Consider the following 45,439-nt stretch of genomic DNA (forward strand, 5'->3'; position numbering starts at 1 on the left):
CGATCCGCTGATCGGGTCGATCAGCGACCGAAGCTCTCATCGAACTGGTACGCGAGTGCCACTCATGCTCGCAGGCGCTCTGGGACTGCCGTTGCTCTTCATTCTCACGTTCTCGGCCCCGGTGTCGGCCGGCCCAGGAGTCGGGGCGATGTGGGTGCTCGTCTTCTTCCTGCTCGCGGCGAGTGCCTACAGCCTCTTTCAGGTGCCGTACATCGCGTTGCCGACCGAGTTGACCGGCGATTACCACGAGCGCACCCGGTTGGTATCGGTTCGAATTGCGGTGTTGGCCCTGACAATTCTGGTCATCGGCGCCGGCGGACCCGAGCTACGCGACGCTGCCGGGGGCGGAGCACGCGGTTATCTGGTCATGGCGATCGGGGTGTCGGCGCTGATGTGCGGGGCAATGATCTGGGCAGTTCGCGGAGCCGCGCGCCACACGGTGACTCACGCGGACGCGCCGGTCGGCTCGTTGCTCTCGCAGTACCGGGACGGGTTCGACGCGATACGACGTACCCGCGCGTTCCGATTGCTGGTCAGCGTCTTCGTGCTCCAAGCTCTTGCCACCGCCGTGATGTTGGCGGGTGCGCAATATCTGGCGACCTATGTGATGGGCAACGAAGGTGCGCTCACCGGTCTGTTCGTTGCACTCGTCGGACCAGCTCTCGTCGTCATGCCGCTGTGGTACCGGTTCTCGCATCGGTACGGAAAGCTTCGCGGTTACGTGGTGTCTTCGGTTCTGTTCGTCGTCGCCACGGCGTTGTTGACGCTTGCGGCTGTCCACGCGGGTTCGTGGATCTACGGTGCCGTCGCGCTTGCCGGCGTCGGCTACGCCGGCATGCAGGTGTTCCCGCTGGCGATGCTTCCGGACGTCATCGAGGACGACGCGCGAATCGGTGGGCGCCAACGCGGTGGTTCGCTCAGTGGTATCTGGACCGCCGCGGAAACCGCAGGCCTTGCCCTGGGACCCGCGGTGTTCTTGGGTGTACTCGCGGTGACCGGCTTCGTCTCGAAAACTGCGGGCGAGACTGTCGTGCAACCGGAATCGGCGCTGACCGGAATAGCCCTTGGCTTCTCGGTCGTGCCGGCGATCCTGGTTGCGATCAGCCTGGTCGTATTGCGGAATTACCGCACTGAACAAGAATCCACTCACGAGAACGAAAGGTGAACGATGAGTTCCACTCGGGCCGAGGAACTTCAGGGCAAGATCGTCGAGAGCGCAAACCTCGAGAAGAGGGCGGCCGACATCTTGAGTCGGTTGCGTTCGCTTCGCGAGCAGGACGCTCCGACGCACGGAGGCCGGGTTCTGTCGTACGTGTACGACAGCGGCCTCGCAGCGCTCGACGAGTTGGCAGCGGACGCAGCTCGATTGGTTCAGCCGGTCAACGGTCTCGACCCGACGGTGTTCCCGTCCACCGCGGTGATGGAGCGTGAGTTGGTTGCGTTCGCACGCGAGTTCCTCCATGGAGCTTCAGACCCAGCCGCAGATACAGACGCCGGAGGCGCAGTCGTCGGCAATGTCACCAGCGGCGGAACGGAGAGTTGTGTGTTGGCCGTCAAGGCAGCTCGCGACTTCCGTGGGCTCCCGCCGGGTGAGGGTTCGCTGGTTCTTCCGACCACCGCGCATGCCGCTTTCCACAAGGCAGCTCACCTGCTCGGACTGGAACTGATCCTGGTACCCGTAGATCCCACGTCGGGGCGCGTCGGCGCACAAGATATTGCGACGGCAGTTCGGAAAGACACGGTCTTGATCGTCGTCTCCGCGCCCAGCTACCCGTTCGCGGCGCTCGACCCGATCGCCGATGTCGCGGAAGTTGCTCGTGCACATTCGATTCCACTGCATGTCGACGCCTGCATCGGTGGGCTTGCGTTGCCGTGGTGGGGTGATCTGCCACCCTGGGATTTCCGGGTGCCCGGGGTCACCAGCATGTCGGTCGACTTCCACAAGTACGGATACTCGCCCAAAGGCGTTTCGGTTCTGCTGCACCGAGGGCGAGATCTGCATCGCAAGCAGTATTTCGGACTCACGGACTGGCCGGGGTACCCGGTGGTCAATCCCACGCTTCTCGGTTCCAAATCCGTTGCTGCTCTTGCCGGTGCTTGGGCTATTTCGCAAGTCCTCGGGCAATCCGGGTACGCCGAATTGGTGTCCCGGGCGCAGCGGGCCACTCGTGCACTGATCGGCACGGTCGAGGCAATCGAGGGTCTTCGCGTCGTGGGCTCGCCGGTGGGACCACTGTTCGCGGTCGCTACCGACGATTCCGTGCCGCTCGAACGGCGAGTGGATCCGCATCGCTGGGTGAGCGCTGTCGGTGCTCGCGGCTTCGTCCTTCAAGGGCAGCCGGCGTCGACGCAACCTGACGGGACGACGTTGCCTCGAACAACCCACCTCACCGTCACCCCGGTGACGGAATCTGTGCTCGGCGAGTTGACCAGCGCACTCGTCCTCGGTGCCGACGACGTTCGCGGCTCGGCGGCAGCCGAGGCGCCGCCGGCCCTGGCAGAGTTGGCCGGAGCATTCGAACGTGGCGATGTCACCGTCGCCGATGTTCTTGCGTTGCCCAGTGACGCCGTCGCGGCAGCGTTGACGTCGGCGGGGCTGGATCCTCGGGGCTCTTCCGATTCTCCCTTGGACATGGCGGCCGTCCTCGCGGCAGTGGAATCGCTGCCACGTGAGGTCACGAAGAGACTGCTGGTGGAATTCCTCGCCGGAATGGTGGAGCCCTGAACTCGGCGATGAATACCGAAACCGCGATGAACACTGTCCAAAACTCGGACAAATGGCGCGAAAGATTCGCGAATCGGGCGTAAGTTTTCTGTCATCGGCTAACCATCTTTTGTCGGAGGGTTGATCAGTGACTGGTGCCGCGGCCAAGATTTTGACGGTGTTCGAGGAAGTGATCGGGGTTCCGCTTCCGGTTCGCGTGCGATGTTGGGACGGTTCGGAGGCAGGGCCACCGGACGCCGCTGCGCAGGTTCACTTCCGGAATCGGCGTGCCCTACGGCGGGTCCTCTACTCTCCCAACGAATTAGGGCTGGCGAGGGCGTACGTTTCCGGCGATCTGGACGTAGACGGCGACATCTTCGCGCTCCTCGACGTCCCGGAACTGGTCACGCGGCTCGGTGAGAATCGTTTGTCGACGTTGCCGCTGCGCTCGATTGTTCGCGCCGCCGGTACTTTCGCCGGCTTGGGGGCGGTGGGTCCACCACCGTCACCCCCGGCGATCGAGATGCGTAGTAAGCGAGGCAAGCGGCACAGTAGATCACGCGATTCGGCGACTGTCTCCCATCACTACGACGTCGGGAATCGCTTCTACGAACTGTTCCTCGGGCCGAGCATGGTTTATTCGTGCGGATACTGGCCGGAAGGTGTCGAATCCCTCGAAGCTGCTCAGTACGCGAAGCTGGACTTGATTTGCCGCAAGCTCGATCTGAAGCCGGGAATGCGACTGCTCGACGTCGGCTGCGGTTGGGGATCGATGGCATTGCACGCCGCCCAGAACTACGGCGTCGACGTCGTCGGAGTCTCGCTGAGCAACGAGCAGGTCGAATACGCCAAGGGGCGAGTTGCCGACGCGGGTTTGACCGATCGCATCGAGATTCGGGTGCAGGACTACCGCGACGTCGACGACGGCCCTTACGACGCGATTTCGAGCATCGGCATGTCCGAGCACGTGGGCCTGGTCAATTTGCCGGTGTACACGGCAAAACTCTACGACCTGCTCGTGCCGCGGGGTCGTCTGCTCAATCATGCCATCGCCGCGGTGAAGTCGTTGTCGGACAACGTCGATGACGGTCCCAGCTTCATCGACAGGTACATCTTCCCGGACGGTGAGATCCTTCCGTTGAGTAAAACCATTGATGCGCTGGAACTTTCGGGTTTCGAGACGCGTGACAGCGAAGCGTTGCGCGAGCATTACGCACTGACACTGCGCGCATGGGTGCAGAACCTCCGCGAGAACTGGGACGCATCGGTCTTACAGGTCGGTGCTCCCCGGGTGCGTACCTGGTTGCTGTATCTCGCTGCCAGTGCCCTGGGTTTCGAGGAGCCGCACAGGCTTACGATTCATCAGGTTCTGGCCGTGAAACCAGGGGATCGGGGGGCCAGCGGCATGGCCCGCTCGCGTGACAGTTGGTATCGATCGATTGAAGTCCCGCAGATCGAAACCGGTCCGCGCGTCGACTGAGGCCTATACGTTGGATTTCCATGAGCACCCGGAAGGTTGTCCTCGCGGCACTGAAGGTTTCGGCCGTTGCGGTATCGGCGCTGTTGCCGACCTCGCTGCTGTTCACACCGATGTCGAACGCCGAACCTGTGAACGATTTCTACGATGCGATTCCGGGCGACGTCGGTGATCCGGGTTCGGTGATTCGGACGGAACCGCTGGCTCTGGCCGGTGCCGTCGGCGGAGTGCCTGGTGTGGGGACCCGGATCCTGTATTCGAGTACCGACGCCCACGGATCCAAGGTTGCTGTGTCGGGCTCGTACCTGGAGCCGGCTGCCCCGTGGTCAGGAGCGGGCCCCCGCCCGACGGTGGTGATCGGTCCGGGTACGCAGGGCCAAGGTGATCAGTGCGCGCCGTCGAGGATGTTTCCCACTGCCGGTCAGCTCCGCCTGGCGGAACCCGGGAATCCGTCGAACTACGGTGCCGGTGTGGACAGTGTCGGTGTCAACTACGAGTCAGCTTTTGCTTTCGCTTTCCTCGCCCAGGGCGTTCGTGTATTCGTCACCGACTACATCGGACTCGGAACACCCGGCGTCCATACCTACGTCAATCGCGCCGAGGAAGCCCATGCGATGTTGGACGGTGCACGCGCTGCCCGAGCCCTCGCGCAGGCAGGAGAGGACGATCCGATAGCGCTGTGGGGCCATTCGCAGGGCGGCGGCGCCACTGCCGCTGCAACCGAACTGGCACCCGAATACGCGCCTGAGTTGAATCTGGTCGGGAGTTACGCGAGCGCGCCCCCGGCAGACCTGGCAAGCGTTCTGCGTCATATCGACGGTACCGGCCTGATGGCCGCGATCGGTTACACGATCAACGGCGTCCTCGACCGCTATCCTGCCGCCCGAGAGCCAATCGAATCTCGACTCAACGACTACGGCCGGTCCGTGCTCGCCGACGTCGCCGGGCAATGCCTCATCGATTCCCGAACCAAGTACGGGAAGCAGTCGACGGCGTCGTGGACCACAGACGGACGACCACTCGCCGACGTGGTGGAATCGGTACCGGAGATCCAAAAGGTGATCGAGGAACAACACATCGGGTGGCGAACCCCGGCCTCGCCGATTCTGGTCAACGGAGCGCTCAACGACGATTTCATCCCGTACGAGCAAACCCGGCGCCTGGTTCAGGACTGGTGCGCGCGCGGGGCCGAGGCGACGTTGTTCACCGACACCCTGCCTGCGGTGAATCCGGGGAGCGGCAACAACCACCTCGCGCCGGCCGTAGCGGATTTCGGCGTCGGATTGCAGTATGTGCTGGACAGATTCAACGGCAAGCCGATAGTCGGTGCGTGCAACGCCTGAGTCGCCGTGTCACGTAACCACCGTCTCACTTCTAACAGTGGTTGACTGAGCCCGTGAACGATCGACCGCACGACCTTCCGATCAACCCGGTTCCACGGAGCGCCCTGGGTGCCGGGCCGGCGCTGAGAGTGTCGACGGGTCTGCTGCTCGGTGTGGCCGCCGGTGTCGTCACGGCGTTGGTCGGCTACCCCCGATTCGCGTTTCTGATCGGCTGGGATGTGGCGGCGATGGTGTTCACGGTGTGGACGTGGATTCTGGTCTGGCCCTTCGACGCGACGCTCACCGCAAGCCACGCAACGCGCGAAGAGCCGGCCCGAAACGTCGCGCACCTGCTGATTCTCGGTGCCGCCGTCGCGAGCCTGGTCGGTATCGCGTTCCTGCTCCTGGCGGCACCCGACGGACATCACTACCAAGTAGTGGCGGCATCGGTTGCAGTCGGCAGCGTCGTGATCTCGTGGCTGGCGGTACACACGCTCTTCGCCCTCGGATATGCACGGCTGTACTACTCCGGCCCCGACGGCGGAATCGATTTCAATCAGGAAGAACCGCCGAGGTACAGCGATTTCGCCTACGTGGCGTACACGGTCGGGATGAGCTTCGCGATTTCCGACACCAACTTGAAGTCGTCGGACATGCGCGCGATGGCACTCGGCCACGCATTGCTGTCGTACCTGTTCGGTTCGGTGATCGTGGCGTCCGTCGTCAACTTGATTGCGGGCCTGTGATCTCTCGAGCCGTGTTACCGATCAAGCCGCTGCACGCCCGATGCTCGAGAGGAAGCCGGCGGCTCCGAAGAACAGACCGGCGAACACTCGATTGGTGGTTCGCTGCTGTTTGGGGGAGCGCATCAAGGTGAGTACCCGGGCGGCCAGGCCGGTGTATCCGGTCATCACGATCACGTCGACTGCGCACATCGTGGCGGCGATGATCAGATACTGCGGCAGCAGCGGCGCCGACGGGTCCAGGAACTGCGGGAGCACTGCGAGCATGAAAACGACGGCCTTCGGATTGCTCGCGTTCACGAGAAATCCGCGAAGCATCATCATCGGACCGGAGCTGCTCGCGGCTGCCTCGTCGGTCTCCACCTCGGTGGGCGCCGATCGCCACTGCCTGATCCCCAGGTAGACGAGGTATGCGACACCGAACCACTTGATCAAGGAAAAGGCCACGGTCGAACTGGCGAGAATTGCACCGACCCCCGCCGCGACAATTCCGATCTGCAGCAACAATCCCAACTGCAGCCCGAAGATGTTCCAGTATCCGCGTCGCAAGCCGTAGGCAAGTCCCGACGACATCGACGCAATGGCGCCGGCCCCCGGCGACAGGCTGATCACCCAACTTGCTCCGAAGAACGCCAACCAGACGTGCCAACTCATGTCGAAAGTCCTTTGATCGGGAAATACTCCCGACAACGAGCACGCACGGGATCAGAAAAGTGTAGACGGACAGTCCTGCTCACTGCTCGCGACAGTGCAATGATCGGGAGATGACGTCGTATCCCGTACTCGACCTGACACCCGACGAATTGCTGACCACAACGCGGACCGTTCGAAAGCGTCTGGATCTGACCCGTCCCGTGCCGTTGGACCTGGTGAAGGAATGCCTCCAGATCGCCCTGCAAGCGCCCTCCGGTTCGAATCGCCAGGGCTGGCAGTGGATGGTGGTGACCGATCCGGCACTGCGTGCAGCAGTCGGGCAGATCTACAAGGAAGTCACCGACGAGTACCTTGCCTCTCACGGTTCGGCGGCAAAACTCTTCGCCGATGATCCCGATCGCGCGCCGATTCAACAACGCGTGGGCACCAGCGTCGCGTGGCTCGGTGAGCACATGGGTGAGGTGCCGGTCCTTCTCATTCCGTGTATCAAGGCGGGCAAGACGCTGCCGGAGGGGAACCAAGCCGGCCTGTGGGGTTCGCTACTCCCGGCTGCGTGGAGTTACGCGCTGGCCGCGCGGGCACGTGGGCTCGGTACGGCGTGGACGACATTGCATTTGCAGCGTGAAGCGGAAGTTGCGGAGCTGCTGGGCATTCCGGCCGGATTCCATCAGGCTGCGCTCATCCCGACGGCGTACTTCACCGGCGAGACGTTCAAACCCGCCGCCCGTGAACCGGTCGACAACGTGCTGCACGTGGACCGATGGTGAGCCTGATCTACTCGGCGATCTGCTCGATCGACGGGTATGTGGCCGATGAGCAGGGGAACTTCGACTGGGCGGTTCCCGACGCGCAGGTCCACGCGTTCGTCAACGGGCTAGAGAGGGGAGTCGGCACGTACCTGCTCGGGCGCCGGATGTACGAGACGATGATTCCCTGGGAAACAATGGCGTCCGAGGGTCCCGAGCGTTCTTCGGTGGCAGGAGGACCTTCGGCTCCGGACGAGTTTGCCGGTATCGAGGCGGCGACCGCCGAGTTCGCTCAGATCTGGCGTGGAATCGACAAGATCGTGTACTCCACGACGCTGAACGAGGTGTCGACCGCACGTACCAGGATTGTCCCGAGCTTCGATGAAGACTTCATCCGTTTGCTCGAGAGTGAAGCGGTACAAGATATCTCGATCGGTGGACCGACGGTTGCGGTTAGTGCTTTCGCGGCGGGTTTGGTCGATGAAGTCAGACTGTTCCTGTGTCCGGTCAATATCGGTGGCGGATTGCGAGCTCTCCCGGAAAGCCGGCTTGATCTGCAACTGCTCGAGGAGAAAACCTTCGACGGCGGCGTCATCTATCTGCGATACGCCGTTCGCTAAGCAATCACCATCACTGCCGTGACGACGCCGAGTAGAGCGATGTAGGCGGCGGCATGGACTCGGTCCGGTATGGCACCGACGATTCGTCGGCTCAGCGCGATCGCCGGTAGGGAACCGGCGAGTAGTGCACAGACGGCCAGAAGGTCGACAGCGCCGACTCTGCCCGCCGACAGATCCGAGGCTGAACTGTGCCCTGATGAGACCGCATACACCGCAGTCGCGACGACGGCGACAGGCAAGCTCAACGGGTTGGCGCTCGCGGCGGCGTCGGCCATCGGAACTCCGCGGCGTCGCATCATCGGAACCGTCATGACGCTCCCGCCGACTCCGAGGAAACTTGCGACGGCACCGATGCCTATCCCGACAGCGCGGACGCCGTGACGGTCAAGATGTTCGCGAGGTTCAGATGGTGTCAGAAACCCTTGTCGCAGAAGACTGTCCAGGATTGTCACCAGCAGGTAGAGCACAAACAGAATCCGGACGACGCCGTCGTCTACGTGGCCCGCCGCAACCGCTCCTAGCCCGGCTCCGAGTGCGACGGGGCCGATCAGAGGTCTGATGTACTCCGTCCGAAGCCGTCCTGACTTCCTGAATGCGACTGTGGCACCGAGTGAATTGACCACCATCACGGCCGCCGAGGATGCTACGGCGACATGCATCGGATCGATGACGTCCGGCCTCAGCGTCGATGCAGCGTAAACGACTGGGACAGTGACGAACCCGCCACCGAATCCGAACAGAACGGTGGTGACTCCGGTCAAGGCGCCGAAAGCGAGAAGGATGAGGGCGTAGTGAAGCACTCGATGAACGGTAGCGATTTCTCCGCTGGCGCACATTCGAAGGTTCGCCAGGTTCCATTGTCAATCAGACACGGACTCGGTAGGTTCCTCCGGTGCGCAACATCTCGATCAACGACGTCGATCACTCACCCCGCGGTGTTCTCGCAATCGGAACCGACTACCCACCCGGTCACGTGCTGGCCGCCCACGAACATCGACGAGCCCAGTTTCTCTTCGCTGTGAACGGTGCGATGAACGTCGAAACCGAAGACGGTGAGTGGACTGTTCTGCCGTCCAATGCGGTCATGATTCCCGCCGGTGTCGCTCATGCCGTGACAATGGACGGCGTCAGCACGCGAAGCCTCTACATCGAACCGTCCGCAGCGCCGTGGTTCCCGGTCAGGTGCCGAGTCGTCGCAGTATCGTCGCTCCTGCGTGAGTTACTTGTCGCTGCAGTCGACGTGGATGTCGAGCTGAATGTGGAGGACGACTTCCCCGCACACGGACGCAGCGCCGCGGTATTTCAGCTGATCCTGCACGAACTTCGCGATCTTGCGCCCCTACCTGTGGAACTCCCGCTGCCTCGGCACCCGGGATTGCGGGCGTTGTGCGCGCAGTATCTCGCAGCCCCGTCGATCCATGACTCGCCCACGCGGTGGGCTGACCGACTCCACGTCAGTGAACGGACACTGCACCGCTTGCTGATCTCGGAAACGGGGATGAGCGCGTCGTCGTGGATGCAGCGTGCCTGCATTCTTCACGCGCTTCCGAAACTTTCTGCCGGGGCCAGTGTGACGGCCGTTGCGTCTGAACTCGGATACTCGACGCCGGCTGCCTTCGCGGCGATGTGCACCCGAGTCTCGGGTGCACCGCCCAGTAGCTATCGGGCGCGCGTCACGACACAGACACAGGGATGATGTCGGCGACGACGTCGTGGATGAGACCGTCACGGACTTCGAAGGTTTCACGAATCTCCACGGTCATGAGGCGAGTGCCGCCGATTCCCGCGTCGAGCAGGTAGGTGGTCGAGACGATGTCCCCGGCCTCCGACATCTCGAGGTCTCGGACGCCCTGGATAACGCGGTATTGGATGCCGTTTTCGAGGTCGGCGGACATCTGTGGTCCGGAGAACCCCGTCTTGAGTCCGGCTTCGACGCGGGTCGCATCCGGGGCGAAATGAACATCGGAGACGTCATGGGAGACGAGGGCGTCGATGTAGGCGCGTGCTTGCGCCTCGCGGGGTGAATCGGCCGGGTTCGGGGCTGCCGTCGCAGCGCCTCCGGCAACCAGGATCAGGACAGCGGTGGCAGCGGCAGTTCCGGCGATATTTCGCAGTGTTCGCATGGGACATCCTAACGACGAGGAGTGGAGGAAATTCGGAAAACGGCCCTCATCGAGTAGCCGTACAGCTGCGGGGAGGATCGACGAGCGAGCAGAAAGCCGGGGCCATGACGGGCACGTAGTCGGCTCCGACGCCGTTGTCGTGGATGATTCGGCGGTAGGCGGCGACGCCGTCGGTCGGGATTCGGGCCGCAGTGGGATCGCCGAGAACATCGACCGTGTAGAGGCCGAATCGAGGTCGGTACGAACCCCATTCGTAGTTGTCGGTGATGGACCAGTAGTTGTAGCCGATCACGTCGGCACCGTCTTCTCGGGCGCGTTCCATCCAATAGATGTGATCGCGTAAGTGATTCGCGCGTGTGTATCCGTCGGCGCGCGGCGCTCCGTTGTCGGTGGGCATGCCGTTCTCGACGATGTAGAGGGGGAGTTCCGGATACTTGCCCGAGTACCGCATCAATGCGTCGTACAGGCCTTCGGGCTGCGGCGTGACGTTGTAGAACTCGTCGAGTGCGGCGTACGCGGCAGTCGGATTGTTCAGGGCCACACCGTAGTAGTAGTCGATGCCGAGAAAGTCGAGCTTGTCGCGCACTCGATCCGTGAATACCGAATCGATCGCCTCGGACACGCCGGGAATGAAGGAGAAATTACTGCTTACGCGGGCACCGGGATCGAGAACATGGATGCGGTCGTAGATCGCCCGGTGGACTCGGACCAATGAGTCGAACATCGACGGCGCCTGGGTGAGTGCGATTCCGCCGTAGGTCAATTCGCGCTGAACGTACACAGTCGGCTCGTTGATCGTGATCCAGAGCGCCCCGATTCCGGAGTACCGCTCGACTACCTTCTCTGCGTTGACCAGCCAATCGGCTTCCGTCTTCGGATTTGTCCAGCCGCCTTGATCGACAACCCATCCCGGATACACCCAGTGGTCGAGTGTGATCATCGGAGTCATGCCCCGCGCGCGGATGTGAGCTACCACGTCGTCGTAGTAGGCGAATTCGGTCTCGTTCCAGCTCCCGGCGGCGGGCTGAACTCGCGCCCACTCGACGCCGAATCGGAAAACCTTCGATCCCAGATCGGCCGCCCGGTCGATGTCCTCGGCGTAGCGATGACGGAAGTCGACCGAGTCACCGATCTTGTCGTGGGTTCGTCCGGAATCGGAGTATCGAGACCAGTTGCTGTCCGGCGACGAACCTTCCGATTGGAACCCGGAGGTGGCAACGCCCCAGAGGAAGTCATCCGGTACCTCAGCCGAGGCGTGAGCGGGAAGGGCCAGCACCCCGAACAGGCACGTCAGTGCCATCAGCGCAGGCGCAATAGACCGTGACAGGGCTCCCATGCCTGGGAGACTAAGTCATACAAGTGTCCAGTCGCAGGCGTTTCGTCCGATCCGCCCGCGGCAGGACCGTGTCACTCAGTGACCCAGCCGCTCAGAAATTCCGCTCAGAAAACCATGGTCATCGATCCCGGGTTCCACGTCCCGGAGCGCTGAACGGTCGTTTCGTCGACCTGGGCAGGTACTGCACTCGGATCGATCGGTGTGTACTTCTCGATCGAACCCCAGTCGCGAGCCCAGTCGTTGTCGAGATACGACGGAATGGTCTGAGCGGTCAGGAGCAGATCGATCCACCCCAACGGTCCACCACCGTAGTGGTCCTGCCAGGCACTGGTCACGAGCGCGCCGGAATGGTCGGGAAGGATCCGATACTCGGGGACCTCGGCGACACCGACCCGATGATCGAAGGGGCGTTGGCATGGGAATGCCAGTCCGACAGCCCAATCCAGCATGACGGGCGCCTGTGAACCGACGACGTCGTTGAGCTTCTGGGTCTTCGGAACCCGCGGCGGGGTGACGGCCACCCATTGGTCGGGCTTGCTGTCGTAGTCGCTGACGACCAGTCGAATGCTGTTGGCTTCGACGGGAATCTGATCCAACGGCACACGCAGGTTCCGCCATGACGGCGCCGGGCCGATGTCGAGGGGCGCGATCTTTCCGAGTGTTTCGACAGCGTCTGTTTCGGCATCGTCGACGCCACGCGCTGTGCCGTACTCGACCTCGACGTTCTGGCCGTAGGTGACGATTCCGTCCTTGTCGACGGACCGAACACGACCAGCCGCGGCAATCGAGATGATGTCGCCACGTGTGGCGTTCTCGCCCACGTCGGGGAGTTGGTACCAGTCACTGGTCAGAGTGCCGGGGGAGGGCTGACCGTAACTACCCATGACGGGTGTTGTCGCCGGGTCGAGACCGAACGGCAACGCGACCGAACTGCCGTTGACTCCGGTCTGTCCGGCGCCACCGCCGGTTCCGGCCGAGTTGCCGGCGGTGTCCTCGGAGGTGTCGACGGTGTTCGCGCCGCCGGTAGCCGTGGCTTCCTTGTCTGCTCGAAGGTCGGAGGCGACGCCATTCGGATCGAATCCCGTAGCCCCACCGGCGGACAGTCCTGTGGCGACGCTGCCCGAGAGGGGCGTCAGCATCGAGGCGTTCGGATCGGTCTCGAGCAGAACGTCGTTGGCGAGTCCGCAGTGTTGGCCGAGAACGGCGTCGACGTTTGCACGGCCCACCGAATAGGCCGGGTACTGGGTGACCGCGCCCTTGGCCATGGACAGCACCTCAAAGAGGACCATGGCACCTGCGGCAACCGTCAGTGGCGAGATGGCAAGCAGTCGAGCGTGCTTCGCGGACGGTTCCTTCCCCGCGGTGTACGGCTCACGGAAGAAGTACCACGCGGCGACGCCGAGCATCAGCACCGTCAGCCCGAGGAGGACGGTGCTCGCGCCGAGTCCGCTGATGGACACAGGCTTGTCCCACCACGGAACGCTGTAGCTGGACACGTAGTAGTAGCTGTTGCTGCCGGTGAATGCCACCGCGAGGAGGAACAGGACGGCCGCCGCGAAGAGGGCCCGATTGCGCGGCGAGCGCAGGAGTTTTGTTCCCACGGCGACGGCCGTCATCATCGCCAGAACGGCGGTGAGTCCGGCAAAGATTCCGAAGTGGTGCGTCCACTTGGTCGGCGAGAACATCAGCAGTGGCAGTGCGCCGATCGTCAGCCCCACGACGCGGCGTGACGGGCCGGCGGCCAAACCGGGAATCCGGCCCCCCTTGCGCAGCATCATCGCGGTGCAGACGCCAAGGCACAGAACCATGACGAACACACCGAATCTGCGAGTCAGGGAACCGTCGACGGAGATGTTGAAGAGGTACTGATAGCGGAGGTACTCGTCGAACCAGGGCTGATTCGGTGAGATCGAGTGGACGCGTTGCATCTCGATGACGGCGGCCAGACTTTGATCGCCGAACGCGGGGATGAGAATCGAGAGTCCGGCAGCTAGCAGTGGCCCGACAGCCGCGACGTAACCGGTGGTGCGCGCACGTTCGATGATGATACGCATGATCGGGCGTATTCCGGCGATGAGTGCGGCAAAGCAGATGAGGCCGGAAGGGCCGGCAGTCAAGGTGAATCCGGCGATCAGGATCGCGACTGCGACCGGCAGAAGTCGTCTCGTCGCGACGGCGCGTTCGATCGAGCACCAGGTCAGCAGCACGCCGAGGGCAACGATCGGTTCGGGGCGCAGTCCGTTGTTGAACGGAAGCCAGAAAGCGAGGAAGACAAGCGCGCCGGTCCAGAGGGCGAGTCGATTTCCGCGAATGGCGGCGCCCAGCCGAGGCGCAACCTCCCGGCTGATGACGAGCCAGGTGATGATGCCTGCCAACAGAGCAGGCAGACGGACCCAGGGGCTTGCGGTGCTGACGTGGGCCAGGAGTCCGAGGATGTTGTAATACGGCGTTCCGAACGGGGTTTCGGGGACCGCGAACCACCGGAAGTAGTTGGACATGTAGCCCGATTGCTCGGAGGCTCTTGCCATCGTGAACTGGTAGCCGTCGTCGGTGGTGGTAGCGCCGATGAAGTGCCACAGCACCAGAGTTCCGACGACGACCCCGTCGAGGACGGTGAACTTCCACCATCGGGCGGGCAGAAATTTGCGTGTGCCCCGGCCGTCGCGGTTGTCGAGGCGGTGCAGCGCGAAGAGGGACACGACAGCCGTGAGTGCCCCGAGAATCATGGCGAGAGTCTTGATCACCGACGGGCTCGACGTGAAGCGAGAGTCCGCCTCGATCGAGACGTTCAAACCGGCTGCCGCCGAATCGAGGTCGCTGAAGACGCCGACTACCTGTGGTCGGCTGTCGCCCTCGATGACGCGCGGTTCGGAACCGGTGGCGCTGAAGGTGGTTCGGGTCGGCTCGGCGGCGAGCGTGAGCGCGCATCCAGTCTGCAGATCAGCAACGGGTGTCGAGAGCAACACTTGATCACGCAGGACAACGTCGACCCGAGCGGGAGCGTCGGCGGATTCGGGGGAGACGGTGGCAACAAATCCGTAGCGGCGCGCATCGGGGGCACCCGGAGGTGCAGTCGAGACGAGTGTTCCGCCGGTGGCGGCCAACTCGCTGATCGACGCGCACGGAATCGATGCCTCCATGCGCAACGGTGTGTACGAGACCAATGGCGCCTCGACGCTTGTCGTCGACCCGGCCTGCGGCCAGTTGACGACGGCGGTGTCCTGCTCGATCGGCAGGAACGGCACTGATCCGCACAAAACTATGCCGAGGATCGATGCGACAATCGCAACGATCCGTGCTCGGTTCGGTCCGCTGGATCGCTGAGGGGTCGGCAAGGCCGGAGGTGCGGTCGTGGCCACGTCACTGTCTGTCACGACTTTGGACCCTAGCTGTGCGTGACGTGTTTGTTATAAAAGCGCGAGTAATGGGATGGTCGTGTTCCCGGTGTCATTCCTCGGGGTGGGGTTGTCGGCGATCGAGGCGGGGGGTGCTGTGCGCGAATTTCACGAGTCCATTCCCCTGAGCCCACTACTGCGGCGTTCGGCGGTCGCATTGTGCGTCGTCCTCGGAATTGTCCTGGTAATTGTCTGCGGGTTCGCGGCAATCGTGGATCGCGACTCGGCGGGCTACGTCGGCGCCGTGTTGTCCGCGGTCCTGTCCTTCGGGTTGGCCGCGTACATGTGGAAGGTGCGCGTGATCATCACCACAGACGTCGAACGAGTGTCGATCGCGCTGTCTCCGGGGCTGCGTCAGGTATTTAGGTGGGACGAAGTTGTGTCTGCCACTGCAGTACATATCGGGATGGGCTCCGGAATCGGTTATCGAATGACCGGCCCAGGTATGCGGGTAATTCTCGCGTCACCCGGCGACGGGGTCCGCTTTCGTCTGCATGACGGCCGTGAAATCTCGGTGGCAACACCTCGAAGGGACGAGCTGATCGAACTCGCCCGGCGGCGGGCGCCGGACCTGCAGTGAGCGTTGCAGGTGGACCGGTGAAAAACGGGGTGCGCCTATCCTGGATAATTGACATCAGTTCTGTGTTTCAGGCGCGCTGTTCAGGGCCTGTGATGCCGGACCGGTTTGCTGCCGCTTGCACAGGCACCCCGTTTGCGTACGAGAGGAACTCTCATGCTTGCCCGCACCGACCTGCGTGGTCGTACCCCATCCACGGCCGAACTTCGCGCCGCGCTTCCCCGAGGTGGAGTGGATGTGGACGCGGTACTGCATCAGGTTCGCCCGATGGTCGAAGCCGTCCGTGATCGCGGGGCAGAAGCCGCCCTCGAGTTCGGCGAGAAGTTCGACGGCGTTCGTCCGGCTTCGGTTCGTGTACCCGCGGCCGAGCTCGAGCGCGCACTTCGTGAACTCGACCCCGCAGTCAAGGAAGCCCTCGAGGTTGCGATCGAGCGCACCCGCACGGTGCACGCCGACCAGCGTCGCAAGGACACCGTCACCGAGGTCGTTCCGGGTGGCACGGTCACCGAGCGTTGGGTTCCGGTCGAGCGCGTCGGGCTGTACGTGCCCGGCGGCAATGCCGTGTACCCGTCCAGCGTTGTCATGAACGTCGTGCCGGCTCAGACGGCCGGCGTCGGATCACTTGTTGTCGCCTCGCCGCCCCAAGCCGACTTCGGCGGATTGCCGCACCCGACCATCCTTGCCGCAGCAGCCATGCTCGGCGTCGACGAAGTGTGGGCCGTCGGCGGCGGGCAGGGCGTCGCCCTCCTTACCTACGGCGGAACCGACACCGATGGAACCGAGCTTGTCCCGGTCGACCTCATCACCGGTCCCGGCAACATCTACGTCACTGCCGCCAAGCGTCTGTGCCGCGGACTGGTCGGCATCGACGCGGAAGCCGGTCCCACCGAGATCGCGATCCTCGCCGACCACACCGCTGACCCGGTCCACGTTGCCGCCGATCTCATCAGCCAGGCCGAGCACGACGTGATGGCCGCCAGCGTTCTTGTCACGACCAGCGTCGACTTGGCCGACGCGGTCGACAAGGCTCTGGCTGCGCAGCTCGAGATCACCAAGCATCGCGAGCGCGTCACCACGGCACTGACCGGTAGCCAGTCGGGCACGGTGCTCGTTTCTGATGTTTCCGCTGGTCTGCGCGTCGTCAATGCGTATGCGGCAGAGCACCTCGAGATCCAGACCGAGGATGCAACCGGGGTGGCAGCTCAGGTCACCAGCGCTGGTGCCGTGTTCGTCGGCCCGTGGGCGCCGGTCAGTCTCGGCGACTACTGCGCCGGCTCCAACCACGTTCTGCCGACGGCCGGGTGTGCACGCCACTCCTCCGGTCTGAGTGTGCAGACGTTCCTTCGTGGAATCCACGTGATCGACTACTCCGAGTCTGCACTGAAAGACGTTGCCGGACACGTCATCACGCTGGCCAATGCGGAGGATCTGCCGGCTCACGGCGAGGCTGTGCGTCTGCGATTCGAGGCTCTGCGATGAGTAGTGCTCCTGGAGAGTCGATTTCGGTCGACGCCCTTCCGATTCGCGAGAACCTGCGTGGAAAGTCGGCGTACGGCGCACCGCAGTTGACGGTTCCGGTGCAGCTCAACACGAACGAGAACCCGCATCCGCCGACCCAGGCGCTCATCGACGATGTGGCCGAATCCGTGCGCGAAGCCGCGAAGGAACTGCACCGCTACCCCGACCGTGACGCTGTGGCGTTGCGGACGGATCTGGCGGCGTACCTGGCGAAGCAGACAGGTGTACCGGTCACCGTCGACAATCTGTGGGCGGCAAACGGATCGAACGAGATTCTGCAGCAACTTCTTCAGGCGTTCGCAGGTCCGGGACGTAGCGCGATGGGTTTTGTGCCTTCGTACTCGATGCACCCGATCATCGCCGACGGTACCGATACCGAGTGGGTCGAGGTCTTCCGTCGGGACGACTTCGCACTCGACGTGGATGCTGCCGTCACCGTGATCGCGGAACGTCGACCCGACGTCGTGTTCGTGACCAGCCCCAACAACCCGACCGGACACAGCGTCGGCATTGCAGAACTGCGACGCATCCTCGACGTGGCGCCGGGCATCGTGATCGTGGACGAGGCGTACGCGGAGTTCTCCGCTGCCCCGAGCGCGATGACGCTGATCGACGAGTTCCCGGCCAAGCTGGTTGTGACCCGCACCATGAGCAAGGCTTTCGCGTTTGCCGGTGGCCGACTCGGCTACCTCGCCGCCGCTCCCGCGTTCATCGACGCACTGTTGTTGGTGCGCTTGCCGTATCACCTCTCGGTGGTCACGCAAGCGGCGGCACGTGCCGCCCTGCGTCACGCCGACGAGACCCTCGGCAGTGTGCACGCCTTGTCCGCCGAGCGCGATCGAGTGTCGAAGGCGCTGGCGGACAACGGTTTCCGAGTGATTCCCAGTGACGCGAACTTCATCTTGTTCGGTCAGTTCACCAACAGTGCACAGGCGTGGAAGGAATACCTCGACCGCGGGGTTCTCATCCGCGACATCGGCATCCCCGGATACCTGCGGGCCACCGTGGGACTCGAAGCCGAGAACGACGCGTTCATCAAGGCCAGTGACGAAATCGCAGGCACCCAGCTGGTCGACACGAATTCAGGAGAGACGGCATGAGCGATCGCATCGCGCGGATCGAACGAACAACTCGGGAATCAAGCATCGTCGTCGAACTGAATCTGGACGGGACCGGCATCGTCGACGTCTCCACCGGCGTTCCGTTCTTCGACCACATGCTCAACGCCCTGGGTACGCACGCCAGCTTCGATCTCGACGTCAAGGCGAAGGGTGACGTCGAGATCGACGCTCACCACACCGTCGAGGACACCGCGATCGTTTTCGGCCAGGCGCTCGGCCAGGCTCTCGGCGACAAGAAGGGCATCCGTCGTTTCGGCGACGCTTTCATCCCGATGGACGAAACGCTGGCGCACGCGTCGGTCGACGTCTCCGGTCGCCCGTACTGCGTGCACACCGGTGAGCCCGACTACATGGTGCATTCCGTCATCGGCGGGTACCCGGGCGTTCCGTATCACGCGGTGATCAACCGCCACGTGTTCGAGTCGATCGCATTGAATGCACGTATCGCACTGCACGTTCGGGTTCTGTACGGCCGCGATCAGCATCACATCACCGAAGCCGAGTACAAGGCCGTTGCGCGCGCTCTGCGTGAGGCGGTCGAGCCGGATCCGCGCGTGAGTGGCGTGCCGTCGACGAAGGGCACACTGTGAGCGTCCTCTTCACCTATCTGCTGTTCATCGGCGCGGGTATTGCCGTGGGCGGCGCCTACTCGATGTTCAAGGTCAACAAGCTTGCGTCGGGAATCCTTCTGGCGTTGGCGGTTCTGGCGGCGGTAGCGGGCGCACTGCGTCTGTGACGCGAAAAGTGACTGTGTCTGAGACGCAAGATCCTGCTCCATCGCCGGGGTTGCTTCGCACTCCGGGCATGATCGGTGTCCTGATCATGGCGGCAGCAGCTTTCGGTGGCTGGTCGTTGCTGTTGCCGGTGGTGCCGTTGCTGGTTGCGCAGTCCGGCGGATCGGATGCGCTTGCCGGATCGGTGACCGGTGTCTTCATGGCGGCCACGGTCTTGACGCAACTGCTCGTGCCTCGGTTGTTGCGGACGCAGGGCTACCGGCGCGTGCTGGCGGTCGGGTGTCTGCTCCTCGGTCCACCGTCGTTGGTGCTGTTGATCTCGGCCGACGCCGGCCCCGTCCTGGCGGTTTCCGCGGTGCGAGGAATCGGTTTCGGCATGCTGACGGTCGCCGGCAGCGCGCTCGTGGCCGAGTTGGCGCCCAAACGAATTCTGGGCCGTGCCACCGGCGCTCAGGGAATCGCGATCGCAGCGTCACAAATGGCGGGGCTTCCGCTGGGGCTTGCGATCATGGAACGGTGGTCGGCAACACCGGTGTTCGTTCTCGGTGCGCTGATCCCGGCGCTCGCGCTGGTGGCCATTGCCGGGTTGCCGAAGATCTTCGCCCAGCCGACCGGGGAATCCGTTCGACTGAGTGTGTTCGCCGTCTTGGTTCCGGTGCTCGCTCTGGCGTGTGTGTCCGCCTCGTTCGGCGGATTGTCGTCTCTACTGCCGATCGCAATCTCGGAGCGTGCGGCCGTTGCTGGAGTGGTGTTGGCGACCGCCAGTGGGTCGATGTTGGTCGGCCGGTACTCGGCGGGACTGATCGCCGATCGTCTCGGCAGTGGTCGGACACTCGCGCCGGCATTGGCGTCGTCGACCATCGGATTGGTGCTGTTCGCGATCAACGTCGACGGCGGGTCGACGCCGGTCTTGTTCTGCGCGGCGGTCCTTTTCGGGCTCGGGTTCGGGGCGGTGCAGAACGAATCCTTGGTCATGGCGTTTCAGGCTGCCGGCCCGAGGCAACTCGGATCCGCCAGCGCGATCTGGAACATCGGCTACGACGCCGGCACCGGAATCGGTGCACTGGCGTTGGGATTCGTGGCCACGACTGCCGGCTATGCGTGGGTCTTCGCGGTCTCTGCGGTCGTTGTCGCTCTGCTCCCGGCACTGGCCGCAGGCGGCAAAGTGATCGGCAGCAGGGTTGCCCGATAGAGTTGGGGCATGAGCGCTTCCACGATTGCTGTACTCGATTACGGCTCCGGCAACCTGCATTCGGCTACTCGCGCACTGGCGCGCACCGGGGCGCAGGTGGAGGTGACCAACGACATGAAGGTTGCACTGGCGGCCGACGGTCTCGTGGTGCCCGGCGTCGGCGCGTTCGCGGCCTGCATGGAAGGTCTGCGTGCAGTGCAGGGTGACCGAATCATCGGCAGACGCCTGGCCGGTGGCCGACCGGTGCTGGGCATCTGCGTCGGCATGCAGATTTTGTTCGACCGGGGAGTCGAATTCGGTGTCGAGGCGGAGGGCTGTGGCGAATGGCCCGGCACCGTCGAGAGGCTCCAAGCAGAGGTCCTGCCGCACATGGGCTGGAACACCGTGGAGGCGCCGGAGTCCAGCACCCTGTTCAAGGGCATAGACGCCGATACCCGCTTCTACTTCGTCCACTCCTACGGTGTGCAGAGTTGGGAGCTCGCGCCGTCCGAGCACATTGCACCCCCGAAGCTGACATGGGCCGATCACGGCGGAAAGTTCCTCGCTGCCGTCGAGAACGGTGCGTTGTCGGCAACGCAGTTCCACCCCGAGAAATCCGGTGACGCAGGCGCCGAGTTGCTGAGCAACTGGGTGCAGAGTTTGTGACCGGGGGATCCGGACCGAACCGCGGTGACGATTTCTCCCTCGCCCGTCTGGCGTTGTTCTCGCTCGGCGCCGCTGTGGCTGCGCTGGCGGTCGCAACCGTCGTCATCGTTGTTCTCAAACCATCGCCGGGCGTCGGCCTCGTGATCGGTCTCGTGGGGGTCGTCGCTGCGATTGCGGCAATGGGCGTCGTATCCAAGCGGATGACCCGAAAAGCGTTCGGTGACCCGGAAGACGGTTCGAGGTCCTGACCTACTAGGGTTACCGCACGTGAGCCTGGTCCTTTTGCCTGCTGTAGATGTCGTCAACGGTGAAGCTGTTCGCCTCGTGCAAGGAGAGGCGGGAAGTGAGACCGGTTACGGGTCGCCCCGCGACGCTGCTCTTGCGTGGCAGAATGACGGTGCCGAATGGGTGCATCTTGTCGACCTCGACGCTGCTTTCGGGCGTGGGTCCAACAGTGAACTGTTGGCCGGCGTCATCGGCGACCTGACGGTCAAGGTGGAACTGTCCGGTGGGATCCGCGACGACGCTTCCCTGGAAGCCGCACTGGCCACCGGCTGTGCTCGCGTGAATCTCGGTACTGCCGCTATCGAAGATCCCGAGTGGTGTGCGCGTGCATTGGCCAAGTACGGCGACAAGATCGCTGTCGGCCTCGATGTTCGTCTCGTCGACGGTCAGTACCGCACCCGTGGTCGCGGCTGGGTCACCGACGGCGGCGATCTGTGGGAGACCCTCGCGCGTCTGGACCGTGACGGCTGCACTCGTTACGTCGTCACCGACGTCTCCAAGGACGGCACACTCACCGGTCCCAATCTCGAACTTCTCAGCCAGGTGTGCGCGGTCACCGACGCGCACGTCGTCGCCTCCGGTGGTGTGTCGACCATCGAGGATCTACTCGCCATTTCCAGCCTGGTTGATCAGGGTGTCGAGGGCGCGATCGTGGGCAAGGCATTGTATGCCGGTCGCTTCACTCTCCCCGAAGCACTGGCAGCAGTTTCCGGATAGATTTTCCAGATGACTCCGACGCGTGACCTCGACGAACTTCTCGCGATTGCGGGTCGGCTTCTCGACGGCGTCCACGATCAGTTCGTCTCCGGTGTCGGCGCCCCGAGTGCGGTCCGCAAGGGCTGGGGTGATTTTGCCACCGAGGTCGATCTTGCGCTCGAGAAGCGGTTGACCGCGGAGTTGTTCGAGCAGACCGGCATCGAGGTGCACGGCGAGGAATTCGGCGGTCCCGACGTCGGTTCCGGGCTCGTCTGGGTTCTCGACCCCGTTGACGGTACTTTCAACTACTCGGCCGGATTGCCCACTGCCGGAACGTTGTTGGCGCTTCTCGACGACGGTGTCCCGGTGCTCGGATTGACCTGGCTTCCATTGATCGGTCACACGTACGCGACTCGCGCCGGCGGTCCGTTGTTGGTCAATGGAATCGCCGTACCGCCGCTGGAGCCAACCGATCTGGCGTCGTCGATCGTCGGCTTGGGTGCGCTCAACGTCAACAGTCGAGGGCGGATCCCCGGCAGTTTCCGTCTCGACCTCCTCGCCGAGATCAGCAAGGTGTCCTCGCGGATCCGGATACACGGTTCAACCGGAGTCGATCTGGCCTTCACCGCGGCCGGCATCCTGGGCGGTGCGATCGTCTACGGCCGCAACGCGTGGGACAACGCGGCCGGGGTCGCGCTCGTTCGCGGTGCGGGCGGGGTGGTCACCGACCTGGCCGGCCGCCCGTGGACCGTAGAATCGCAGTCGGTGCTCGCTGCCGCTCCGGGCATCCACGGTGAGATTCTCGATATCCTCAACGCGCTCGGTGATCCGCGCGCTTCGTCCTCAGGAGGACCACAGTCATGACCCTCGCAGTTCGTGTGATTCCGTGCCTCGACGTCGACGCCGGGCGAGTGGTCAAGGGTGTCAATTTCGAGAATCTTCGCGACGCCGGAGATCCGGTGGAACTCGCGGCAGCGTACGACGCTCAGGGCGCCGACGAACTGACCTTCCTGGACGTGACCGCCTCCACGTCGGATCGCGGCACGATGCTCGACGTCGTAAGTCGCACTGCCGAGCAGGTTTTCATTCCTCTGACCGTCGGCGGTGGAGTGCGCACGGTCGCGGATGTCGATCGTCTGCTGCGTGCCGGTGCCGACAAGGTCAGCGTCAACACCGCGGCGATTGCGCGCCCGGAACTGCTGAAGGAACTGAGTGAGCGTTTCGGCTCGCAGTGCATCGTCCTCTCGGTCGATGCCCGCACCGTTCCCCAGGGGCAGCCGGACACACCGTCGGGGTGGGAGGTCACGACGCACGGGGGCAAGCGCGGCACCGGGATCGACGCTGTCGAGTGGGCCGAGCGTGGTGCAGAGTTGGGAGTGGGGGAGATCCTGCTCAACTCGATGGATGCCGACGGCACCAAAGCGGGCTTCGACCTTCTGATGATCCGCGCTGTCCGGGCGGCAGTCCACGTACCGGTGATCGCCAGTGGCGGTGCCGGCCTGGTCGAGCACTTTGCCCCTGCAGTCGAAGCGGGCGCAGACGCAGTTCTCGCAGCAAGTGTCTTCCACTTCGGCGATCTGAGCATCCCGGAGGTCAAGGATGCGATGCGTGCCGAGGGAATCGTCGTTCGCTAGGCGTTCTCGGCGCGGATTCCGTCGAACATGAGGCGGCTGATGGCTTGGTTCAACGCCGTGCAGTCGACGGACGAACCGGCTCGCAATCCTTGAATCGCACTTGCCAGCATCATGCCGTTGACGGCGTGGGCAGTGTTGTCGACATCGAGGTCGGCGCGTAGATAGCCGCATTCGACTCCGTGGTGCAGGTACGCCGCGGTCAACGATGCCGACTGGTCGAGTAGATCGAGCATCCGGCCCGTCAGATCGGCGTCGACGCCCGTCGTCTCGAACAGCAGAACCCGCGGGATGCGGGGGTCGTCGAAGAAGATGCGGGGGAGCGCCTCGGCGATCCGTCCCACCTGGGCGCGGTACTCGTCCAGTGTGCTGGCGGCGTCGGGAGCATTCTCGGTGGCCAGTGCGCTGATGATCTTTGCGACGAGGTCGTCGATGACGTGATCGATGATGTCGCGCTTGTTCTCGAAGTACCGGTAGAAGGTCCCGTGGCCGATTCCGAGAGTTGTTGCGATGTCGGCAATTCCGGTTGCGTGATAGCCGCGCTGGGCGAAGCACTCGAATGATGCGTCGATGATCTCGCGGCGCAATTCCGCCTTTTTTCGTTCCGCTCTGGTCATGGCCTTCGTCACATCAGGAATGATACCGTTCTCAATAACGGAATGACGTGTCAGTTTCTGATGTGCAGTTTTTCTGATGTGCAGTTCACGAGAGGGATTCTCCGATGGCAGTGCAGTACGACGCAGTAGTAGTGGGGGCGGGCTTCGGCGGAATGGGTGCGGCCATTCAACTCAAGCGGCTGGGCCTGAACAACCTGGCGATCCTCGAGCGCGAGGACGATCTGGGTGGAACCTGGCACGTCAACCGCTATCCCGGTCTGGCTGTCGACATCGCGTCGGTCACCTACTCGTATTCGTTCGAGCCCAATCCGAACTGGTCCAGGCTTTTCGCACCGGGCGCGGAACTGAAGAAGTACGCCGATCACGTCGCGGACAAGTACGATCTGCGGAAGCACATGACGTTCGGTGCCGTGGTCAACGGAGCCCGCTGGGACGAGGATTCCTCGCACTGGGTCGTATCCGTCGAAGGCGCGCCGGACATCACTGCCAAGTACCTCCTGACTGCGACGGGTTTCCTCTCGCAACCGCATCGGCCCGACATCTCCGGTATCGACGACTTCGCCGGCAAGATCATCCACACCACGGCCTGGGACGATTCCTACGATCTGTCCGGCACCAAGACCGCAATCATCGGAACCGGCGCCACCGCTGTGCAGTTGATCCCCGAGGTGGCGCGTCAGGCCGCAGAGTTGACCGTCTACCAACGCACCCCGATCTGGGTGGTTCCCAAGATCGACGTCCCCATTCCGAATGCAGTGCAGAAGCTGTTCTCGCGTATTCCGCTCACCCAGCGAATCGCGCGCGCTGTCAGTTCGTCGATCCTAGAAATGATCATGGTCAGCGCGGTCCTGCACTACAAGCAGGTCAAACTGTTGAACAAGGGTGCGGCGGCCGCATCACGTGCGTTTCTGCGGTCCCAGGTCAGCGACGCCAGCCTTCGCAAACAACTCACACCGGACTACGACTTCGGGTGCAAGCGTCCCACATTTTCCAACAGCTACTTCCGTACGTTCACCAAGGACAACGTGCATCTCGAAACGACGCCGATCGACCACATCGCTGCCGACGGAATCGTCACCGCCGACGGTCGCAAGACCGAGATCGACACCTTGGTGCTGGCAACGGGATTCAACCTCTGGGATGTGAATTTTCCAGCCATCGAGGTTATCGGTCGAGAGGGACGAAACCTCGGTAAGTGGTGGCGCGACAACCGTTTCCAGGCCTACGAAGGGGTCGCGGTTCCGTATTTCCCCAATTTCCTCACGCTCGCCAGTCCGTACTCGTACAGCGGGTTGTCCTACTTCACGACGATCGAATCCCAGATGCAGCACATGGATCGACTGTTCGGCGAGGTGAAACGGCGCGGCGCGGAAACATTCGAGGTCACCGAAACTGCCAACGCCGAGTTTCTCGACCGGATGACCGAGAACCTGGCGGACTCCGTCTTCTACGGCGGTAGTTGCCAGACTGCACGAAGCTATTACTTCAATCAGCACGGCGAGGCTGCGATTCTGCGGCCCACGTCTACACGGAATGCGTTCGTCGAAGCGAAACGCTTTCCGCTCGAGGACTATTCGATCATCTAGGCGGGCTTGTCCCGCGTTCGGCTATCTTGCCGAGCTGACTCCGGTCGGAACCGATATCACGGGATAACGGTTCTGCCGGTTCAGTCGGGAAGTGACCGAGATGTGCATCAGTCGGCTCACCGCGGAGGCAGCGCCTTTTCGCGGAGATCCGATCACGATGGTAAATGCGTCGTATTTGTCCGCGGTTGCGAGAATGACACCGGCCGGGTCTCCATAGGTGCAGTCGTACGTCCAGGTGTCGGCGTGCGAGGCAAGTGCCGAGGTTGTCTGCTCGCGTTGCGACACCATCTCGTCGTGCAGACGCGTTTCGAATTCTGGTGAGTCGGTTTCGGCAGGTAGGTCCTCGGACGTGATGCAGTGAACGACGTGGAGGGCTGAATCCTCCTTGGCGGCAAGCGTCAGTGCGTAGCTGAGTACATTCTTGCTGGTAGCACCTGGGCCGATGCCGAGAACGACGTGGCGGGTTCGGACGCGATCGGTACTCGGGTTCGCGAGATGGCAGATGTACTCCGGGTGCGGACCGTCATGACGTTGATGGTTCATGTCGGATCTTCTTCCAGAGCGAGAAGCGAAGGAACTTCCATTCTAGGGCGGCCGTGCAGGGGAATTCCACGGAAGTCACAGGTGGAAGGTATAAACGTCATATGAGTCTTGATCCCGCAATCGCGGCGAAGCTGAAGCGAAACGACGCCGGACTGTTCAGCGCGGTTGCGCAGGAGAAGTCGACCGGTGATGTGCTGATGGTCGCGTGGATGGACGACGAAGCGCTCGCGCGAACACTGGAAACCCGTAAGGGGACGTACTATTCGCGCTCGCGGCAGCAGTACTGGGTCAAGGGAGAGACCTCCGGGCACACCCAGTACGTGCACGAGGTGCGCCTCGACTGTGACGGCGATTCCGTCTTGCTGATCGTCGATCAGGAGGGCGCCGCGTGCCACACCGGCACTCACACGTGTTTCGACACCGACGTCCTGCTCGCTGCTGAGCAGTGACGCGAGATGGCCACTGACAAGACTCCACAACCGCTCGATTACTCGTTCACCGCTCCCATCGAGAAAGACGGTGCGTTCGCAACGTTCTTGACCGTGCCCGGCTCGGCGGAACTTCTGGGAACCAGACGCGCTGTGAAGGTGCTCGGAACCCTCGATGGTGAGCATCCCTTCGAGGCGACGCTGATGCCCTCCGGCGACGGACCGCACTGGCTTCCGCTGCGCGTGGCGCTGTGCAAGGCGATCGGCAAGAGCGCCGCTGGAGAAGAGGTAGCGGTACATCTACAGCAGCGACTGAGCTGAAGTTTTCCCGAACCAAGGAGCGCCGTCGTGCAATTCTGTTCGATTTCGAACATGCCGCGGACGTGGAGCCGGATCGGTAGGCCGAGTACGGTCCAGGTGCCGTCGGCGTCGGGTGGGACATGGGACTGCTCGGGCTGGCTCGACACGTGGAACTGGGGATCGCGACGCCACTCGAGACACCCGAGTGGTCGGCGAGCGACGAGGCCAAGGCATTCATCGCGGGAAGCAGTGAACTGTGGGCCGAAGCTGCGATCGCATCGGGCGACGACCCGGATGCGGCTGCAGCCGCCGCTGCTCGCACGACCGCTGCATACACCGGGTAGATCACCTCTACGAGGACTAACATCGGATTAGTCTGGTTGTTGCGGGACTTCCGCGCCACGAGCGGAGACGACGATGGTGTATCGGCTCATCGAAGTAGTAACGGTGTTCGTTCACTTCGGGTTTGTCCTCTATGTGGTGCTGGGTGGGTTCGTGGCGTGGAAGTGGCGTCGTACCATCGGTTTCCACCTTCTTGCAGTCGTCTGGGGAGTCGGTTCGATAGCGGTCGGATACGACTGCCCGCTGACCAATCTCGAGAACTGGGCCCGCCGGATGGCCGGGATCGCGGAGTTGCCGTCCACCGGATTCATCTCGCACTACATCACCGGCGTGTTCTATCCGGCGAGTATCGAAGGCCTTGTACAGGCGCTCGCGGCGACAGTGGTTGTCGGATCCTGGGTAGGATACGTGCTGCTCGGACGGCATGCGAAGGGTGAGGTCAAAGCCTCTTCAGCGACCTGATTCCGTACAAACGATCCCAGCCGTTTCCGAATGGAAACGACTGGGAGGTGCTACCAGGATTTACGCGCGAGTCAGGGCTACCACCGGGATTGTGCGGATCCCAGCGGTCTTCTCCGCGTATTCGGCAAATCCCGGGTATCGACTGGCCTGCTCGTCGTAGATGCGGTCACGCTTCTCGCCGGTTACTTCGCTGACGGAGACCGGGTATGTTTCGGTGCCGATCTCGACCTCTGCCTGGTCGGTGGCAACGAGGTTGTAGTACCAGTCGGGATTGGTCGGGGCACCGGCCTTGGATGCAAAAACGTAGATGGTCTTCGGATCCTGCTCGTCTGCCAGATACATCATGGGACTCACGAAATCGCGTCCGGATTTGCGTCCTGTGTGGTGGACCAACACCATGGGCGCACCTTCGAAGGGGCCACCTACCTTGCCCTCGTTCTCCCGAAATTCCGCAATGATTCCTGCGTTCCAATCGTCGGTACTCATCGTTGTCTCCCGGTCTGCGAGTGGCGAAGGGCTCTGCCGCCAAGCTTTGCACAACTGGTGAATCGACGAGAGGTCATCTTCGGCGTCCAGCATGATCTACTATCTACGTATGAACGCAGATAGTGGTGTTTGTCGCCGTAAGCTTCCCGATGATCAAGTCGACCTCGTCGTCGAGGTGTTCCGCATGCTGGCCGACGCAACCCGTGTGCAGGTTTTGTGGGCATTGGTAGACCGCGAGTGCTCGGTGAACGAACTGGCGGAACGCGTCGGCAAGCCGGCGCCCTCGGTGTCGCAGCACCTGGCGAAATTGCGCATGGCAAGGTTGGTACGAACGCGCCGCGATGGTACGACGGTGTTCTATCGCCTGGAGAACGACCATGTGCGCCAACTGGTTACGGACGCGGTCTTCAATGCGGAGCATGCCGGACCCGGATTGCCGGGGCATCACCGTAGTGAAGGTGAACTTCGGGAGATACACCCGGAGCGCTCGGCGAACGTCGATCGGACCGATCAAGAAGAAGGTGCGTCGTGACGCACGAACCCAAGACGTCCCACGGCCACGGCCACGGCCACCGCCATGTCCACGGGCCGAAGGGATTTCGATCGGCAGTCCGCGAAGTGTTCTCGCCGCACAGTCACGACGCTGCCGACAGTGTCGACGACGCATTGGAATCGAGCGTAATCGGCATCCGGGCGGTCAAGATCAGTCTTGTTGCGCTCGGAGTCACCGCAGTTGCTCAGGTCGCGATCGTGGCGATCTCGGGTTCGGTGGCGCTGCTGGCGGACACCATTCACAACTTCTCCGACGCGCTCACGGCAGTCCCACTCTGGATTGCCTTCGCGCTCGGTCGGCGCGCTGCGACCAGGCGCTATACCTATGGTTTCGGGCGTGCGGAGGATTTGGCCGGACTGTTCGTGCTCGCCATGATCGCACTGTCGGCAGTGATCGCCGGTGTCGAGGCGGTGAGGCGATTGATCAACCCGGTCGAGATCGAGCACCTCGGTTGGGTAGCGGCGGCAGGTTTGATCGGTTTCATCGGAAACGAATTGGTGGCGTTGTATCGGATCAGGGTCGGCAGGCAAATCGGTTCAGCGGCCCTGGTGGCCGATGGATTGCATGCTCGGACCGACGGATTCACTTCGCTCGCAGTCCTTCTGGGGGCGGGGGGAGTTGCGCTGGGTTTCCCGTTGGCAGATCCGATCATCGGCCTTGTCATCACCGTTGCCATCGTGGCGGTGCTCAGGACTGCAGCGCGAGACGTCTTCCGGAGGTTGATGGACGGCGTCGAACCTGAGTTGGTGGACGACGCAGAGCATGCATTGATGCACGAACCTGGAGTCCTCGGTGTTCGTGATCTGAAGATGCGGTGGATCGGACACCGACTGCATGCCGATGCAGAACTCGACATCGATCCCCGGGCAACACTTGCCGAAGCTCATGCGATTGCACACAGCGCCGAGCATTCGCTCACTCACGCGGTGCCCAAACTCGCTACTGCCTTGGTGCATGCGTACCCGGCGCATGACGCGGCCAACTCCGAAGTCTGATACCGGCCGCCTTCCCGGTGATCTGTGCTTGATGTCAAGCGCAGGCGGCTTCCCAGGCGAAACCGTCTGGGTCTGTGAAGGTTTCAGACGCGCCGGCAACGGTCAGACGGTGTGATCCGGTGCCTTCCGGAGCAACCCCGGCATCCTTTGCCAAAGCGCGGCGACCATACAGTGCGAGTGTCACATTGTTTGCTGCACTGGTGAATTCGACGTACTTGCGACCGAAGCTCTTGGACACCTCGAGTCCGCGGTCGAGGTAGAACTGCTTGCTGGCCTTGACGTCTTCGGCGCCGAGCAGCAGCACGAGGCTGTCGATCGTGCGGGTGGCCGGCCCGTCGTTCTTCTTCGACGACGTGGCGATCTTCCAGATCGAACCGTCTGGAGCCTGGACGACTCCGCCGTATCCCCAGAGGGATTTCTTGACAGGCTTCAAGGCGGTGGCACCGGCTGCGAGTGCTGCGCCGACGAAGGCGTCGACGATGTTCGGTTGGGAGACGACGAGCGAAAGGGTGTACCCACGAAACCCTGTTGTCGGTTCGTTCGATTCGCGTAGCTGGATTCGATCTCCGACGCCGAGAGCGTTGTAGAAGGCTTCGGCTGCCGCGAGGTCGGGAACGTCGAGTATCACGGATTTCGCGGTGGTCATCTGGGCGCTCCCTGCTGATGTGTGGATTGGCGACGTGTGGTCGGAAGTGGACTTCTGTGGTGTGTTCATGTGTTTCAACGTAATTGCGGGTCCCGTGGTTGTGCTTCTCGATTTCTGATCGGTTTGCTGAGACTGCTTGCAAGGTGCAGCACTCACGCAGGCCTTAGGTGGGCGATTTGTCGTGAATATCCTGTTCAGCCGTTGTTTTCTCGATAGGCTGGTGAGCGCTGATCGGACGTACCTCACGCCACCATGGAACGGGGAAACCAGTGATCGCACTGCGACGAAAGTCGTTAGCCGCAGCAGTTGTGGTGTCCATGACGATGGCGTTGGCCGCGTGTACCTCCGGTGAATCGGCGCCCGAGGTGGGCGGCAATTACGGCTCTGGCGGAACCGCCGTCGACTATCGGGAGCCGGTGAAACTGAGTAGCCGAGATGGTGTTCTCGAGGTGCGCTTGTCCGCTCATCAGGGAGTGATTCCGCTCGATACCGCTTCGGCGCCCGTGTCGAATTTTCTGCTCTTCGGGTACGAGGTCATCCGCGGTACGGCGTCGGACGGATCGACCTCGGCGAGTGACGTCTATCCGGCGCCGACTCTCCGCGTCAATCCCGGAGAGCGATTGATCATTCATTACGACAACGATTTGCAGGATCTCACGATCCAGGACTTCTACGATCCGGCATTCACACCTGCGGGCGGGGGCGTGCCGATCTATCCGCCGGCGCTGACGTCGGCTCCGCTGAATCTGCACACGCACGGAGTGCACGTGAGTCCGGACGGCAATGCGGACAACGTGTTGCTCAACATTCCAGCCGGCCAGGGAAACGTGTACGACTACGCGATTCCGGGGACGATGCCGAACGGTCTGTACTGGTATCACAGTCACCGGCACACCCTCACCGCCCAGCAGACGTACATGGGCCTGGCCGGGCTACTGGAAATCGGCCGGCCGGACGGCAATCTGCCTGTCGTGACGGCAAACGACGTTCCGATTCGCGATATGGCACTGCAGTACAACTTCGTATTCGACCGCAAAGGAAAGGGCCGACAGCTCAACGACGCGAACTGGCCCCAATTCGTCAGTACGTTGACGCCACCCGCCGGTACGGAACTAGCCGACGGGACGTACCGTCCGAGCCTTGCTCCGGTGAATTTCTCGGACACCACCGAGGGCGCGCAGTATTTCACCAACTGGTATACCGGACCGTTGTCCCCGGCCAATCATCGTGGACAGAATCAATTCGTTCCAGGCAATCTGCAGAGCTTCGTGGGTGAATCGACGACTGTACCGGCCGATCCCTCACTGCCGGACAACCAACGCGATGTGCAGTACACCGTGAACGGTCAGTTCCAGCCGTCGCTGAAACTGAAGCCGGGGCAGACCGAGATCTGGGTGCTTGCCAACATCAGCGACTTTGCCTACATGCCGGTCACGTTGACGGAAACCGCAACCGGCGCCCATCCGAAGTTCGCCATCGTAGGGCAGGACGGAAACCCGTTCGACGAGGTCAGGCCACCCGTGGACGGGGACGGAACCAGGCTGGTGATTCCGCCGGCCTCGCGATACGCGATCGCAGTGACGATGCCGGAGTCCGGCGATCTGGTGCTGGAGATGCCACCGCTCGAAGGTGCAAAGCCGGTGAGCAATCCAGGCATTCTCTACACCAACAACGGTACCGACAATCCGCCCGCCGAACTCGGAACCGTCACCGTCGACCCGTCGGTGATCAGTTACGCGGACGGATTCTTCACGTTCCCGACTCAGCAGTTGATCCGTGCGACGCCAGACGAGGGCGAAGGAAAGACGACTCCCTTCGAGTTCGGACAGAAGCTCGATACCTACACCTCGTTCGTGGATACCGCAGCGATGACGCCCGACGTGACCCGCAACCTCACAGTGTCCGGTGGGTTCGGAAACGAGAAGGCCAGCAACAGTGATCCGAAGGCCTTCACCTACGAATTCGCCGACAACACGTTCCCCAACATTCCGCTGATTCAACCGCGACTGAATTCCGTTGAGGAATGGAAGATCACGAACCTCAACAACGACGAACACCCGATGCATATTCACGTCAACGACTTCCAGGTAACGGAAGTTGTGGATCCCGTCGCAGGTACCACGACAGGGGTTCAGCCATGGGGAATCGACAACGTGAACGTGCCCGCTCCGGTGACTGACGAGAATGAGAATGCTCTCGAGCCTGCGTCAGTGACGTTGCGAACGAAGTTCACCGAGTACACCGGAACCTTTGTGATTCACTGCCACCGACTCAATCACGAGGACAACGGTTTGATGGCGACTGTCAACGTGATTCCCGAGGTATCGACATATGCCGTCGCGATACCTGGTTCGGCCGGCGTGCCCGCCAAGGTGCAGATATTCGATGCCAACGGCGACAAACTGATCACTGCTGTGACGCCCTTCCCGTCGTTCGAAGGCACCCCGAGTGTTGCGATGGCGGACGTGAACGGAGACATGGTGCTTGATCTGGTCGCTGGAACAGGTGCAGGCTCGGCTCCGGAAGTGGTGGCGTACAACGCAGTCGGCGGCGTGCCGTTCACCGACGAGTTGGCAAGATTTGCCCCCTTCGATGTGGGTTTTCGTGGCGGAGTGAACATCGGCGGCGTCGATATCGACGGAAACGCACTGGCGGACAACATCATCGTTGCCTCGGGCCCAGGGATGGAGTCGCAGGTCAAGATTTACTCCACCGACCTTCCGGCGGACAAGAGGTCCGCACCCGCAGAATTCGGTTCGTTCTCGCCGTACCCGGGATCGAGTAGCGGAGTCACGTTCGCAACCGGAATGGTTGACAGTCACTCCGGTCGAGCGAGCATCGTGACCGCACCGGGTGCGGGCGAGGAGCCGTTGATCAAGACGTTCCGCTACGACCTGTACGAACCGACGGCGGCTGCGCAGGGCGGCTCCGATGAACACGCAGGTCATACGGCTGGTCCTGTAATGACGTCGCAGTTCTTGGCATTCGATCAGGGCTACCGCGACGGGGTGTCTCTGTCGACGGGTTGGGTGGCCGGCGCCGAGGGCGGCGCAAAGTCGATAGTGGCAGGCATGCTCGGAGGAGAAGGATCAATCCGCGTCTTCTCGAGTGGATCCAGGCTCGACGGTGCACCCGAGATGTACCTCGAGAGTCCAGATCACCATTCGACGGACGTGGCATTTCGGGAGGTTGCAGCTTTCGACCCGTTCACCGCTCCAGAGTCGGGTGTGGGAGTGGCCACGACGAGCACGACTACCGGCGCGGATCTCCTCGTCAGCGGCAGCAACGGAACGGGTGCCGAAGTTCGGAAATTCACTCTCGGTCGTGCCGATCCGTCTGCGACCACATTGACACCGACGCTTGTGGGAACGCTGCCGCCCTATCCCGTCGGCGGGGGAGTTCTGCCGCTCGGCGGCCGATGATCCGGTTTTGAGAGTTGCTGAAAGTAGTTTCATATCAACGTGTCTCGAGCCTTCCTGTTCTCGAAGTTGTCCGGTTTGTCTCTGGTTATCGAAAGTGTGTTCGATTAAACTTTCGGTATGGACAGTCGGGGAGCGTGGCAGCTGGATGGTGAGGGCCTCAAGGGCGAGGTTCTGGATCTGGTGCGTGTCCGGCACGAGTTGCAGTCGCGGATGGTGTTGTTGATCGTGGAGATGTTTTCCCGGGAGGTTCTCGGCGGGAGAGGTTTTCGGGCGATCGCGCAGTGGTTGCATGGTTCGACGAATTTGGAGATCGGTGAGTGCAGTCTGTTGGTCGGGTTGGCGAGGTTGTTGATGCTCGAGCCTGTTGTGGGCGATGCGTTTCACCGTGGTGACGTGGATGCGTTGAAAGCCCGTCAGGTGGCGTCGTTTTGTCAGCATCCACCGAAGAACATGACCCTGGCGGATGTGGACAAGGCTCGCGGGATTCTGTTGGGGTTGGCGTCGCAGAACATTGCCGATTGTGATGCGGTGCGGGCGGCGATCCGGCGGATCGAGAAGCAGTACGGCAAGCGTGAGGACGGCGTTCCGGTGGGTGAGGATTCGGAGCGTAACGAGTTCTACGCCTCGAAAGGTTTGTACGGGCGTGTGACCGTGAAGGGTGATCTGGATGCGGTGAACGGGGCCCGTCTGATCACGTTGTTGTCGAGTCTGTCTGCGCCGACGCCGGAGAAGGACGGCGTCAAGGACACGCGTACTCCGGCGCTGCGGCGGGCGGATGGGTTTTGCGAGTTGTTGCGCCGGTACGAGCGGGCGGGGTTGGGTCCGGTCGAGGGCGGGGTGAAACCGCACATCACGGTCACCGCCAGCGCAAAAGACATGACAGACCTCAAGGCGTTGAAAGACCTCTTGCCGTCCACTGAGGAGTTGGGTTTCGCGTGGGCGGATTGGGTGGGCCCGATCAGTATCGATACCGCGCGGATGTTGGCGTGCGACTGCACGGTCACGCGGATTTTGTTGGATGAGAATGGTGTTCCGCTCGACTGCGGTAAGGAAGCGCGAACAGCGACGGTGCCGCAGCGGCGGGCGTTGGCGGTTCGTGATGGTGGGTGTGCGTTTCCGGGGTGCGGGACTCCGTCGGGGTGGTGCGATGCTCATCATATTGTTCACTGGGGTGATGGTGGCCCAACGGATCTCGATAATCTGGTCTTGTTGTGTGGTCATCATCATCGGACGCTGCATCACACGGAGTGGCGGGTGGAGATCGGTCCGGATCGGAAATCGGTGTTCTATCCACCGATGTCGATCGATCCGTTCCAGCAGCCGATCGGCGGGAACAGCCCACCAACGGCCGCGTGAACGGACATAACTGAAAATGCCAGCGTATGCACCGGGGAAGAATCATGCCCCGTTACATGCGCTGGCTTTTCGTGTTCCGGAGAGTTCAGGGCAGCGACCAGAACTGAGTAGTCACGAGGTAGAAGACGATAACCCAGAACAAGGTCACAGCGGCGACGATTGCCACCCCTTGTGCGTTGGTTTTTGCGACAGGAATCCCCGGAGGCGGACGCAGCCAACGGCGCAGGAGTCGATTCACGTAGTACGGCATCGTGAAGAAACTCATGATGAAGCTCGACAGCAGATTGCCGATCAACAATCCGAGCCAGAGTGGCAGCTTCAGCGGTGACAGCGCCAAAGTAAGCAAGACGACAGTCGGGTAGAGACCGACCCAGACCGCGATCGAGGTTTTTGTCTCCGAAGGTGGAGGGGCCTCGTTTCCGTTCTCGTCGAAGGCAAACCAACTGCCGAACGAATTGTCCACGGTTCGCAGTTCGAAGTCGTGAAACTTGCGGCCCTCGGCGAGGAGTTGTTGTCGCTCAGGGGAAGTCAGCCACGTATCGAGGTGGGCAGCATTGTCGAAGCGATACAGCAGGGTCCATTCATCCTGCACACCGTCGACGGGGCGAAACAGTTCGGTGCCGCGGAATCCGTCGAAAGCACTCTCCACCTCCCGAAGGCGATCCTGCCAGGCAAGGAACTCGTCGATGCTGTCGTCACCTACTCGGTGCGTCACTACGACGGTCAGCAGTGGGTCCGGAGGCCTGATCCCGCCGCTCACTACCTGCTGCGTGGCCGGGCCGTCGAAGAACTGACGACCGCTGTCGAGGTAGTCCTGCCTCGTCGCGCTGTTGATCCACGCTTGAACATGAGCGATGGAGTCGAAGCGGTACACGATCACCCAATCAGGTTGGGTGGGCGTCGGAGCAGCGATTTCTGCCCCGAGGAAGCCTGCATAATCTGCGGCGGCTCGGTTGAGATCTTTCTGCCAGACCTCGAATTCTTTCTCCAGTCCGGCACGCACTCGCTGGCCGATGATGACCGTCGCGGCGCTGTCCGCCGACGTGTGCGCGGTCATCGGTTCAGGCCTGTGTAGATGCGTTCCGGGGTGAGCGGTAGCGACCGGAATCGTGACCCGGTTGCATCCTGCAGTGCGTTCGCCAATGCAGGGGCAACCGGATTGATGCAGCACTCCGCCATGCCCTTGGAGCGGAGAGGACCGACGGAGTCTGATGACTCGACGAGGATCACCTCCGTGCGTGGGATATCTGCATATGTCGGGATCCGGTAGTTACGTAGATTCGGGTTCATCATCGCGCCGTTTGCGTCTACGTGGAAGTTCTCGGTGAGTGCGAAGCCGATGCCCTGGGCGACGCCACCTTCGATCTGTCCCCGCACCTGCGCCGGATTGATGATCACCCCAGCGTCGGTGGCTTGGACGCTGTAGAGAATGCGGATCTCGCCGGTGATGCGATGGACGGCAATCCGGAAGCCATGAGTGTTGGACACCACGCTGCGCGGAGATCCGTATGCCTTCCGCGCCTCGGTGAATCGGATCCCGCGCGGGCGCGCGGCCTCGAGTATCTCTTGCAGTGTTAATCGAGTACTACCGCAGACGATCTTGTCGTCGTCCATCGAGCACTGGTCAATCGACACGCCGGTGTGGTGCGCGGCGAAGGCAAGTAGGCGATCGCGGAGCGCATTCGACGCGCGAAGTACCGCGTTCCCAGCGACAAACAGGCCGGCGCTGGCGAAAGCGCCTGTGTCGAAACCGGTTCGGTCGGTGTCCGACTGAATGATTCGTACACGCGACGGAGTTGTGCCCAGCTGATTTGCGGCGATCTGCACGTGGGCCGTAGAAGTTCCCTCACCGAATTCGACTGTGCCGATGGCAAGTTCGTATACACAGTCTTCGCCGAGGGTGAGCCAAGCCTCGGAAATGTGCTCGGTGGGTGGCGCGGTCTCATGTAGTGAACTGGCGGTACCGGTGCCGATCAGCCAATCGTCTCCGAGCGAGGGAACCTGTTGCCGCTTCAACGCGGTGTCGATCAGATCGATGCATTGCCCCAGTCCGTCTTCGGTGAAGATCACGTCGTCTGGGCCGTCTTCGAGTGCGATCAGCGAATCGCCCGGTCGGACGATATTGCGTCGACGCAGTTCGAGCGGATCCATGTTCAGCGCGACGGCCAATTCGGTCATGGCCGATTCCACGGCAAAGGCCGGTTGCGTCATCCCGTACCCACGCAGAGCGCCGCTCGGGACGTTATTGGTGTACACGGAATACGCATCGAACTTCTTGTTGGCGCAGCGGTAGAGCGATACTGCCGCGCCGCCGGCAAAGAGTGTCTCTCCACCGTGGTTTCCGTACGCACCGGTGTTCGATACGTTGCGATACTGAAAGGCTGTGAGGGTTCCGTCCGACTTGGCACCGAGCTTGATCGTGAGCTTCATCGGATGACGCGGCGACGCGGTGGTGAACTCTTCTTCTCGGGTGAACTCGAGGCAGACGGGACGACCGGTGTCGAGGGTGGCGAGCGCCACCAGATCCTCGCTGATCACTTCCTGTTTTCCTCCGAACCCGCCGCCCACGCGTTTGCAGAACACGCGTAGCTGATCCGGGCGGAGGTCGAAGAGATGGGCGAGTTTGACCTTGGCGATGGAGGGGGACTGCGAACTTGTGCGAACGTGAAGGCGTCCGTCTTCCATCCAGGAGATCGAACCGTGCGTCTCGAGGTGCGCGTGCTGAACCCGCGGCGAGAAGTAGGTGCCTTCGTGGATGACGTCGGCCTCGGCGAACCCTGCCTCGACGTCGCCCACATGACCGTGAAGTTCGAGCAGGATGTTGTGCTCGGGATCTCGAACAAAGGGATCGTCGGATCCGTGCAGGGCTGGAGCGCCGTCGGCCATGGCCTCTTCCGGATCGAACACGGAAGGCAGGATCTCGTAATCGACCTTCACCTTCCGACGGCCTTCTTCCGCAGCGACGACGGAGTCGGCGAGGACGGCCACTACACGCTGACCCACGAACCGCACGACGTTGTCGAGAATGTAGGTGTCGTCCGGATCGACAAGGTGGTCGGTATGTATTGCCGTGGTGAAGAGCTTGCGCGGCACGTCTTTCCAGGTGTAGACGCGATGGACACCGGGGACGGCGAGCGCCTCGGTGGTGTCGATGGAGGTGATGCGGGCATGTGCGTGAGGCGAGTGCAGCACTTTCAGGTGCAGCATGCCGTCGATCGCGGTGTCCATAGTGTATTCGGCTCGGCCGGTCACCACGTCGGTGGCCGCCGGCGCCCCGACGCTGGTTCCGACGGCCTGTCCCGGGAGGGCAACTTCGATAGCACCGACACCGTTGACCGCGTCTTCGATGGATCGGTAACCGGTGCAGCGGCACAGGTTTCCCTTGAGCGCTCGCGGCAAGTCTTCTTTCTGCGCGTCGGTGAGCGCCGCCGAGGTCATGATCATCCCGGCGGTGCAGAACCCACACTGAAAGCCGGGTGCATCCCGGAACTGCTGCTGAATCGGATGGAGATCTTCGGGCGTGCCGAGTCCCTCGATCGTGGTTACCGCGCGACCGTCGGCGCGAAAGGCGGGCGTGATGCAGCTGTGTATCGGTGTTCCGTCGAGCCACACTGTGCACGCCCCGCAGTCCCCGCCGTCGCACCCCTTCTTCACCCCGTGGTGTCCGAGGTGCCGAAGAAACGTCCGGAGACACTGTCCCGGGAACGGCTCCTCGTGGAACTGCCGGTCGTTCACCGTGTAGCTCATGACTGGCTCCCCGTGAGTTCGTTTCGGAGCTCGTCGGCGTAGTGGCGGGCGAGGTGGAGGCGGTGGTCTGGGGTTCCGTTGGGATCGTCGAACCAAATGTCGGCCGAAATGGAGTCGACGGCTCGTCGCAGAGAGTGCTCGTCCGGCATGGTGTCGAACGTCAGCCGGATCGGATGGGTGGTGCCGGCGGTGATGGTGAGGTGAAAGTCGTCGGCGCCAGGAGTCTGCGTCGCGATCATGAAGATCGTCGAACGGCCGAGGTGCGTGAGACTGAAGCGGCGGTGGGCGTGCCGTTTGGTGAGTGCGTGCACCGGGAACTCGATGCTCCGAAGGACTTCGCCCGGCTCCAGGACATTCTGGTGGTCACCGGTCACGAAGTCGCACGCGTCGACGGTCCTCACTGTTCCGTCGGTAGCCCATAGTGTGAACGAAGCCTCGAGTGCAACTGCCAGGGTGATCATCGGTCCGGCCGGAAGCGACATACAGATGTTGCCGCCTACGGTGGCCGAATTCCACACCTTGAAAGACGAGAGGAAGTACTCGCAGCTGACGCGAATAAGTGGACTCGCACGCCAATTGTCCGGCGGGACAAACGCATACAGTTCGGCAACGGTGCACGTAGCTCCGACACCGAAATGAGTCGGGCCGACCTCCAGTGGTGTCCAACCGAGCGCGGTGAGGTCGACCAGTCGACGCGTGTCGGGTTGTTCTGCTGAGAACAGCCACGTTCCTCCCGCGAGCCAGGCGTCGCCGGGACGCCACACGTCCCCTGGGCGATCCGGTGGTCGGCGTATCACGTCGGTAATGGTGGTGATGTCCATGCGCCTGCTCCCCTCGGGGGATGTGTCTTCTCGGAGTGGGACATTACCGAGGTGACGAGACACATTCACACTTTTAGTACATATCGGGCACGCGAAACATGAGCGATACGTACGTGACATCGACTGGTGGGGCGGTGCATGCGCGTGCCGATTCTGGGTACGACTGCTTGAGAGGCGCGATCAGCCTCTTGCTTTCGCGCTGTTGATTCGGACGCGGCTACGCACTCGGCGGCCGCGGAGATCATGCGGGGCGGGGCGCTGTGAAACCCTTCGAGGTAAGTCGGACCGACCCTTCTGATGAGACGCTCTTTCCGCTCTCGGCCGCCCAACGGGCAACCTGGTTCGCTCAGCAATTCGATCCCGAAGTCCCGATTCTGATAGCGCACTACGTGGAGCTGCGCGGCGAACTCGACGTCGAACTGCTGGATCGCGAAACGCGAGCGGTGGCATACGAGTTTCAATCTCCTTTGCTCAAAGTGATCGAGATCGACGGTCAACCGATGCAGTACGTGGACGAGACATCTGAGATCACCGTCCGTCTTGTCGACCTCCGTGGGTCCCCCGATCCGATCGAGGATGCCCTCGGGTGGATGCGCCGAGATTGCCGGACACAGCTCGACCTGGCAGTTGACAGAATTGTCGAGACCGCTGTGCTGCGCGTGGGCGACGCGCACTATCTGTGGTACAGCCGCATCCATCATGTTGCGCTCGACGGTTTCGGTGCCATGACCATGATGAACCGCATTGCGCATCGGTACTCGGCCTCGGCGGCGAGAAAGGACTCGCAGCCGAGTCGTGCCGCGACACTCCGGACGCTGTACGACATCGACGAGCGGTACAGAATGTCGGATCGATTCGCCGCCGACCGGGAGTACTGGGCTGAGCGCAATACCACCCTCGCCGGATCCAGCCTGGCGGAGGCTTCTGGGCCCGCGCAAACCGAGAGCCGACTCGAAAGCACACTGATGTCGGACCGAAGTTGTGCCCTTCTCTACGAATCCGAGAACCACGCTGCACCGGTCATCGCTGCGCTCGCGTTGTACCTCGCGCGGATGACGGCGAAAGAGACTGTCCAGATTCATGTTCCGATGTCCGGACGGACTACGACGGTACTGCGGGACTCGGGCGGCATGATGGTGAACGTCACGCCACTGCTCATCCGTGTCGCAGCGGTCGACACCGTCGGTGAACTGTTCGCCCAGGTCCAACATGAGCTCATGGGTGCATTGCGGCACCAGCGCTGCAGCCTCGACGACATCCGTCGGGACGCAGGCGTGACGAGCGGTCTGGAAGGCGAAGACTCATATGCCGGGCCCATGGTCAACGTCATGCTGTTTCGCCAGGAGGTGCAGTTGGGCGAGGTGGTTGGGGAGTATCACATCGTCACCTCCGGGCCGGTGGAAGACCTTCTGGTCAACGTGTATCCGAGCGGCGACAGGCTGCGTGTCGACTTCCGGGCAAACCCGATCCGATACGAGGAGGCGGGTTTACGCGAGCACCACCGGAACTTTGTCGGCTTGCTGGAAGAGTTGATCGCGTCTGATTCCGGTGCCGAACTCGCAGACATTCACGGCCCGACGGCCCGAGAGGGCGAGCGACGACAACGCGAAGTCCGGCACCTCGAGTATTGGAGACATGAGCTCGCCGGGGCGCCCGAACTTTTGCAACTTCCCTTCGATCGACCCAGGCCTGCAACGCAATCGCTGGACAGTGCACAGGTTGAGGTCCTGATCGCCACCGATACCCACGCGCGGATCACGGCGATGGCGAGTGATCTCGGGACGGACACTCGTGCGGTCTTACATGCGAGCTTTGCTCTCCTGGTGAGCCGGTTGTCCGGTGCTTCGGATGTTGTGATCGGTACGCCGACGGGATCCGACGCGAACATCGTTGCCATCCGGAGTCGCATCGATCTGGAGACGCCGTTCACGGCACTCTTGGGCAGTGTCGTCGAGGTCCGAAGTAATGCGCTGCCGCACAGTGGGATACGGCTCGAGCAGTTGGTTCAGCCATTGCACGTTGAGGATGTACCCGCCTATGCGCCGGTTGTACAGGTGACGTTCGAGTCCGTCGCCGGCGCTGACGAGCACCCTCGCGACATCGGCCGCTTCGATCTCGGAGTGTCTGCAGTCGAGACTTTCGACGAGGTGGGTACGCCGTCCGGAATCTCGGTGAGGCTCGCGTTTGCCACCGACCTGTTCGACGCCGAGACGGTACGCGGCCTCGGTTTGCGGTTCGCGTGCGTCCTGGAATCCGTCACAGCGGATCCGGCAATCATGGTCGGCGACATCGATATCTTGTCCGACGACGAGCGATCCGCGATACGGTCTGTCCGCGGTGACCCGCGCGCTTCGCATCGCACCCTGGCCGATTTGTTCGACGGTGCGGCGCGCACACACCCCGACGGCGTGGCCCTCTCGTATCTCGATGACGAGTTGACGTATCGAGAACTCGACGAGCGTTCCTCGAAGTTGGCCCGAGAATTGATCGACCGCGGCATCGGTCCGGAAAAGGTTGTGGCGCTGGGTATGACGCGTTCGGTCGAATCGGTTGTCGCGATGTTGGCCGTGAGCAAAGCCGGCGCGGCATTCGTGCCGGTGGATCCAACCTATCCGAATGAACGTGTTCGCTTCATGCTGACCGATTCCGGCGCCGTACTGGGACTCACGGTCGTCGCGGAACTTCATCGCTTGCCGGATTCGGTTCCCTGGTCAGCGATCGACGACGCCGAGTTCCGTGGCCGACTTGCACGGTTGTCCGTGCGTTCCATCTCCGATGTCGATCGGGTGCACCCGATCCGGCCCGACAATCCCGCATACGTGATCTACACGTCCGGGTCCACCGGACTCCCCAAGGGGGTGACGGTCTCGCATCGTGGACTGGAAGCGCTTGCTGCCGAACAGCGTTCGCGGTTCGGTGCGACCCAGGATGCGCGAACGTTGCACTTCTCGACCCCGAGTTTCGACGCCTCGATTTTCGAGTACCTGCTGGCTTTCGGTGCCGGAGCGACCATGGTGATTGCGCCGAGCACGATCTACGGCGGTGACGAGTTGTCTCACTTCCTCGAATCCCAGCGTGTCACGCATGGTTTTGTCACTACTGCGGCGCTCGGAACAGTTTCGCCCGAGGGCCTTTCGGGCTTCGGCGACGTGGTGGTCGGTGGTGAGGCCTGCCCGCCGGATCTTGTGCAGCGGTGGGCTCCTGGTCGCCGGCTGTGCAATGCGTACGGGCCGACCGAGACCACCGTCATGTCGAACATCGGCGAGCCGATGGTGTCGTCGGAGAACATCACAGTGGGCGGTCCGCTCCGCGGCTTCGAGGAGATCGTGCTCGATCAGCGATTGCACCCCGTCCCCGACGGTGTTGTGGGCGAGCTGTACATCTCGGGAGACGCGCTCGCACGTGGATATCACCGGAAGTATGCGTTGACCGCAGGACGATTCGTGGCCGACCCGTTCGGTCTCCCGGGCCGGCGGATGTATCGAACGGGGGACTTGGTGCGGCGGCGCCGTGGCCGTGGACTCGAGTACGTCGGTCGTAGTGACTTCCAGGTGAAAGTTCGCGGATTTCGTATCGAACTCGGGGAAATCGACAGCGTCGTGCGGTCGTGTCCGCAGGTCGAGAATGCAGTCACCGTGGCGCGTGCGGCTCCCTCCGGGACAGCGACGATCACCACGTACGTCGTGCCTGCCGGCGGAAGTGCGCTCTCGACGGCCGAGCTGACGCGGTACGTCGCGAGCCGTGTTCCGTCGTACATGGTTCCTGCGGCATTTGTTCTACTCGACGAGTTGCCGGTAACTCCGGCGGGAAAGGTCGATCGCGCTGCCTTACCTGCACCTCGGCTCGATGCTCGGTCGGACGACTTTCGACCGCCCGAGGGCGCTGAGGAACTAGTGCTCGCCGAGATTTTTGCCGATGTTCTAGGCTTCGAGACGGTGGGTGCGGGTGACGACTTCTTCGATCTGGGCGGGAACTCACTGATTGCCACGAAGCTGATCGCTCGCGTAAATGCCGCTGAAGAAATCGATTTCGGGGTGCGGACTTTGTTCGAAGCACCGACTATCGAATCATTGGCCCGTCACGTGCGGGATGCGAAGTCATCCCGCGTTGATCGCACGCGTTCGAAGCGTCCAATCCTGCAGGCACATTCGTACAGGGACAAGATTCCGGTGTCTGTGGCACAACGACGCCTGTGGTTCGTCAATCAGTTCGACACGTCGTCCCCGGCCTACAACATTCCGATGGTGGTCCGACTGTCAGGTGCCTTGGATGTCGCTGCGATGCAGCGCGCGGTGGGAGATGTTGTCGATCGGCATGAATCGCTCCGTACCGTCTACCCGGCGTCGGTCGACGGCCCCCATCAGGTAGTAGTGCCTTCGGAACGCGTGACGTCGAAGATCGCGTGGGAAGTATCCGTGGACGAGGAAGCCTTGGACAGGCGCATCGCCGATCTCGCTCGCGAGGGGTTCGACGTGAGCGCGAACGTGCCCCTGCGCGGCTCCCTTTTTCGGGTCACGCCGGACGATCATGTCCTTGCGCTGGTGGTTCACCATATTTCGGCGGACGGAGCATCCCTCGAGCCGCTGGCCCGCGACCTGACCCGCGCCTACGCGGCGCGGGCTGCGAAACGGGCACCGGACTGGTCGCCTTTGCCTGTGCAGTACGCCGACTACAGCCAATGGCAGATCGAACTGCTCGGCAGTGACGACGATCCGGACACGCTCGAGGCGAAGCAGTTGGACTACTGGACGTCCACCCTGGCCGGTCTACCTGACGTGATCGACCTTCCGCTGGATCGACCGAGACCGGCGGAACGATCCATGCGCGGTGAATCGGTCCGATTCTCGGTGCCCGCAGACGTGCACAGTGAACTCCTCGAACTCGCTCGGAATCACAACGCGACACCGTTCATGGTGATGCACGCAGTGCTGGCGGTTCTGTTGGCACGGCTGAGCGCCTCGCCGGACATAGCGATCGGGACTCCGGTAGGAGGGCGCGCCGAGCAAGTCCTCGACGATCTGGTCGGGATGTTCGTCAACACGGTCGTCCTGCGAATCACCGTTGACACCGCCGCGACTTTCGAGGAGATCCTTTCACGAACTCGCGAAGTCGATCTGGCAGCGTTCGGACAAGCCGAGGTGCCGTTCGAGCGAGTCGTCGATGCAGTTGCGCCGGAGCGTTCGTCATCTCGCTCACCGCTCTTCCAGGTTCTGTTGGAATTCCAGAACACCGCAGATCCCCACCTCGAACTACCCGGACTCGGTGTCGATGTTGTTCCAGTCGACGTCGGTGTCGCCAAATTCGACTTGCAACTGTCGCTCACCGAGCAGCGTGGCAAAGACGGCGTCCCCATGGGTTTCGATGCCGCCTTCACCTATGCCTCCGATATCTTCGAGCGCACCACAGTCGCCGAGTTCGGCGAGCGTTTCGTCCGCCTCCTCCGGTCGGTCGTGTCGGATCCGACAGTGCCAGTAGGGGATACGGAAATTTTGGGCGCGCCCGAGCGTGGGTTGGTGGTGGGTGGTTGGGATGGTGTGGGGGTTGTGGTGGGGGGTTTGACGTTGGTGGATGTGTTGGATGGGCGGTTTGCTGGTGTGGGTGGTGGGGGGTTGGTGT

The 45,439-nt window shown here is 62.5% G+C and carries 40 protein-coding genes and 1 pseudogene (1 of these 41 only partly in view); 29 read left to right on the forward strand and 12 right to left on the reverse strand.

The window, feature by feature from the left end:
- The 5 genes from ASU23_RS32790 to ASU23_RS32810 all read left to right on the forward strand — a co-directional run.
- Positions 1 to 1,165: the 3' portion of an MFS transporter gene (locus ASU23_RS32790; RefSeq protein WP_172827115.1), read on the forward strand. The gene continues 227 nt to the left of window position 1, outside the view; the window shows 1,165 of its 1,392 coding nt (coding positions 228–1,392); the start codon falls outside the window, past its left edge; it ends in the stop codon at positions 1,163 to 1,165.
- 3 nt (positions 1,166 to 1,168) lie between these two features.
- Positions 1,169 to 2,725, forward strand: a complete 1,557-nt coding sequence (locus ASU23_RS32795) for an aminotransferase class V-fold PLP-dependent enzyme (protein WP_172827116.1) — start codon at positions 1,169 to 1,171, stop codon at positions 2,723 to 2,725.
- 127 nt (positions 2,726 to 2,852) lie between these two features.
- Positions 2,853 to 4,184, forward strand: coding sequence for a cyclopropane-fatty-acyl-phospholipid synthase family protein (locus ASU23_RS32800; protein WP_007732273.1), 1,332 nt, complete (start codon positions 2,853 to 2,855; stop codon positions 4,182 to 4,184).
- Positions 4,185 to 4,204: 20 nt separating this feature from the next.
- A complete protein-coding gene (locus ASU23_RS32805; RefSeq protein WP_058039489.1) occupies positions 4,205 to 5,524 on the forward strand; it encodes a lipase family protein in 1,320 nt (439 codons plus the stop codon).
- 53 nt (positions 5,525 to 5,577) lie between these two features.
- On the forward strand, positions 5,578 to 6,249 hold the full coding sequence (locus tag ASU23_RS32810) for a DUF1345 domain-containing protein (protein ID WP_030537075.1): 672 nt from the start codon (positions 5,578 to 5,580) through the stop codon (positions 6,247 to 6,249).
- Between the two features lie 21 nt (positions 6,250 to 6,270).
- Here ASU23_RS32810 and ASU23_RS32815 read toward each other — a convergent pair whose 3' ends face one another.
- Entirely contained in the window at positions 6,271 to 6,900 is a 630-nt protein-coding gene (locus tag ASU23_RS32815) for a LysE family transporter (protein ID WP_037130153.1), read from the reverse strand.
- A gap of 110 nt (positions 6,901 to 7,010) precedes the next feature.
- Here ASU23_RS32815 and ASU23_RS32820 point away from each other — a divergent pair, with 110 nt between their 5' ends.
- Together ASU23_RS32820 and ASU23_RS32825 are read left to right on the forward strand one after the other, a co-directional pair.
- Complete coding sequence (locus ASU23_RS32820; protein ID WP_003942413.1) at positions 7,011 to 7,667, forward strand: nitroreductase family protein; 657 nt, start codon at positions 7,011 to 7,013, stop codon at positions 7,665 to 7,667.
- Entirely contained in the window at positions 7,661 to 8,266 is a 606-nt protein-coding gene (locus ASU23_RS32825) for a dihydrofolate reductase family protein (protein WP_058039490.1), read from the forward strand. The genes ASU23_RS32820 and ASU23_RS32825 overlap by 7 nt, the downstream gene beginning before the upstream one ends.
- Here the strand turns inward: ASU23_RS32825 and ASU23_RS32830 are convergent.
- Positions 8,263 to 9,066: a sulfite exporter TauE/SafE family protein gene (locus tag ASU23_RS32830; RefSeq protein WP_197492815.1), complete on the reverse strand. Its 804-nt coding sequence runs from the start codon at positions 9,064 to 9,066 to the stop codon at positions 8,263 to 8,265. The genes ASU23_RS32825 and ASU23_RS32830 overlap by 4 nt on opposite strands.
- Before the next feature lie 92 nt (positions 9,067 to 9,158).
- Between ASU23_RS32830 and ASU23_RS32835 the strand changes: the two genes are divergently transcribed.
- On the forward strand, positions 9,159 to 9,962 hold the full coding sequence (locus ASU23_RS32835) for a helix-turn-helix domain-containing protein (protein ID WP_054187183.1): 804 nt from the start codon (positions 9,159 to 9,161) through the stop codon (positions 9,960 to 9,962).
- Here ASU23_RS32835 and ASU23_RS32840 read toward each other — a convergent pair.
- From ASU23_RS32840 to ASU23_RS32850, 3 genes are all read right to left on the reverse strand, one after another.
- Positions 9,940 to 10,389, reverse strand: a complete 450-nt coding sequence (locus ASU23_RS32840; RefSeq protein ID WP_007732260.1) for a hypothetical protein — start codon at positions 10,387 to 10,389, stop codon at positions 9,940 to 9,942. The genes ASU23_RS32835 and ASU23_RS32840 overlap by 23 nt on opposite strands.
- 46 nt (positions 10,390 to 10,435) lie before the next feature.
- Complete coding sequence (locus tag ASU23_RS32845) at positions 10,436 to 11,689, reverse strand: glycoside hydrolase family 1 protein (protein WP_007732259.1); 1,254 nt, start codon at positions 11,687 to 11,689, stop codon at positions 10,436 to 10,438.
- 140 nt (positions 11,690 to 11,829) lie between these two features.
- Positions 11,830 to 15,084, reverse strand: coding sequence for an arabinosyltransferase domain-containing protein (locus tag ASU23_RS32850; RefSeq protein WP_007732258.1), 3,255 nt, complete (start codon positions 15,082 to 15,084; stop codon positions 11,830 to 11,832).
- Positions 15,085 to 15,154: 70 nt separating this feature from the next.
- Here ASU23_RS32850 and ASU23_RS32855 point away from each other — a divergent pair, with 70 nt between their 5' ends.
- The 11 genes from ASU23_RS32855 to hisF all read left to right on the forward strand — a co-directional run bounded on the left by ASU23_RS32855 (position 15,155) and on the right by hisF (position 23,522).
- Complete coding sequence (locus ASU23_RS32855) at positions 15,155 to 15,700, forward strand: hypothetical protein (RefSeq protein ID WP_007732256.1); 546 nt, start codon at positions 15,155 to 15,157, stop codon at positions 15,698 to 15,700.
- Positions 15,701 to 15,853: 153 nt separating this feature from the next.
- The gene (hisD, locus tag ASU23_RS32860) at positions 15,854 to 17,176 is read left to right on the forward strand and encodes a histidinol dehydrogenase (protein WP_037130144.1); all 1,323 of its coding nucleotides are present in this window, start codon (positions 15,854 to 15,856) and stop codon (positions 17,174 to 17,176) included.
- Entirely contained in the window at positions 17,173 to 18,315 is a 1,143-nt protein-coding gene (locus ASU23_RS32865; protein WP_058039491.1) for a histidinol-phosphate transaminase, read from the forward strand. The genes hisD and ASU23_RS32865 overlap by 4 nt, the downstream gene beginning before the upstream one ends.
- On the forward strand, positions 18,312 to 18,926 hold the full coding sequence (gene hisB / locus ASU23_RS32870) for an imidazoleglycerol-phosphate dehydratase HisB (protein ID WP_003942383.1): 615 nt from the start codon (positions 18,312 to 18,314) through the stop codon (positions 18,924 to 18,926). The genes ASU23_RS32865 and hisB overlap by 4 nt, the downstream gene beginning before the upstream one ends.
- On the forward strand, positions 18,923 to 19,072 hold the full coding sequence (locus tag ASU23_RS34415; protein ID WP_007732248.1) for a hypothetical protein: 150 nt from the start codon (positions 18,923 to 18,925) through the stop codon (positions 19,070 to 19,072). Before hisB ends, ASU23_RS34415 begins: the two co-directional genes overlap by 4 nt.
- A 68-nt stretch (positions 19,073 to 19,140) precedes the next feature.
- Positions 19,141 to 20,262 (forward strand): MFS transporter, encoded by a 1,122-nt coding sequence (locus tag ASU23_RS32875; RefSeq protein WP_042923080.1) that lies wholly within the window; start codon positions 19,141 to 19,143, stop codon positions 20,260 to 20,262.
- A gap of 9 nt (positions 20,263 to 20,271) precedes the next feature.
- Positions 20,272 to 20,907 carry an imidazole glycerol phosphate synthase subunit HisH gene (hisH, locus tag ASU23_RS32880; protein ID WP_003942389.1) on the forward strand — a complete coding sequence of 212 codons (636 nt, stop codon included), beginning with the start codon at positions 20,272 to 20,274 and terminating at the stop codon, positions 20,905 to 20,907.
- A complete protein-coding gene (locus ASU23_RS32885) occupies positions 20,904 to 21,155 on the forward strand; it encodes a hypothetical protein (protein ID WP_042449550.1) in 252 nt (83 codons plus the stop codon). Before hisH ends, ASU23_RS32885 begins: the two co-directional genes overlap by 4 nt.
- Before the next feature lie 19 nt (positions 21,156 to 21,174).
- The gene (gene priA / locus ASU23_RS32890) at positions 21,175 to 21,909 is read left to right on the forward strand and encodes a bifunctional 1-(5-phosphoribosyl)-5-((5-phosphoribosylamino)methylideneamino)imidazole-4-carboxamide isomerase/phosphoribosylanthranilate isomerase PriA (protein WP_003942371.1); all 735 of its coding nucleotides are present in this window, start codon (positions 21,175 to 21,177) and stop codon (positions 21,907 to 21,909) included.
- 9 nt (positions 21,910 to 21,918) lie between these two features.
- Positions 21,919 to 22,752, forward strand: coding sequence for an inositol monophosphatase family protein (locus tag ASU23_RS32895; protein WP_058039492.1), 834 nt, complete (start codon positions 21,919 to 21,921; stop codon positions 22,750 to 22,752).
- Positions 22,749 to 23,522, forward strand: coding sequence for an imidazole glycerol phosphate synthase subunit HisF (gene hisF / locus ASU23_RS32900; RefSeq protein WP_003942380.1), 774 nt, complete (start codon positions 22,749 to 22,751; stop codon positions 23,520 to 23,522). Before ASU23_RS32895 ends, hisF begins: the two co-directional genes overlap by 4 nt.
- On the opposite strand, the gene ASU23_RS32905 is transcribed toward hisF, so the two are convergent.
- Entirely contained in the window at positions 23,519 to 24,148 is a 630-nt protein-coding gene (locus ASU23_RS32905; RefSeq protein WP_037126827.1) for a TetR/AcrR family transcriptional regulator, read from the reverse strand. The genes hisF and ASU23_RS32905 overlap by 4 nt on opposite strands.
- 92 nt (positions 24,149 to 24,240) lie before the next feature.
- On the opposite strand from ASU23_RS32905, the gene ASU23_RS32910 reads away from it, so the two are divergent.
- Positions 24,241 to 25,722 carry an NAD(P)/FAD-dependent oxidoreductase gene (locus ASU23_RS32910; protein ID WP_030537063.1) on the forward strand — a complete coding sequence of 494 codons (1,482 nt, stop codon included), beginning with the start codon at positions 24,241 to 24,243 and terminating at the stop codon, positions 25,720 to 25,722.
- Positions 25,723 to 25,743: 21 nt separating this feature from the next.
- On the opposite strand, the gene ASU23_RS32915 is transcribed toward ASU23_RS32910, so the two are convergent.
- Complete coding sequence (locus ASU23_RS32915; protein WP_058039493.1) at positions 25,744 to 26,265, reverse strand: universal stress protein; 522 nt, start codon at positions 26,263 to 26,265, stop codon at positions 25,744 to 25,746.
- Between the two features lie 101 nt (positions 26,266 to 26,366).
- Between ASU23_RS32915 and hisI the strand changes: the two genes are divergently transcribed.
- The 4 genes and pseudogenes from hisI (at position 26,367) to ASU23_RS32935 (ending at position 27,797) form a co-directional block, all read left to right on the forward strand.
- Entirely contained in the window at positions 26,367 to 26,714 is a 348-nt protein-coding gene (gene hisI, locus ASU23_RS32920; protein WP_003942390.1) for a phosphoribosyl-AMP cyclohydrolase, read from the forward strand.
- 6 nt (positions 26,715 to 26,720) lie between these two features.
- Positions 26,721 to 27,014, forward strand: a complete 294-nt coding sequence (locus tag ASU23_RS32925; protein WP_042449548.1) for a DUF1905 domain-containing protein — start codon at positions 26,721 to 26,723, stop codon at positions 27,012 to 27,014.
- 83 nt (positions 27,015 to 27,097) lie between these two features.
- Positions 27,098 to 27,337, forward strand: a pseudogene (locus ASU23_RS32930) (hypothetical protein); the annotation flags it as partial.
- A 73-nt stretch (positions 27,338 to 27,410) separates the two neighbouring features.
- Complete coding sequence (locus tag ASU23_RS32935; RefSeq protein WP_030537060.1) at positions 27,411 to 27,797, forward strand: DUF2784 domain-containing protein; 387 nt, start codon at positions 27,411 to 27,413, stop codon at positions 27,795 to 27,797.
- Between the two features lie 60 nt (positions 27,798 to 27,857).
- On the opposite strand, the gene ASU23_RS32940 is transcribed toward ASU23_RS32935, so the two are convergent.
- Positions 27,858 to 28,283 carry a nitroreductase/quinone reductase family protein gene (locus tag ASU23_RS32940; RefSeq protein ID WP_029255500.1) on the reverse strand — a complete coding sequence of 142 codons (426 nt, stop codon included), beginning with the start codon at positions 28,281 to 28,283 and terminating at the stop codon, positions 27,858 to 27,860.
- 109 nt (positions 28,284 to 28,392) lie between these two features.
- Here ASU23_RS32940 and ASU23_RS32945 point away from each other — a divergent pair, with 109 nt between their 5' ends.
- Together ASU23_RS32945 and ASU23_RS32950 are read left to right on the forward strand one after the other, a co-directional pair.
- On the forward strand, positions 28,393 to 28,815 hold the full coding sequence (locus ASU23_RS32945; protein WP_003942406.1) for a metalloregulator ArsR/SmtB family transcription factor: 423 nt from the start codon (positions 28,393 to 28,395) through the stop codon (positions 28,813 to 28,815).
- The gene (locus ASU23_RS32950) at positions 28,812 to 29,831 is read left to right on the forward strand and encodes a cation diffusion facilitator family transporter (protein WP_031331634.1); all 1,020 of its coding nucleotides are present in this window, start codon (positions 28,812 to 28,814) and stop codon (positions 29,829 to 29,831) included. Before ASU23_RS32945 ends, ASU23_RS32950 begins: the two co-directional genes overlap by 4 nt.
- A gap of 34 nt (positions 29,832 to 29,865) precedes the next feature.
- Here ASU23_RS32950 and ASU23_RS32955 read toward each other — a convergent pair whose 3' ends face one another.
- Positions 29,866 to 30,477 carry a glyoxalase gene (locus tag ASU23_RS32955; protein ID WP_021333651.1) on the reverse strand — a complete coding sequence of 204 codons (612 nt, stop codon included), beginning with the start codon at positions 30,475 to 30,477 and terminating at the stop codon, positions 29,866 to 29,868.
- A 269-nt stretch (positions 30,478 to 30,746) separates the two neighbouring features.
- Between ASU23_RS32955 and ASU23_RS32960 the strand changes: the two genes are divergently transcribed.
- Positions 30,747 to 33,899 carry a multicopper oxidase family protein gene (locus tag ASU23_RS32960; protein ID WP_058039494.1) on the forward strand — a complete coding sequence of 1,051 codons (3,153 nt, stop codon included), beginning with the start codon at positions 30,747 to 30,749 and terminating at the stop codon, positions 33,897 to 33,899.
- Between the two features lie 117 nt (positions 33,900 to 34,016).
- Positions 34,017 to 35,255, forward strand: coding sequence for an HNH endonuclease signature motif containing protein (locus ASU23_RS32965; protein ID WP_058039495.1), 1,239 nt, complete (start codon positions 34,017 to 34,019; stop codon positions 35,253 to 35,255).
- Between the two features lie 85 nt (positions 35,256 to 35,340).
- Here ASU23_RS32965 and ASU23_RS32970 read toward each other — a convergent pair whose 3' ends face one another.
- The 3 genes from ASU23_RS32970 to ASU23_RS32980 are packed head-to-tail and all read right to left on the reverse strand — an operon-like array spanning position 35,341 to position 39,823.
- Positions 35,341 to 36,312, reverse strand: a complete 972-nt coding sequence (locus ASU23_RS32970; protein WP_021333615.1) for an antibiotic biosynthesis monooxygenase — start codon at positions 36,310 to 36,312, stop codon at positions 35,341 to 35,343.
- Positions 36,309 to 39,002 (reverse strand): molybdopterin-dependent oxidoreductase, encoded by a 2,694-nt coding sequence (locus ASU23_RS32975; RefSeq protein ID WP_058039496.1) that lies wholly within the window; start codon positions 39,000 to 39,002, stop codon positions 36,309 to 36,311. The genes ASU23_RS32970 and ASU23_RS32975 overlap by 4 nt, the downstream gene beginning before the upstream one ends.
- Complete coding sequence (locus ASU23_RS32980) at positions 38,999 to 39,823, reverse strand: FAD binding domain-containing protein (protein ID WP_007733027.1); 825 nt, start codon at positions 39,821 to 39,823, stop codon at positions 38,999 to 39,001. Before ASU23_RS32980 ends, ASU23_RS32975 begins: the two co-directional genes overlap by 4 nt.
- Before the next feature lie 260 nt (positions 39,824 to 40,083).
- Between ASU23_RS32980 and ASU23_RS32985 the strand changes: the two genes are divergently transcribed.
- On the forward strand, positions 40,084 to 45,439 hold a 5,356-nt coding region (locus ASU23_RS32985; protein ID WP_156423216.1), incomplete at its 3' end, for a non-ribosomal peptide synthetase.

The sequence above is a fragment of the Rhodococcus sp. KB6 genome (assembly GCF_001445685.1).
Classification (GTDB): domain Bacteria; phylum Actinomycetota; class Actinomycetes; order Mycobacteriales; family Mycobacteriaceae; genus Rhodococcus_F; species Rhodococcus_F qingshengii.

Coding starts and splice junctions, on each gene's coding strand:
- ASU23_RS32825 (WP_058039490.1), top strand. CDS start 7,661: ATGGTGAGCCTGATCTACTCGGCGATCTGCTCGATCGACGGGTATGTG.
- ASU23_RS32925 (WP_042449548.1), top strand. CDS start 26,721: ATGGCCACTGACAAGACTCCACAACCGCTCGATTACTCGTTCACCGCT.
- ASU23_RS32980 (WP_007733027.1), bottom strand. CDS start 39,823: ATGGACATCACCACCATTACCGACGTGATACGCCGACCACCGGATCGC.
- ASU23_RS32865 (WP_058039491.1), top strand. CDS start 17,173: ATGAGTAGTGCTCCTGGAGAGTCGATTTCGGTCGACGCCCTTCCGATT.
- ASU23_RS32845 (WP_007732259.1), bottom strand. CDS start 11,689: ATGGCACTGACGTGCCTGTTCGGGGTGCTGGCCCTTCCCGCTCACGCC.
- ASU23_RS32955 (WP_021333651.1), bottom strand. CDS start 30,477: ATGACCACCGCGAAATCCGTGATACTCGACGTTCCCGACCTCGCGGCA.
- ASU23_RS32945 (WP_003942406.1), top strand. CDS start 28,393: ATGAACGCAGATAGTGGTGTTTGTCGCCGTAAGCTTCCCGATGATCAA.
- hisI (WP_003942390.1), top strand. CDS start 26,367: ATGAGTCTTGATCCCGCAATCGCGGCGAAGCTGAAGCGAAACGACGCC.
- hisH (WP_003942389.1), top strand. CDS start 20,272: ATGAGCGCTTCCACGATTGCTGTACTCGATTACGGCTCCGGCAACCTG.
- ASU23_RS32875 (WP_042923080.1), top strand. CDS start 19,141: ATGATCGGTGTCCTGATCATGGCGGCAGCAGCTTTCGGTGGCTGGTCG.
- hisD (WP_037130144.1), top strand. CDS start 15,854: ATGCTTGCCCGCACCGACCTGCGTGGTCGTACCCCATCCACGGCCGAA.
- ASU23_RS32970 (WP_021333615.1), bottom strand. CDS start 36,312: ATGACCGCGCACACGTCGGCGGACAGCGCCGCGACGGTCATCATCGGC.
- ASU23_RS32820 (WP_003942413.1), top strand. CDS start 7,011: ATGACGTCGTATCCCGTACTCGACCTGACACCCGACGAATTGCTGACC.
- hisB (WP_003942383.1), top strand. CDS start 18,312: ATGAGCGATCGCATCGCGCGGATCGAACGAACAACTCGGGAATCAAGC.
- ASU23_RS32910 (WP_030537063.1), top strand. CDS start 24,241: ATGGCAGTGCAGTACGACGCAGTAGTAGTGGGGGCGGGCTTCGGCGGA.
- ASU23_RS32840 (WP_007732260.1), bottom strand. CDS start 10,389: ATGCGAACACTGCGAAATATCGCCGGAACTGCCGCTGCCACCGCTGTC.
- ASU23_RS32940 (WP_029255500.1), bottom strand. CDS start 28,283: ATGAGTACCGACGATTGGAACGCAGGAATCATTGCGGAATTTCGGGAG.
- ASU23_RS32915 (WP_058039493.1), bottom strand. CDS start 26,265: ATGAACCATCAACGTCATGACGGTCCGCACCCGGAGTACATCTGCCAT.
- ASU23_RS32975 (WP_058039496.1), bottom strand. CDS start 39,002: ATGAGCTACACGGTGAACGACCGGCAGTTCCACGAGGAGCCGTTCCCG.
- ASU23_RS32795 (WP_172827116.1), top strand. CDS start 1,169: ATGAGTTCCACTCGGGCCGAGGAACTTCAGGGCAAGATCGTCGAGAGC.
- ASU23_RS32815 (WP_037130153.1), bottom strand. CDS start 6,900: ATGAGTTGGCACGTCTGGTTGGCGTTCTTCGGAGCAAGTTGGGTGATC.
- ASU23_RS32935 (WP_030537060.1), top strand. CDS start 27,411: ATGGTGTATCGGCTCATCGAAGTAGTAACGGTGTTCGTTCACTTCGGG.
- hisF (WP_003942380.1), top strand. CDS start 22,749: ATGACCCTCGCAGTTCGTGTGATTCCGTGCCTCGACGTCGACGCCGGG.
- ASU23_RS32855 (WP_007732256.1), top strand. CDS start 15,155: ATGGTCGTGTTCCCGGTGTCATTCCTCGGGGTGGGGTTGTCGGCGATC.
- ASU23_RS32895 (WP_058039492.1), top strand. CDS start 21,919: ATGACTCCGACGCGTGACCTCGACGAACTTCTCGCGATTGCGGGTCGG.
- ASU23_RS32965 (WP_058039495.1), top strand. CDS start 34,017: ATGGACAGTCGGGGAGCGTGGCAGCTGGATGGTGAGGGCCTCAAGGGC.
- ASU23_RS32805 (WP_058039489.1), top strand. CDS start 4,205: ATGAGCACCCGGAAGGTTGTCCTCGCGGCACTGAAGGTTTCGGCCGTT.